The 57,349-nt window shown below is 70.8% G+C and carries 45 protein-coding genes (1 of these 45 cut by a window edge); 24 read left to right on the top strand and 21 right to left on the bottom strand.

Annotated elements, in window-relative coordinates; all coding sequences use genetic code 11:
• From ABFX51_RS38020 to ABFX51_RS37970, 11 genes are all read left to right on the top strand, one after another.
• On the top strand, positions 1-1,744 hold the 3' portion of the coding sequence (locus ABFX51_RS38020; protein WP_346056717.1) for a maleylacetate reductase and hydroxyquinol 1,2-dioxygenase domain-containing protein. The gene continues 185 nt to the left of window position 1, outside the view; 1,744 of the gene's 1,929 nt are visible here — the last part of the coding sequence; its start codon lies beyond the left edge, outside the window; its stop codon occupies positions 1,742-1,744.
• Positions 1,741-3,459: an FAD-dependent oxidoreductase gene (locus ABFX51_RS38015; RefSeq protein ID WP_346056716.1), complete on the top strand. Its 1,719-nt coding sequence runs from the start codon at positions 1,741-1,743 to the stop codon at positions 3,457-3,459. The genes ABFX51_RS38020 and ABFX51_RS38015 overlap by 4 nt, the downstream gene beginning before the upstream one ends.
• Positions 3,460-3,600: 141 nt before the next feature.
• On the top strand, positions 3,601-4,893 hold the full coding sequence (locus ABFX51_RS38010; RefSeq protein ID WP_346056715.1) for an MSMEG_0569 family flavin-dependent oxidoreductase: 1,293 nt from the start codon (positions 3,601-3,603) through the stop codon (positions 4,891-4,893).
• Between the two features lie 691 nt (positions 4,894-5,584).
• Positions 5,585-6,400 carry an amidohydrolase family protein gene (locus tag ABFX51_RS38005; protein ID WP_346056714.1) on the top strand — a complete coding sequence of 272 codons (816 nt, stop codon included), beginning with the start codon at positions 5,585-5,587 and terminating at the stop codon, positions 6,398-6,400.
• A gap of 34 nt (positions 6,401-6,434) precedes the next feature.
• A complete protein-coding gene (locus ABFX51_RS38000) occupies positions 6,435-6,947 on the top strand; it encodes an MSMEG_0572/Sll0783 family nitrogen starvation response protein (protein WP_091508525.1) in 513 nt (170 codons plus the stop codon).
• Positions 6,948-7,052: 105 nt separating this feature from the next.
• The gene (locus tag ABFX51_RS37995) at positions 7,053-8,093 is read left to right on the top strand and encodes an MSMEG_0568 family radical SAM protein (RefSeq protein ID WP_346056713.1); all 1,041 of its coding nucleotides are present in this window, start codon (positions 7,053-7,055) and stop codon (positions 8,091-8,093) included.
• Between the two features lies 1 nt (position 8,094).
• Complete coding sequence (locus tag ABFX51_RS37990; protein WP_346056712.1) at positions 8,095-9,480, top strand: MSMEG_0567/sll0787 family protein; 1,386 nt, start codon at positions 8,095-8,097, stop codon at positions 9,478-9,480.
• On the top strand, positions 9,477-10,334 hold the full coding sequence (locus ABFX51_RS37985; RefSeq protein WP_346056711.1) for a carbon-nitrogen hydrolase family protein: 858 nt from the start codon (positions 9,477-9,479) through the stop codon (positions 10,332-10,334). The genes ABFX51_RS37990 and ABFX51_RS37985 overlap by 4 nt, the downstream gene beginning before the upstream one ends.
• Before the next feature lie 5 nt (positions 10,335-10,339).
• Positions 10,340-11,179 (top strand): carbon-nitrogen hydrolase family protein, encoded by an 840-nt coding sequence (locus tag ABFX51_RS37980; RefSeq protein ID WP_346056710.1) that lies wholly within the window; start codon positions 10,340-10,342, stop codon positions 11,177-11,179.
• 30 nt (positions 11,180-11,209) lie between these two features.
• The gene (locus ABFX51_RS37975) at positions 11,210-12,292 is read left to right on the top strand and encodes an MSMEG_0565 family glycosyltransferase (protein ID WP_346056709.1); all 1,083 of its coding nucleotides are present in this window, start codon (positions 11,210-11,212) and stop codon (positions 12,290-12,292) included.
• A gap of 678 nt (positions 12,293-12,970) precedes the next feature.
• Positions 12,971-14,317, top strand: coding sequence for a protein kinase domain-containing protein (locus tag ABFX51_RS37970; RefSeq protein WP_346056708.1), 1,347 nt, complete (start codon positions 12,971-12,973; stop codon positions 14,315-14,317).
• Between the two features lie 653 nt (positions 14,318-14,970).
• On the opposite strand, the gene glgB is transcribed toward ABFX51_RS37970, so the two are convergent.
• From glgB to glgX (ABFX51_RS37945), 5 genes are all read right to left on the bottom strand, one after another.
• Positions 14,971-17,142 carry a 1,4-alpha-glucan branching protein GlgB gene (gene glgB, locus ABFX51_RS37965; protein WP_346056707.1) on the bottom strand — a complete coding sequence of 724 codons (2,172 nt, stop codon included), beginning with the start codon at positions 17,140-17,142 and terminating at the stop codon, positions 14,971-14,973.
• Positions 17,143-17,145: 3 nt separating this feature from the next.
• Positions 17,146-18,531, bottom strand: a complete 1,386-nt coding sequence (locus ABFX51_RS37960; RefSeq protein WP_346056706.1) for a maltokinase N-terminal cap-like domain-containing protein — start codon at positions 18,529-18,531, stop codon at positions 17,146-17,148.
• 2 nt (positions 18,532-18,533) lie between these two features.
• Positions 18,534-20,345, bottom strand: a complete 1,812-nt coding sequence (gene treS / locus ABFX51_RS37955) for a maltose alpha-D-glucosyltransferase (protein ID WP_346056705.1) — start codon at positions 20,343-20,345, stop codon at positions 18,534-18,536.
• Between the two features lie 100 nt (positions 20,346-20,445).
• Complete coding sequence (locus ABFX51_RS37950; protein ID WP_346056704.1) at positions 20,446-22,425, bottom strand: alpha-1,4-glucan--maltose-1-phosphate maltosyltransferase; 1,980 nt, start codon at positions 22,423-22,425, stop codon at positions 20,446-20,448.
• Positions 22,426-22,620: 195 nt separating this feature from the next.
• Positions 22,621-24,744, bottom strand: a complete 2,124-nt coding sequence (gene glgX, locus ABFX51_RS37945; protein ID WP_091508502.1) for a glycogen debranching protein GlgX — start codon at positions 24,742-24,744, stop codon at positions 22,621-22,623.
• Between the two features lie 128 nt (positions 24,745-24,872).
• Between glgX (ABFX51_RS37945) and ABFX51_RS37940 the strand changes: the two genes are divergently transcribed.
• The 3 genes from ABFX51_RS37940 (at position 24,873) to ABFX51_RS37930 (ending at position 27,196) form a co-directional block, all read left to right on the top strand.
• On the top strand, positions 24,873-25,433 hold the full coding sequence (locus ABFX51_RS37940; protein ID WP_346056703.1) for a TetR/AcrR family transcriptional regulator: 561 nt from the start codon (positions 24,873-24,875) through the stop codon (positions 25,431-25,433).
• 87 nt (positions 25,434-25,520) lie between these two features.
• Positions 25,521-26,729, top strand: a complete 1,209-nt coding sequence (locus ABFX51_RS37935) for an acyl-CoA dehydrogenase family protein (protein ID WP_346056702.1) — start codon at positions 25,521-25,523, stop codon at positions 26,727-26,729.
• Positions 26,726-27,196 carry a flavin reductase family protein gene (locus tag ABFX51_RS37930; RefSeq protein ID WP_346056701.1) on the top strand — a complete coding sequence of 157 codons (471 nt, stop codon included), beginning with the start codon at positions 26,726-26,728 and terminating at the stop codon, positions 27,194-27,196. Before ABFX51_RS37935 ends, ABFX51_RS37930 begins: the two co-directional genes overlap by 4 nt.
• A 12-nt stretch (positions 27,197-27,208) precedes the next feature.
• On the opposite strand, the gene treZ is transcribed toward ABFX51_RS37930, so the two are convergent.
• From treZ to malQ, 4 genes are read right to left on the bottom strand one after another with little or no spacing between them, the layout of a single operon-like run.
• Positions 27,209-28,924 (bottom strand): malto-oligosyltrehalose trehalohydrolase, encoded by a 1,716-nt coding sequence (gene treZ / locus ABFX51_RS37925; RefSeq protein ID WP_346056700.1) that lies wholly within the window; start codon positions 28,922-28,924, stop codon positions 27,209-27,211.
• Complete coding sequence (gene treY / locus ABFX51_RS37920) at positions 28,924-31,179, bottom strand: malto-oligosyltrehalose synthase (protein WP_346056699.1); 2,256 nt, start codon at positions 31,177-31,179, stop codon at positions 28,924-28,926. Before treY ends, treZ begins: the two co-directional genes overlap by 1 nt.
• Positions 31,176-33,305, bottom strand: coding sequence for a glycogen debranching protein GlgX (gene glgX, locus ABFX51_RS37915; RefSeq protein WP_346056698.1), 2,130 nt, complete (start codon positions 33,303-33,305; stop codon positions 31,176-31,178). The genes treY and glgX (ABFX51_RS37915) overlap by 4 nt, the downstream gene beginning before the upstream one ends.
• Before the next feature lie 10 nt (positions 33,306-33,315).
• Positions 33,316-35,253 carry a 4-alpha-glucanotransferase gene (gene malQ / locus ABFX51_RS37910; RefSeq protein WP_346056697.1) on the bottom strand — a complete coding sequence of 646 codons (1,938 nt, stop codon included), beginning with the start codon at positions 35,251-35,253 and terminating at the stop codon, positions 33,316-33,318.
• A gap of 62 nt (positions 35,254-35,315) precedes the next feature.
• Between malQ and ABFX51_RS37905 the strand changes: the two genes are divergently transcribed.
• Positions 35,316-36,575: an alpha-amylase family protein gene (locus tag ABFX51_RS37905; protein ID WP_346056696.1), complete on the top strand. Its 1,260-nt coding sequence runs from the start codon at positions 35,316-35,318 to the stop codon at positions 36,573-36,575.
• 8 nt (positions 36,576-36,583) lie between these two features.
• Here ABFX51_RS37905 and ABFX51_RS37900 read toward each other — a convergent pair whose 3' ends face one another.
• A complete protein-coding gene (locus ABFX51_RS37900; RefSeq protein ID WP_346056695.1) occupies positions 36,584-37,408 on the bottom strand; it encodes an NAD(+)/NADH kinase in 825 nt (274 codons plus the stop codon).
• A 136-nt stretch (positions 37,409-37,544) separates the two neighbouring features.
• On the opposite strand from ABFX51_RS37900, the gene ABFX51_RS37895 reads away from it, so the two are divergent.
• Entirely contained in the window at positions 37,545-38,765 is a 1,221-nt protein-coding gene (locus ABFX51_RS37895) for an MFS transporter (protein ID WP_346056694.1), read from the top strand.
• A gap of 7 nt (positions 38,766-38,772) precedes the next feature.
• Here ABFX51_RS37895 and ABFX51_RS37890 read toward each other — a convergent pair whose 3' ends face one another.
• Positions 38,773-39,765, bottom strand: coding sequence for a phosphonate dehydrogenase (locus ABFX51_RS37890; protein WP_346056693.1), 993 nt, complete (start codon positions 39,763-39,765; stop codon positions 38,773-38,775).
• Between the two features lie 38 nt (positions 39,766-39,803).
• Here ABFX51_RS37890 and ABFX51_RS37885 point away from each other — a divergent pair, with 38 nt between their 5' ends.
• The 3 genes from ABFX51_RS37885 (at position 39,804) to ABFX51_RS37875 (ending at position 42,140) form a co-directional block, all read left to right on the top strand.
• Positions 39,804-40,553, top strand: a complete 750-nt coding sequence (locus ABFX51_RS37885; RefSeq protein ID WP_346056692.1) for an MBL fold metallo-hydrolase — start codon at positions 39,804-39,806, stop codon at positions 40,551-40,553.
• A gap of 79 nt (positions 40,554-40,632) precedes the next feature.
• Positions 40,633-41,193 (top strand): DUF305 domain-containing protein, encoded by a 561-nt coding sequence (locus ABFX51_RS37880; protein WP_346056691.1) that lies wholly within the window; start codon positions 40,633-40,635, stop codon positions 41,191-41,193.
• A gap of 71 nt (positions 41,194-41,264) precedes the next feature.
• Positions 41,265-42,140: a helix-turn-helix transcriptional regulator gene (locus tag ABFX51_RS37875; protein WP_346056690.1), complete on the top strand. Its 876-nt coding sequence runs from the start codon at positions 41,265-41,267 to the stop codon at positions 42,138-42,140.
• 101 nt (positions 42,141-42,241) lie between these two features.
• Here the strand turns inward: ABFX51_RS37875 and ABFX51_RS37870 are convergent, their stop codons facing one another.
• Genes ABFX51_RS37870 through ABFX51_RS37860 form a run of 3 tightly spaced genes read right to left on the bottom strand, consistent with a single transcriptional unit; the run spans position 42,242 to position 44,740 of the window.
• Positions 42,242-43,030: an LLM class F420-dependent oxidoreductase gene (locus ABFX51_RS37870; RefSeq protein WP_346056689.1), complete on the bottom strand. Its 789-nt coding sequence runs from the start codon at positions 43,028-43,030 to the stop codon at positions 42,242-42,244.
• 40 nt (positions 43,031-43,070) lie between these two features.
• On the bottom strand, positions 43,071-43,652 hold the full coding sequence (locus tag ABFX51_RS37865) for a nuclear transport factor 2 family protein (protein WP_346056688.1): 582 nt from the start codon (positions 43,650-43,652) through the stop codon (positions 43,071-43,073).
• Positions 43,652-44,740: an amidohydrolase family protein gene (locus ABFX51_RS37860; protein ID WP_346056687.1), complete on the bottom strand. Its 1,089-nt coding sequence runs from the start codon at positions 44,738-44,740 to the stop codon at positions 43,652-43,654. The genes ABFX51_RS37865 and ABFX51_RS37860 overlap by 1 nt, the downstream gene beginning before the upstream one ends.
• Before the next feature lie 74 nt (positions 44,741-44,814).
• Here ABFX51_RS37860 and ABFX51_RS37855 point away from each other — a divergent pair, with 74 nt between their 5' ends.
• Both ABFX51_RS37855 and ABFX51_RS37850 read left to right on the top strand, forming a co-directional pair.
• Complete coding sequence (locus tag ABFX51_RS37855; RefSeq protein ID WP_346056686.1) at positions 44,815-45,414, top strand: TetR/AcrR family transcriptional regulator; 600 nt, start codon at positions 44,815-44,817, stop codon at positions 45,412-45,414.
• A gap of 92 nt (positions 45,415-45,506) precedes the next feature.
• On the top strand, positions 45,507-46,010 hold the full coding sequence (locus ABFX51_RS37850) for a hypothetical protein (RefSeq protein ID WP_346056685.1): 504 nt from the start codon (positions 45,507-45,509) through the stop codon (positions 46,008-46,010).
• On the opposite strand, the gene ABFX51_RS37845 is transcribed toward ABFX51_RS37850, so the two are convergent.
• Positions 46,007-46,477 carry an Lrp/AsnC family transcriptional regulator gene (locus ABFX51_RS37845; RefSeq protein WP_346056684.1) on the bottom strand — a complete coding sequence of 157 codons (471 nt, stop codon included), beginning with the start codon at positions 46,475-46,477 and terminating at the stop codon, positions 46,007-46,009. The genes ABFX51_RS37850 and ABFX51_RS37845 overlap by 4 nt on opposite strands.
• Before the next feature lie 155 nt (positions 46,478-46,632).
• Here ABFX51_RS37845 and ABFX51_RS37840 point away from each other — a divergent pair, with 155 nt between their 5' ends.
• Positions 46,633-50,061 carry an indolepyruvate ferredoxin oxidoreductase family protein gene (locus ABFX51_RS37840; protein ID WP_346056683.1) on the top strand — a complete coding sequence of 1,143 codons (3,429 nt, stop codon included), beginning with the start codon at positions 46,633-46,635 and terminating at the stop codon, positions 50,059-50,061.
• Positions 50,062-50,067: 6 nt separating this feature from the next.
• On the opposite strand, the gene ABFX51_RS37835 is transcribed toward ABFX51_RS37840, so the two are convergent.
• On the bottom strand, positions 50,068-50,469 hold the full coding sequence (locus ABFX51_RS37835; protein WP_346056682.1) for a RidA family protein: 402 nt from the start codon (positions 50,467-50,469) through the stop codon (positions 50,068-50,070).
• A gap of 91 nt (positions 50,470-50,560) precedes the next feature.
• Between ABFX51_RS37835 and ABFX51_RS37830 the strand changes: the two genes are divergently transcribed.
• On the top strand, positions 50,561-50,944 hold the full coding sequence (locus ABFX51_RS37830; RefSeq protein WP_346056681.1) for a winged helix-turn-helix transcriptional regulator: 384 nt from the start codon (positions 50,561-50,563) through the stop codon (positions 50,942-50,944).
• On the opposite strand, the gene ABFX51_RS37825 is transcribed toward ABFX51_RS37830, so the two are convergent.
• Together ABFX51_RS37825 and ABFX51_RS37820 are read right to left on the bottom strand one after the other, a co-directional pair.
• Positions 50,908-52,299: an MFS transporter gene (locus ABFX51_RS37825; RefSeq protein ID WP_346056680.1), complete on the bottom strand. Its 1,392-nt coding sequence runs from the start codon at positions 52,297-52,299 to the stop codon at positions 50,908-50,910. The two genes, ABFX51_RS37830 and ABFX51_RS37825, sit on opposite strands and share 37 nt — an antisense overlap.
• Positions 52,299-53,207, bottom strand: coding sequence for an MBL fold metallo-hydrolase (locus tag ABFX51_RS37820; protein ID WP_346056679.1), 909 nt, complete (start codon positions 53,205-53,207; stop codon positions 52,299-52,301). The genes ABFX51_RS37825 and ABFX51_RS37820 overlap by 1 nt, the downstream gene beginning before the upstream one ends.
• A gap of 101 nt (positions 53,208-53,308) precedes the next feature.
• On the opposite strand from ABFX51_RS37820, the gene ABFX51_RS37815 reads away from it, so the two are divergent.
• A complete protein-coding gene (locus ABFX51_RS37815) occupies positions 53,309-54,220 on the top strand; it encodes an AraC family transcriptional regulator (RefSeq protein WP_346056678.1) in 912 nt (303 codons plus the stop codon).
• Between the two features lie 2 nt (positions 54,221-54,222).
• Here the strand turns inward: ABFX51_RS37815 and ABFX51_RS37810 are convergent, their stop codons facing one another.
• The 3 genes from ABFX51_RS37810 to ABFX51_RS37800 all read right to left on the bottom strand — a co-directional run bounded on the left by ABFX51_RS37810 (position 54,223) and on the right by ABFX51_RS37800 (position 57,279).
• Positions 54,223-55,329: a serine hydrolase domain-containing protein gene (locus tag ABFX51_RS37810; protein WP_346056677.1), complete on the bottom strand. Its 1,107-nt coding sequence runs from the start codon at positions 55,327-55,329 to the stop codon at positions 54,223-54,225.
• Positions 55,330-55,459: 130 nt separating this feature from the next.
• Positions 55,460-56,119 (bottom strand): response regulator, encoded by a 660-nt coding sequence (locus ABFX51_RS37805; RefSeq protein WP_346056676.1) that lies wholly within the window; start codon positions 56,117-56,119, stop codon positions 55,460-55,462.
• The gene (locus tag ABFX51_RS37800; protein ID WP_346056675.1) at positions 56,116-57,279 is read right to left on the bottom strand and encodes a sensor histidine kinase; all 1,164 of its coding nucleotides are present in this window, start codon (positions 57,277-57,279) and stop codon (positions 56,116-56,118) included. Before ABFX51_RS37800 ends, ABFX51_RS37805 begins: the two co-directional genes overlap by 4 nt.
• Between the last annotated feature and the right edge of the window lie 70 nt (positions 57,280-57,349).

Below are 57,349 nucleotides of genomic sequence, written 5' to 3'. Positions count from 1 at the left end.
GATGCACACGCCCGTCGAGGTGACCGAGCGGGCGCTGCAGGTGCTGAAGGAACACGGCGCGGACTGCCTCGTCGCGGTCGGCGGCGGCTCGGTCACCGGGCTGTCGAAGGCGCTCGCCGTGCGCACGGACCTGCCGCAGGTGATCCTGCCGACGACCTACGCGGGCTCGGAGGTCACGCCGGTGCTCGGCGAGACCGAGCACGGTCGCAAGACGACGCGTTCCTCCGACGCGATCCTGCCCGAGACGGTGCTTTACGACGTCGAGCTGACCCGGTCGCTGCCCGTGCCGGTTTCGGTCACCAGCGCCGTCAACGCCATGGCCCACGCGGTCGAAGCGCTGTACTCGCCCGAGTCGAACCCCGTCGTGGACGGCATGGCGCTGGAGGCGATCCGCAAGATCGCGCGGTTCCTGCCCCGGCTGGCCGACGACCCCTCCGCGCTCGACGTCCGCGCCGAGCTGCTGGAAGCCGCGTGGCTGGGTGGGATGTGCCTGGCCGGGGTCGGCATGGGGCTGCACCACAAGCTGTGCCACACCCTCGGCGGCTCCTTCGACCTGCCCCATGCCGAGACGCACACTGTCATGCTGCCGCACGCGATGGCCTACAACGCGCCCGCTGCTGGGCAGGCGATGGCCAGGATCGCGGACGCCCTCGGCGCTGCCGACGCGCCCAGCGGGGTGTTCGACCTCGTGGTCCGGGTGGACGGTCCGACTTCGCTGCGCTCGCTGGGAATGGCGGAATCCGATCTCGCTCGTGCTGCCGAGCTGGCCACCGCCTCGCCGTATCCGAACCCGCGGGAGCTGACCCGTGACGGCATCGAGGAGCTGCTTCACGGGGCGTGGCGCGGCGAGCGTCCTGGCGGCGGGCGCACCGTGCCGGATCTCGGCTGGCTGACCGACCAGGTGGTCGCGAGCTTCGACCGGGCGCCGGACGCGCGGGTGCGGCAGCTGCTCACCGACCTCGTCCGGCACCTCCACTCCTACGTCACGCGCAACGACGTCACCCAGCCCGAATGGCAGTACGCCATCGAGTTCCTGACTCGCGCCGGGCACATCACCACGGACACGCGGCAGGAGTTCGTGCTGCTGTCGGACGTGCTGGGCGTCTCCAGCGCGGTCGACGTGCTGACGAACTCGCGTACGCCGGACACCACCGCCTCCGCGGTCCTCGGCCCGTTCTACGTCGAGGGGCCGCCCGCCGCCGAGCACGGCAGCGACATCGCGCAGGGCCTGCCCGGCACACCGCTGTGGGTCGACGTGTCCGTGACCGACACGCACGGCGAACCGGTCCCGGACGCGACGGTCGACGTGTGGCAGTCCAATGAGGACGGTTTCTACGACGTCCAGCTGCCCGACCTCGACGGCCCGGTCCTGCGCGCGAGGTTCACCACCGACGCCGGCGGCAGGCTGCGGTTCTGGTCGATCCTGCCCAGCGAGTACCCGATCCCCGACGACGGCCCGGTGGGGCAGATGCTGGCGGCGACGGGACGGCACCCGTGGCGGGCGCCGCACCTGCACTTCATGATCTTCAAGCCCGGGTACACGCAGCTCATCACGCAGCTGTTCGTGCGTGGCGGCCCGTACCTCGACACCGAGGGCGGTCGAGGTGACACGGTCTTCGGCGTCAAGGAGGATCTCGTCGTCGACTTCGCCCCGCAGCACGGCCCGACGCCCGACGGCCGCCCGCTCGACGGCGAGTGGCGCAGGCTCGACTTCACGTTCAAGATCGCCCGGGAGATCCCATGACCTACGACACCGACGTCCTGGTCGTCGGCAGCGGCCCCGCCGGCGGGTCCGCCGCGCTGCTGCTCGCCACCTACGGCGTGCGGACGCTGCTCGTGAGCAAGTACGGCTGGGTGGCCAACACGCCCCGCGCGCACATCACGAACCAGCGGACGCTGGAGGTGCTGCGTGACCTCGGCGTGGAACAGGAGGCGCTCGCGGCCGGTACCCCGCAGGAGCTGATGGGCGACACGGTGCTGTGCACGGCGCTCGCGGGGGAGGAGATCGGCCGGATCCGCACGTGGGGTACCGGCCCGGCGTCACTGAGCGAGTACGCGACGGCCAGTCCGTGCGGCATGATCGACCTGCCGCAGACGTACCTGGAACCGATCCTGGTCAGCAACGCCGCGGCGCGGGGCGCGAAGGTCCGGTTCGACACGGAGTTCCTGTCCCTGGAACAGGACTCGGAAGGCGTCACGGCACGGCTGTTCGACCGCGTCCGCGGCGACGAGTACACGGTGCGCGCCCGCTACCTGATCGGTGCCGACGGTGGCCGGAGCCTGGTCGCGGAGCAGGCAGGCCTGCCGTTCGCGGGACAGAGCGGCAAGGCGGGCAGCATGAACATCGTGTTCAAGGCCGACCTGTCGCAGTACGTGGCGCACCGGCCGAGCGTCCTGTACTGGGTGATGCGGCCCGGTGCGCACCTGGGCGGCATCGGCATGGGGCTGGTGCGGATGGTGCGGCCCTGGCACGAATGGCTGCTGACGTGGGGCTACGACATCTCGCAGCCGCCACCGGAGGTCGACGATGCGGAGGCGACAAGGATCGTGCACGACCTGATCGGCGACCCGTCGATCCCGGTGGAGATCACGTCGACCTCGCTGTGGACGGTCAACCACAGCTACGCCACGGAGTATTCGGCCGGCCGGGTCTTCTGCGCGGGCGACGCCGTGCACCGGCACCCGCCGTCGAACGGCCTCGGTTCGAACACGTCCGTCCAGGACGCCTACAACCTGGCGTGGAAGCTCGCGATGGTGCTGCGCGGGGAAGCGGGGCCCGGCCTGCTCGACACGTACAGCGCGGAGCGGGCGCCGGTGGGCAAGCAGGTCGTCGACCGCGCGAACCTCAGCCGCGACCAGTTCGGCCCGATCTTCGAGGCGCTCGGCATCGCGGGCGGCACTGACGACGAGGGGATCGTCGCGGGTCTGGCGGCGTGCCGGGCACCGGAGGGCGTCAAGCGGCGGCAGGCGCTCGACGAGGCGATCCAGCTGAAGAACTACGAGTTCAACGCGCACGGCGTCGAGCTGAACCAGCGTTACGCGTCGGCCGCGGTCCTCGACGACGGTGGTCCGGCCGAGGAGTGGGCGCGCGATCCGGAGCTGTACCACCAGCCCAGCACGCGTCCCGGCGCGAAGCTGCCCCATGCGTGGCTGGTGAACGAGCGTGCCGAGCGAGTGTCCACTCTGGACCTTGTGGGTGGCGGCCGGTTCACGCTCGTCACGGGTCTCGCGGGCGGGGCGTGGGAACCGGCGGCCCGTGACGCGGGGGTGGGGTTCGTCCGCATAGGTGCGGCGGAGGCCCGCGACGCGTACGGCGAGTGGGGTCGCGTGTCCGGCATGGCGGAGGAGGAGTGCCTCCTCGTCCGGCCGGACGGGTACATCGCGTGGCGCGGCCCGAAATTGGCGGACGGGCACACGGAGGAGTTGCGGAGAGCGCTTTCCCTTGTGCTGCAGCGGTAACAAAGCGGTTCGCGCGTAACACGCAGTTGTTCCGGATGAAACCGTTCGGCAATAGCTCCTGGCTGTACTGGTCGTCATCAGCGACGGTACTCGCAAGGAGGACGTTCGGTGTCTCATCCACTACATGGCCGTCATCACTCCGTGGTCGTGATCGGCGGTGGGCAGGCGGGGCTGGCGATGAGCCACTGCCTGCGTGGCCGGGGGATCGATCACGTGGTCCTCGAGCGGGACGAGATCGGCCACGAGTGGCGGGACCGGCGCTGGGACACGTTCTGCCTCGTGACGCCGAACTGGCAGTGTCAGCTGCCGGGCTTTCCTTACCGCGGACCGGATCCCGACGGTTTCATGGGGCGCGCCGAGATCGTCTCGTACATCCAGGAGTACGCGAAGGCGTTCGAGCTGCCGGTGATCGAGGGTGTGGAGGCGACGCGCCTGCGGTTGACGCCGCACGGTTTCCTGGTCCGCACGTCGCAGGGGGACGTGACAGCGGAGCAGGTCGTGCTCGCGACGGGGCCGTACCAGGTGCCGCTGATCCCGAGGATGGCCGAGCGGCTGCCGGAGTCGTTGGTGCAGCTGCATTCCTCGCAGTACCGGAATCCGGACGGGTTGCCCCCCGGCGAGGTTCTGGTGGTCGGCACGGGCCAGTCGGGCTGCCAGATCGCGGAGGATTTGCACCTGGCCGGGCGCCGCGTGCACCTGGCGGTGGGCGGCGCGCCGCGGGTGGCGCGCCGGTACCGCGGCCGGGACGTGGTGGCGTGGCTGGACGAGATGGGCTATTACCGAAGGGGAATAGACGAATTCGCCGACGCGGATGCGGTCCGTTTCCGGGCCAACCACTACGTCACAGGCCGCGACGGTGGTCATGACATCGATTTGCGCGCCTTCGCCCGCGAGGGGATGCGCTTGTACGGGCGGCTTCGCGGTTTCTCGTCGGGCGCTTTCACTTTCGACCAGGACCTGCGTAAGAACCTGGACGCCGCGGATGCGGTTTCGGAAGGGATCAAGGACTCGATCGACGCGTACATCTCGTCGCACGGCATAGATGCCCCGTCGGAGGCCCGCTACGTCCCGGTGTGGCAGCCGTCTGTCGAGCCTGCGGAGCTGGCCCTGTCGGGGATCACGTCGGTGGTCTGGTGCACAGGCTTTGGCCGGGACCACCGCTGGATAGACGTCCCCATCTTCGACGGCAGAGGCTACCCCACGCACGACAGAGGCGTGACGAGTTGTGAAGGCTTGTATTTCTTAGGTCTACCGTGGCAGTACACATGGGGCTCGGGCCGCTTCTGCGGAGTCGCCGCGGACGCGGAGTTCCTGGCGGGACGGATCGAACTGCTCCACCGAGGCGGCCGGAGCTCGGAGGTCCGCTGGCTAGCGGGATCCCCACCCGGAACCTACGAAAGCGACGACTGGGTCGCCCCACGGACAGTCGCATGAGCGGCTCCTGCGGCCCGGTTGGGTCGGTTCGGGCCGCGCGGGACGCCCCCGGGGCTTGGCTGGGCCGGTGCGGCTCGGGTGGTCGGCTGCGGTGGGCCGCACGGCACGCCCCGGCGTTCGGCTGGGTTGGCGCGGCTCGGTTTGGTTGGGTGCCGTGGTGGACCACGCGGCGCGCCCCCCGGGCGTTCGACTGGGTCGGCGCCGCGGTGGGCCGCGCGGCGGCCCCGATGCTCGGCGAGGCTGGCGCTGCTCGGTTCGGTTGGGTGCCGCTCGGCCCGGCCAGGTCACGTGGGCTGGCCCGGCTGTCCCGGCGCATCCTCTTGCACGGCTACCCGCCTGGCTCCGCAGGTGAACGCCCGGCAGGGAAGACACGCACGCCGCCACCAACCTGACAGGCACCGACACCCTCGCCCAATCCCTACTCGCCCCAGCCCCGGCCCCAGCCCGATCTCCGGCCCCGGCCCAGCCCCGGCCTCGGCCCCGGCCCCGGCCCCAGCGAACTCCGCCGTCTCCGCCGGATCGCCGTCTCGTCCTGACTCCTCCGGCAGCGCTACCTCGACCGTGTCACTTCGCCGACCCGCCGCCACGTGAATCCGGGCCGTCCCCGCCGCGCCCCGCCACCCACCAACCCGAAATACGCCACACCCCGACCGAACTTCACATCCCGGCTCCCGACCCTAGGAAATCGATCATGGTATTCGACGCGCATCGCCACCTCGGCGTGCTGCCGGCGTACCCGTTCTACGGCGGCCCCGCCGTCAACCCCGACACGAAAGCCCGGGCGACGATCGCCGAACTGATCGCCGACCTCGACGCCGAAGGCACCGAACGCGCGCTCGTCATCCCCAACTACGGCGTGCCGAGTCCCGGAGTTTCGTTCGCCTTCAACGAGTTGTGCGTCGAAGCGGCCCAGACCGACGACCGGATCCGTGCCGCGCTGTGGGTTTCACCGCTGCCGAGCGACGCGGAGCGCACGGAGGCCGCGCTCGCACTGGCGGCGGAGCAGGGTGTGAAGGCTCTCAAACTCAGCTTCCTGCTCGGCGGCCGCGCGAGCGACCCGAGCTGCCGACCGATGCTCGACCGGATCTTCGCCGTCGCCAGCGAACGTGACCTGGTGGTGCACGTGCACACCTCGCCGGGTGCTGCGTCCGACATCGACGAGGTCGGCAACCTCGTCGACTGGTATGGGGATCACGTCGCCGTTCACCTGGTGCATTTCGGCGGCGGTATGAGCGGTCACATCAAGCTCGCCGGTTCCCGGTTCTTCGACTGGATCGAAGCGGGAAAGCGGGTCTACACGGACTTGTCGTGGGCCATCGGGTTCGCGCCCCGATGGCTGGCGGAAGAGGTTTCCCGGCGCGGCATCGGTCACGACCGGATCCTCTTCGCGAGCGACGAGCCCTGGGGCGACCGGGAAGGGGAGTACGCCCGCATGCGGGCGGCCACCGGTGACGGTGAGCTCTCCGGACTGGTGTTCCGGGAGAACTTCGAAAAACTCTACGGCTGATCACGAAGAAATCGAAGGAACAAAAGGAGCTGGTATGCCCGAGCTGACCGACCTGGAGCAGAAGAGCCTCGAAGAGGTTCCGCACCCCTCACTCCCCGAAGGATCCAGCCTGTACGGCGGGACGAAGGTTTTTCCCGACTACAAGGCGGAAAACGGCGAGAGCTACTTCACCCTCGTGCACGGTATCGCCCACGAGTCGTCGGTGAGCTTCGTGGCGATCCTGCAGGCGACCCGAGCGCTGCGCAAGGGATTCGAGACCGCGATCTACTTCTACGGCCCGGGATCGCTGAACTGCCTGGCAACGCGCGGCTTCCCGACGACCGGCAACGCGGCCTTCCCCGGTGAGATGAACATCAACGATCAGCTCAAGACGTTCATCGCCGAAGGCGGCAAGGTGTACTGCTGCCGGTTCGGGCTGTCGCTGCACGGCGCCCGCGAGGAGGACCTGATCGAGGGCGTCATCCCCACGCATCCGCTGGACGTGCAGGACGCCTTGATCCATTACGCCCGCAAGGGCGCCGTCATCAACTCGACCTACATGTTCTAGGAGGCCGCAGTGCGCGTTGGCACCGAAGGCGAACCGGCCATGCCGCCATCCCCAGTCGTCGACGAAGACGCTCCACACCCAGGCCCGGACCTGGACCCCGTCCGGGTGAGGGTGGACCTCGCGGTGCGGGGCGTCCGCTGGGACGCGCCCGTGCAGCGCAGCAAGGGCGCGGGCCCGAGCGACGACGGTCACCTGCTCGTCGACGGTGCCAACGCTGCGCTGCCCCTCAACCCCGCGAGCCCGTACACCCTCCGCAGCGGACGGGTCTACGAAGGCCGCATCGATCTCGGGTTGTCCGTGGAACCGGTGGCCCGCCCGAAGTTCTACGACCTGACCACGGCCGAGGGCGTGCCCTACCGCAAGATCGCGCTGCTGCACGGACGCGACGTCCTCGCGACCACGGTCGTGCAGACCTGCATCCGTTATGTCGAGGACCAGCGTTGCCGGTTCTGCACGATCGAGGAGTCGTTGCACGCGGGCTCGACCATCGCCGCGAAAACTCCCGCGCAGCTGGCCGAGGTCGCGGAGGCGGCCGTCCGGCTCGACGGCGTCCGGCAGATGGTCATGACCACCGGCACCACCGCGGGACCCGACCGCGGTGCCCGGCATCTCGTTCGCTGTGTGCGGGCGGTGCTCGCCGCGGTGCCCGGTCTGCCGATCCAGGTGCAGATCGAACCGCCGGGAGACCTCGCAGTACTCACCGAGCTGCGAGAAGCCGGTGCGACCTCTATCGGCATCCACGTGGAGTCCTTGGACGACGACGTACGCCGGCGCTGGATGCCAGGCAAGTCCACGGTCCCTATGAGCGAGTACGAAGCGGCCTGGGACGAGGCCGTGCGCGTGTTCGGTCGGAATCGAGTGTCGACGTACCTCCTTGTCGGTTTGGGTGAGAACCCGGACGAACTCGTCGCCGGGGCGGCAGGGTTGATCGAGCGTGGCGTCTATCCGTTCGTCGTGCCCATGCGTCCGATGGCGGGCACCCTCGCCCGCCGGGACGGTGCCAAGGCGCCGTCACCTGCCCTGGTCCGTGACGTCACCGAGCGCGTCGCGGCCCTGCTCCGGGCAGCCGGCATGAAGGGCGCGGACCAGGAAGCCGGCTGTGCCGCCTGCGGCGCGTGCGGTGCCTTGAGCGCGGCAGGAGGCTGACATGCGCGACGTTCTGGCCATCCTCGGCGATCCCGTCAGCCTCGAACGCCAGCCCGCCTTCCACATCGAGCAGGCGGCCGACGCGGTGACCATTGCGGCGTACCACGCCCTGCGCCGTCAGGTGTTCGTCGAGGAACAGGGCCTGTTCGAGGACCACGACCTCGACGAGCACGACGAGGACCCACGCACGGTCGTCCTCGTCGCCCGTGACCGGGAGGGCGCCGTCATCGGCGGCGTCCGGCTCGGCCCCGCGCAGCTTGACGGCCCGGATCTCGGCTGGTGGTACGGCGGCCGCCTGGTCGTCGCACCGGCCAGCCGCGGCAGCGTCGGCCCTGCCCTCGTCCGTGCCGCCTGTGCCCGTGCCGAGGACGCCGGGGTGTTGCGCTTCGAAGCGACCGTGCAGCTTCGCAACGAACCGCTGTTCACCCGGCTCGGCTGGCGTGCCGTTCGACGCGTCACGGTCGCCGGCGCACCGCACGTCCTCATGCGGTGGCCCGTCGGCCGCATCCAGGCCCTGGCCGACGCCACCAAGCGTGACCTCGGCCCGCTGCTCACCGGACTCACCGGCGTCCCCGGCTTCGTCGGTGATGACGGGGTCCCCGTGCCCGGCAGCGACCTCGTCGCCGCGTGCGATGCGATCGTCCCGTCGATGGTCGAACGCGATCCGGAGTGGGCCGGATGGTGCTCGGTGCTGGTCAACGTCAACGACCTCGCGGCCATGGGCGCGGAACCCGTCGGCTTGCTCGACGCGCTCGGTGCCCGTGACAGGTCCTTCGCAAGCCGGGTGCTCACCGGGCTGCGCCGGGCCAGCGACGCCTACGGAGTTCCCGTGCTCGGAGGCCACACCCAGTTCGGGGTCCCCGCGGCCCTGTCCGTCACCGCCCTGGGCCGCACGGCTCATCCGGTGCCCGGGGGAGGCGGCCGGCCCGGGCACGAGGTCCGTCTCACCGCCGACCTGGACGGCCGGTGGCGCCCGGGATACGCCGGACGACAGTGGGACTCGACCAGCTTCCGCCGCACGGCGGAGCTGCGCGCGATGCTCGGCGCGGTTAGCCGGGCCCGTCCAGCGTCGGCGAAGGACGTGTCGATGGCGGGCGTTGCCGGGACGCTCGGCATGCTCGCCGAAGCCAGCGGCTGCGGTGCCGAGCTCGACCTGGCACGGATACCGAGGCCGAACGGGACGAGTATGGGCGATTGGCTCACCTGCTTTCCGGGGTTCGCGATGCTGACGGCGGACGAACCGGGCGTCGGCGCGCTCGACGCCGGCCCCGCCGTGTCCGTCCCGTGTGGACGGTTACTCCCTGGCCGGGGCGTGGCGCTGTGCTGGCCGGACGGGGAACGTACGGAAGTGCTCACCGGGGGCGTGACTGGATTGGGAAGGGCATGACGACCTTGCGCATGGCCGCTGTGGCGGCTCCTTTCGATCGGGACTTGGACGAGGACTTCGCACGGATCCGCCATCTCGTCGGGAAGGCTCGCGCCGAGGGCGTCGGCCTGCTCGCCCTGCCCGAGGCTTGCCTGGGTGGCTACCTGGCGAACCTCGACGGCGGTGCCGAGGGACCACCACCCCTGCGTGTCGACGGCCCCGAGATCGAACGCCTCCGCAAGCTGGCCGGTGACATGGTGGTGGTGGCCGGATACTGCGAGGACTCGGGTGACCGCCTCTACAACAGCGCCGTGTGCGTGCACGGAGACGGTGTGCTCGGCAACCACCGCAAGGTGCACCAGCCACTGTCGGAGGACGCCAGCTATGGCGCGGGCCAGTCGTTCGCCGCCTTCGACACACCGGTCGGCCGCCTCGGCACCATGATCTGTTACGACAAGGCGTTTCCCGAGTCCGCGCGCGCCCTCGCGCTCGACGGCGCCGAGATCGGGGTGTGCATCTCGGCTTGGCCGGGCAGCCGTACGAATCCTGCCGCGGATCTCGCGCAGGACCGGTGGAAACGCCGGTTCGACCTGTTCGACCGGGCCAGGGCGCTCGAAAACCAGATCGTGTGGCTTTCGGCGAACCAGTCCGGCACCTTCGGCTCGCTCAGGTTCGTGGCCAGTGCGAAGGTGGTCGACCCTGGTGGCGAAATTCTGTCCGACACGGGCGTCGCCGAGGGCATGGCCGTGACCGAACTGGACGTCAAGGAGGCACTGGAGACCGCCCGGCGTTCGATGGGCCACCTACGGGACCGCAGGCCAGAGGCCTATCCCGGGCTGGGCGTCGAGGAAGAATTCGCCGGGACGAGATACTAGGGCTCATGGGCCTCATCCGGATCGGTGCGGTGGCCGCGCATTTCGGCCGCGACCTGGACTTCGACCTGCAGCGCATCGCGACGCTGATCGAGCACGCCCGCGGTTCCGGCGTCTCGTTGCTGGTCCTGCCGGACGCGGCGCTGGGTGGGTACCTCGCCGATCTGCGGCATCCCGACCCGGAGGCTCTGCCGCCGGCGCTCGAAATCGAGGGACCGGAGATCGCGAAAGTTGCCGCGCTGGCCGCTGAAATGGTGGTGTGCCTCGGGTTCTGCGAGGCGGAGGGCGAGTTGAGGTACAACTCCGCGGTCTGCGTCACCGGCGACGGAGTACTGGGCCGGCACCGGAAGGTGCACCAGCCGGCGGGCGAATCGGCCGCGTACGCGCCGGGCGAGAGCTTCGCCGCGTTCGACACCCCGATCGGCCGTCTGGGGATGCTCATCGACTACGACAAGACGTTCCCGGAGTCGGCCCGCACGTTGGCCATCGACGGTGCCGAAGTACTCGCCTGCCTGTCGGCCTGGCCGACCAGCATCACCAACCGCGCGCCGCGCATGGCGCAGGACCGGCAGTCCCGGCTGTTCGACCTGTACGACCAGGCGAGGGCTGCCGAGAACCAGGTGGTGCTGGCCTCTTCGAACCAGACCGGCGCCATGGGCGGGATGCGGTTCCTCGGCCAGGCGAAGGTGGTCGGGCCCGGCGGTGACATCCTCGCGCGGACCTGGGCGAAGGCGGGGATCGCGGTGGCCGAACTCGACGTCCAGGCCGAGATCGCCACGGCCCGCCGCGTTCTCAAGCACCTGGACGAGCGCAAGCCAGAGGTTTACGTGGGAGCCCGGCGGAGTTGACCGCCGGCGTTTCCGGAACGAGGGAACGGCATGAGGATTGCCCTGCTGAGCTACTCGACGAAACCGCGCGGGGGAGTGGTGCACACGCTCGCGCTCGCCGAGGCACTCGCGGCGGAGGGGCAGGACGTCACGGTCTGGACGCTGGGCCGCGGTGGGGACAGCGGCTTCTTCCGACCTGTCGACCCAGCGGTGACAGTGCGCGTCGTGCCGTTTCCGGACGTGGACGGTGAGGGAGTGGGCCCTCGCATCCTTCGCTCGATCGACGCGCTTCGCGACGCCTTCGACCCCGCGGGCTATGACATCGTGCACGCCCAGGACTGCATCAGCGCGAACGCGGTGGACCGGTGTGTTCGCACGGTGCACCACATCGACCACTTCACGACACCGGAGCTGGCCGCCTGCCATGAACGGGCGATCGTTCGTCCCTACGCTCACGTGTGCGTGTCGGCGGCCGTGGCCGATGAACTGGCCACCGGCTGGGGTATCAAGGCCACGGTGATCCCCAACGGTGTGGAAGCAGGACGATTCGCTGCCGCCGCCTCTCCCGAGTCGGCCCCCGCTCGGCAGCGGTGGCGGGAGCGCCTGGGCCGGTATGTGCTCTCGGTGGGCGGTATCGAGCCCCGAAAGGGCTCGCTCGAGCTGCTGGAAGCCTTTGCCCGCCTTGCCGAGCCGGACGTGCGGTTGGTGATCGCGGGCGGCGAGACGCTGTTCGACTACCGCGACTACCGCACGCGGTGGGAGCAGCGCGCGGCGGAGCTGGGCGTGTCGCCGGTCGTACTGGGACCTGTGGCTCATGACGAGCTTCCTTTCCTGGTGGCAGCTGCGGGAGTGTTCGCCTTCCCGTCGATCAAGGAGGGTTTCGGCCTGGCGGCGATGGAAGCCGTCGCGGCCGGAGTCCCCCTGGTGACGAGCGATCTTCCGGTGATGCGTGAGGTTTTTGGTGGTGTGGCGGGCTTCGGGTCCGATGCGGCGGGTTTGGCGCGTGAGCTGGCGCGGGCACTCGCAGAACCGGACCCAGCGCGGAAGGCGGCGGGTGAAGCCCTGGCCGCCCGCTACACGTGGAGTGCGGCGGCGCGGTCGCATATCAAGCTGTACCACTCGCTGATGTTCTGAGCGCAACCTCTTTCAACCTATCTGGTGAACGTTTCCGGAAACCCCCGTTTTTGTCGGTGGTCGCATCCATAGTGGTGTCAATCGCGAAACGAGGGGGATAATCATGATCGAGTCCATAGTGGACGGTTTGCTGGCGTCGTGCCGGAAGTTGCTTGCCGGCAACGTTTTCCGGCTGCTTCTTCGACGTGCTCCAGCCTTGATCGAACGCCTAGGCGAAACGGCGCTGGAGGTCGTGGAGTCGGGACGCTGCAGCGATTCCTGCAAGCTGAGGGCGGTCCTTGAACGGGAAGCGCGTGGAAATGCTGGCGGGCGGCAGGCACGGTCCCGGCTCGGGCCGTCGGGCTGGACCCTGTGGAGGGCGCGCGTGGAGATGCCGGTACTCGTCGCCGGGCTTCCTGCGTTGCCGGCCGGCGACGGCGGCCGACTGCGAGCCGGCGACAGCGAACAGGCATACGCCTTCGGCCGTGTCCGTTGTGCGTGTGCGGTTCGGCCACGATCCCCGCCGCGCCGGTGCCTCCGAGGACAGCGGGATGGGCACTAGTGGCACAACGAGCGGCCAGTAGTGGGGCCGAGGAGGAGAAGGAAGACGAGGTGAGCGTGGAAGCCCGATGACGGTTCACGTTCTCTGAACGGTGGATACCTAGAATGACCGTTCGGAACCGTGGGACCGGAGGAGACGTGACCGCCGAAGGCGAGTTGATCGCAGGACGGTACCGGCTGGTGTCCCGGATCGGCCGTGGCTCGATGGGTGTGGTGTGGCAGGCGCGGGACGAGCGCCTCGACCGGACCGTCGCTGTGAAGCAGCTGGTGCTTGACGAGACTGTCGATGCGGAGACTGCGGAGCAGGCGGTACGCCGGGCGATTCGGGAAGGCCGGGTCGCGGCGAGGTTGCGGCACCCGCATGCCATCACCGTGCACGACGTGGTCGAACACGACGGAAAACCGTGCCTGGTGCTGGAGTACTTGCCGTCGCGAAGCTTGGCTGCGCTCAGCGCCGAGCGAGGGCCTTTGGAGCCCGCATACGTCGCGAGCATCGGGCGGCAAGTGGCGTCGGCTCTCGCCGCGGCCCACGTCGAGGGGATCGTGCACCGGGACGTCACGCCGGGGAACGTGCTCATCACTCCGGACGGCACGGCGAAGCTGGCCGACTTCGGGATTTCACGCGCTGTCGGCGAAGGCACGGTCACGGGTGGTGGGGTCATAGCCGGGACTCCCGCGTTTCTCGCGCCGGAGGTCGCGGGCGGTGGTGAGGCGGTGTTCGCGTCGGACGTCTTCTCGCTCGGCGCGACCCTGTACTTCGCGGTCGAAGGGGCACCACCGTTCGGGCGCGACGAGAACCCGTACGCGTTGTTGCAGCGAGCGGCACGGGGTGAGGTGGTGCCACCACGGCAGGCGGGGCCGCTGACGGATGTGCTGAGCCGGATGCTGCGGTCTGAGCCGCTCGAGCGGCCGAGGATGGAGGAGGTGGAAGAGGCGCTGAACGCGGTCGCGGAGGGCAGGCCTGCTCCGCCGCCGCGAGATCCGACCTTGCTGTTGCCCGCGCGGCGAAAACCGTCGCGGCGACTGGTCTTCGCAGGAGTAGGTGCCGTGGCGCTGCTCGGGATAGGCGGGGTTGTCGGCAGCTTGCTCAGAGGGGGAGATGATACGACTGCGGCATCGGGACAACCTGTTTCCGCTGTGCCACCACCGGCGCCAGCCAGTACTTCGCCCACGCCCGATTCCGGTTGCGTCGCGGATTACCGGGTCACGAACTCCTGGCCGAACGGGTACCAGGTCGAGGTGACCGTTCGCGCTGACGGTGGTCGCGGGTTGACCGGCTGGGCCGTGCGCTGGCAATTGCCTTCGGGCGAGAGCATCAACAACCTGTGGAACGGGACGCTGGTCCGTGAGGGGGGCGCGGTGACGGTGACGAACGCGAGCTACAACGCGGTCGTTTCGCCGAACGGCACCACCTCCTTCGGGTTCGTCGCGGCGATGTCCGGAAGTGCGCCGGGGCGACCCACGGTTTCGTGCGACGCGTCCTGAGGTAGTTGCGGCATCGGCGGTGGCGGTGGAGTGGCCGTGGCGGTGGAGTGGCCGTGGCCCGGGATTGCCCTGCGGCGGAATGTGATCTCGTGGCGGTATCGGTCGCGCGGCTACGTGCCGGGATGAGCGGGTTGCGGCATGGCGGCTTTCCGGCAAGTTCCCGCGGGGGGCGGGCACGACAGTTGGGTGGGGTGGCCAAGTGAGCGGCCGCAGCCCGGCTGCTGCCGACCACCGCGGGGCGGCCGCAGGAGGACTGGCTGCGACCATCGCAGGGCCGCCAGGGCTCCCTGGCGGTGATCGGTGTGCGGTCCGCAGTGGACCTCGAGCCGCGACCACCGCCGGGCGGCCGTAGGAGGCCTGTCCGCGACCCCCGCGAGGCGGCAGCTACTCCGGAGCGACCCGGAAACCCCTGCCCGCGACCGACCCCCGCGGCGGCAACTCCGGGCGTGGCCAGGAAACCGCTCCCCGGGGTCACTCCGGGGTGAGCTAGAGAAACCGCTCCCCGGGGTCACTCCGGCGTGGCCAGGAAACCGCTCCCCGGGGTCACTCCGGGGTGAGCCAGAGAAACCCCCTCCCCGGATCACTCCGGCGTGAGCCAGAGAAATCCCCTCCCCGGGGTCACTCCGGCGTGACCCGAGAACCCCTCCCCGGGGTCACTCCGGGGTGAGCCAGAGAACCCCCGCCGGGGGGAGCTGCAGCACCGCGGACGCGGGCATGCCGTGCCACGGCTCCTCCGCCGCTTCGACTGTGCCGTAGTTGCCCACGCCGGAACCGCCATACGTCTCGGCGTCTGTGTTCACCAGCTCGCGCCAGCGACCCGCTTTGGGCAGGCCCACGCGGTAGTCGTGGTGGGGCATGCCCGCGAAGTTGGCCACGCAGGCCAGCTGTGAACCATCCTCACCGATGCGGAGGAAGCTCACGACATTGTTGTTCGCGTCGTTGGCGTCGATCCACTGGAAGCCTTCTGGCTTCGTGTCCGCGCTGTACAGGGCCGGAGTCTGACGGTAAACCCCGTTCAGGTCCGCCAGGAGCCGCCGGACGCCGGCGTGCAGGGGCTGGTCCAGCAGGTACCAGTCCAGCGAACGCTCCTCCGACCACTCCTGCTCCTGCCCGAACTCCCCGCCCATGAACAACAACTGCTTCCCCGGATGCGCCCACATGAACGCCAGCAACGAACGCACACCCGCCGCCTTGTTCCAGTCATCACCCGGCATGCGGCCCCACAGCGAACCCTTGCCGTGCACCACCTCGTCATGCGACAACGGCAGCACGAAATTCTCGCTCCACGCGTACACCAGCGAGAACGTCATCTCGTTGTGGTGATACATGCGATGCACCGGATCGTGCTGCAAATAGTGCAGCGTGTCGTGCATCCAGCCCATGTTCCACTTGAACCCGAACCCGAGCCCACCCAGGTGGGTCGGCCTCGACACGCCCGGCCAGGCCGTCGACTCCTCCGCCACCATCACCACACCCGGGTGTCGCTTGTAGACAGTCGCGTTCAGCTCCTGCAGGAACCGCACCGCGTCGAGGTTTTCCCGGCCCCCGTACTCGTTCGGCACCCACTGGCCCTCCGGCCGCGAGTAGTCCAGGTACAACATCGACGCCACCGCGTCCACGCGCAGCCCGTCGAGGTGGAACTCCTCCAGCCAGTACAGCGCGTTGGCCACCAGGAAGTTCCGGACCTCGTTGCGCCCGAAGTCGAACACGTACGTGCCCCAGTCCGGCTGCTCACCCCGCCGGGGATCCGCGTGCTCGTACAACGGCGTCCCGTCGAACCTCGCCAGCGCCCAGCTGTCCTTCGGGAAGTGCGCCGGCACCCAGTCCACCAGCACACCGATCCCGCGCTGGTGCAACCTGTCCACGAAATACCGGAAATCGTCCGGCGAACCGAACCGGGCCGTCGGCGCGTAGTACGACGTGACCTGATAACCCCACGAACCACCGAACGGGTGCTCCGCGATCGGCAGCAACTCGACGTGCGTGAAACCCGTCTCCTCGACGTAGTCCGCCAGCTCGTCCGCCAGCTCGCGGTACCCCAGCCCCTGCCGCCACGAACCCAGGTGCACCTCGTAGATGCTCATCGGCGCGTTCGCCCAGTTCGTCGCCGCCCGCTGGGCCAGCCACTCGTCGTCACCCCACTCGTACGACGACTCGGCCACGACCGACGCCGTCTTCGGCGGGCGCTCCGTCGCGAACGCCAGCGGATCCGCCTTCTCGTGCCAGTGCCCGTCCGCGCCCAGGATCCGGTACTTGTAACAGATCCCCGCCCCGAGCCCCGGGACGAAGATCTCCCACACACCGGACGACCCCAGCGAACGCATCATGTGCGCCCGCCCGTCCCAGCCGTTGAAATCACCGATCACGCGCACCCCGCGCGCGGTCGGCGCCCACACCGCGAACGACACGCCCTCGACGGTCCCGTGCGGCGTGTCGTGCCGGCGCACGTGTGCGCCCAGCACGTCCCACAACCGCTCGTGCCTGCCCTCGCCGATCAGGTGGCGATCCAGCTCGCCGACGGTGGGCAGCCACCGGTACGGATCGTCGATCTCCACGACGTGCCCGTCGAAATCGACCTCCAGGCGGTAGTCGCCGGGGTTCTCCGGCACCGTGCCGGAGAACAGGCCGTCCACCACCCGCGTCAGCTCGAACTTGTGGTCGGCCGCCACCACGGTCACGGCACGCGCGTGCGGCTGCAACGCGCGCACCACCACCTCGTCCCCGACCGTGTGCACGCCGAGGACCGAATGCGGATCGTGGTGCGATCCGTCCAGCAGCCGGTCGATGTCCGCGGGGGCCGGGGCGCCGGCGGGCAGTTCGGTCACGGGTTACTCGCCTCCTGAGCTGATCCGGGCGATCGACGCGAGCGGCACGCCGAGCCATTCCGGCCGGTTCGCGTGTTCGTAGGCGACCTCGTAGACCGCCTTGTCCAGTTCCAGCGCGCGCAGCAGATCGCCGTGCGAGCGGGGGTCGCCGAGGGAATCCGCGGCGGCTTTCGCGTAGCCCTCGCAGAACGCCGCGCGGTTGCGCCGCGCCCACTCCAGGGCCCGTTCGGTGAGCTTCGGGTCCTCGCCCTGCTCACCCAGCAGCATCTGGTGCGCCGCGTAGTCGAAAGACCGCAGCATGCCCGCCACGTCCCGCAACGGCGAGCGCAGCGCCGACCGCTCCGCGAGCGTCGCCGCGGGCTCGCCCTCGAAGTCGAGCAGCAGCCAGCCGGTCACGGTGCGGAGCACCTGGCCCAGGTGCAGGTCGCCGTGGATGAACTGCATGGGGACCGGGGCGTCGAGCTCACGCAGCCTGTCGAACGCGGCACGCAACGCCGGGGCGTGCTCGGCCAGCTGCGGCACGGCGGCCACCACCGTGTCGAGTCTGCTGTGCATCGCCTTGACCACGCGGTCGATGTGCTCGGCGTCGGCCACCTGCTCGCCCAGCGCGCGGCGCAGGTCGTTGTGGACGTTCGCGACGGCCTGCCCCAGCCGCTGCGACTCGCCCGCGAAATCGCCGCCCACCTGGTCCGGCGGCAGCTCCGGGTCGGCCATCAGGTCCCGGACGCTCGTGGTCGCCATCGCCCAGCCGTCCACCGCGTCGGAGATGAACCGCTGCAGCATGCCCAGCGTGGCGGGCTCTCCGTGCAGGTCACCGGTGATGCTGCCCAGCAGGGGCGCGATGTGCTCGCACCCCTGCTCCTGCAACGCGCGGTGCAGCCGCAGGTCCGGGTTCTCGCCCGGCGCGACCTTGCGGAACAGCTTGAGGATGTAGGTGCCGCCGTAGACCAGCGACGTGTTGCTCTGCTCGGAGGTGATGGGGCGGCCCCGCAACCCACCCCGCACCTCGGCGCCCGGCTCGTGGCGGAACCGCATCGACCCCACGTCCGCCCCCTCGGCGATGAGGTCGAGCAGCCGCCCCGTGACGTCCGCGTCGCCCGTCGCCTCGTAGCAGGGCCGGCCGCGCTCGGTGCCGATCCAGCTGGACCCCAGGTACTCCGGCAGCTTCTCCCTGCTCGCCACCAGCAGCTGGTACGGGGTGACCCGGTCGTCCTGCCGCACCTCGACGATCATGTGCAGCAGCAGGGGATCGCCTTCCTGCAGCACGGTCGTGCCCAGCGGGTGCACCGACGAAATCGGCCGGTCCTTGCCGCCGAACCACCGCTGCCCGGGCAGCCACGTCGGGAGTTCGCTCACCAGGGGGTCGATCAGTTCAGCCGGATCGCTCACCGTCAGTCACCTCGCCTCGCCTTCGCGTCCTCGTCCAGCAGCTGGAACCAGTAGAAGCCGTGCCCTGGCAGCGTCAGCAGGTAAGGCAGTTCCCCGATGTCGGGGAACAACACACCACCGGTGAGTTCCATCGGCGTGCAGCCCTCGTGCTCGGCCAGGTTCAGCTCCACCGGCTGCGGGAACCGGGACAGATTGTTGACGCACAGCACCACGTCCTGCCGTCCGTCCGGCCGCACCCACGTCCGCTTGTAGGCCAGCACGCTCGGGTTGGACCCGCCGAGTTCGACGAACTCACCCTCGGCGAACGCGTGGTGCTGCTTGCGCACCTCGATCATCCGGCGGGTCCAGTTGAGCAGCGAGGAAGCGCTGTCACGCTGCGCCTCCACGTTGATGGCCTGGTAGCCGTAGATGGGGTCCATGATGACGGGCAGGTAGATCCGGCCCGGGTCGCAGGAGGAGAAGCCTGCGTTCCGGTCCGGGGTCCACTGCATGGGCGTGCGGACCGCGTCGCGGTCACCCAGCCAGATGTTGTCGCCCATGCCGATCTCGTCACCGTAGTACAGGACGGGCGAGCCCGGGAGGGAAAGCAACAGGGCCGTGAACAACTCGAGCTGGTTCCGGTCGTTCTCCAGCAGCGGGGCGAGCCGCCGGCGGATGCCGATGTTGGCCTTCATCCGCGGGTCCTTGGCGTACTCGGAGTACATGTAGTCGCGTTCCTCGTCGCTGACCATCTCGAGCGTCAGCTCGTCGTGGTTGCGCAGGAAGATGCCCCACTGGCAGTTGTCGGGGATCTTCGGCGTCTGGGCCAGGATCTCCGAGATCGGGAAGCGCGACTCGCGGCGCACCGCCATGAAGATGCGCGGCATCAGCGGGAAGTGGAACGCCATGTGGCACTCGTCGCCGCCGGTGGCCGGGTCACCGAAGTACTCGACGACGTCCGAGGGCCACTGGTTGGCCTCGGCGAGCAGCACGCGGCCCGGGTACTCGTCGTCGACGACCTTGCGGCAGCGCTTGAGGAACTCGTGCGTGCGGGGGAGGTTCTCGCAGTTGGTGCCCTCCTGCTCGAACAGGTAGGGCACGGCGTCCAGGCGGAACCCGTCGATGCCGAGGTTGAGCCAGAACCGCAGGACGTCGAGCATCGCCTCCTGCACGGCGGGGTTCTCGTAGTTGAGGTCGGGCTGGTGGCTGAAGAAGCGGTGCCAGTAGAACTGGCCGCGCACCGGGTCGTACGTCCAGTTCGAGGTCTCGGTGTCGACGAAGATGATGCGCGCGTCGGCGTAGCGGGAGTCGTCGTCGCTCCACACGTAGAAGTCGCCGTACGGGCCGTCGGGGTCGGTGCGGGACTGCTGGAACCACGGGTGCAGGTCCGAGGTGTGGTTGAGCACGAGGTCGGTGATCACGCGGATGCCGCGCTTGTGCGCCTCGTTGAGCAGGAAGACGAAGTCCTCGACGGTGCCGAACTCGGGCAGCACCGCGCGGAAGTCGGAGATGTCGTAACCGCCGTCGCGCAGCGGCGAGGCGTAGAAGGGCGGCAGCCACAGGCAGTCCACCCCGAGCCATTCGAGGTAGTCGAGCCTGCTCGCCAGCCCGCGCAGGTCGCCGGTGCCGTCCCCGTTGGAGTCGGTGAACGCGCGCACCAGCACCTCGTAGAAGACGGCGCCCTTGTACCACATGGGGTTCGCGGGCGCCTGCCTGGCCGACTGGAAGTCGTCGGCCTGCGGCTCGACCAGCATGCCCTCTTCGGTCAGTGCCTCACCGGTGTGCGGCACCCCCTCCAGTCCGAGGGCCGCGTCGGGCCGGGGTTCTTCGTCCATCACTCCACCTCGTCCCACCTGGAAACCGGGTACGTCCCATCCACCCCCGTGCGCCTCGCCGGCACGGGGGTGCCCACCTCGACTTGCTCGCGTTGTGGTGTCAGCCGGCCAGTCGTCGTTGCAGGCTCACCACGTGCGCCACCGCTCGCCAAGGTTCGAGCCGCACGTAGTTCGCCTGTCCCCAGTCCCAGGTCTCACCGGTGACCTCGTCGTGCGCGATCACGCGGTCGTACCAGTCGAAACCCAGCGCGGGCAGGTCGAGCCACAGGGTGCCCTCCTCCGCGCCGAACGGGTTGAGCGTCGCCACGACCACGACGGTGTCACCCGTGGCCGGGTCCTGCTTCGAGTACGCGATCAGCCCGCCGTTGTCGATGTGGTGGAACCGCAGCGTGCGCATCTGCTGCAACGCCGGGTGCGCGCGCCGGATCGCGTTCAGCTTGGTCAGCCACGGTTCGAGCGAACGGCCTTCGGCGAGCGCCTTGCCGTAGTCCCGCGGGCGCAGCTCGTACTTCTCGGAGTTCAGGTACTCCTCGCTGCCCTCCCGCACGGGCTGGCACTCGTACAGCTCGAACCCGGAGTACACGCCCCACGACGGCGACATCGTCGCCGCCAGCGCCGCCCGCAACGCGAACATGCCCGGACCGCCGCGCTGCAGCGACTCGTGCAGGATGTCCGGCGTGTTGACGAACAGGTTCGGCCTGCCGACGTCCCAGTGGTCGACGAGGTCCTGGCCGAACTCGACCAGCTCGTCCTTGCTGGTCCGCCACGTGAAATACGTGTAGCTCTGGGTGAAGCCCAGCTTCGCGAGCCCCCACAGGCGCGCGGGCCGGGTGAACGCCTCCGACAGGAACAGCACGTCCGGGTGCGCGTCCTTGACGGTGGCGATCAGCCAGGCCCAGAAGTCCGGCGGCTTGGTGTGCGGGTTGTCGACCCGGAAGATCCGCACCCCGTGCTCGACCCAGTGCAGCACGACGCGCAGCACCTCGTTGTAGATGGCCTGCGGGTCGTTGTCGAAGTTGAGCGGGTAGATGTCCTGGTACTTCTTCGGCGGGTTCTCCGCGTACGCGATCGTGCCGTCGGGGCGCATCGTGAAGAACTCGGGGTGCTTGAGCACCCACGGGTGGTCCGGGGCGCACTGCAGGGCAAGGTCGAGCGCGACCTCCATGCCCAGCTCCTCGGCCCGCGCGACGAACGTGTCGAAGTCCTCGATCGTGCCCAGCTCCGGGTGGACCGCGTCGTGCCCGCCCTCGTCCGAGCCGATGGCCCACGGCGAGCCGACGTCGTGCTCCTCGGCGACCACGGAGTTGTTGCGGCCCTTGCGGTTCACGCGGCCGATGGGGTGGATCGGCGGGAGGTAGACGACGTCGAAGCCCATCCGCGCGATGCGGTCGAGCTCCTTCGTGGCGGTGGCGAACGTGCCGTGCACCGGCCTGCCCTCGGCGTCCCAGCCGCCGGTGGAGCGGGGGAAGAACTCGTACCAGGACCCGTACGCGGCGCGCTCGCGGTCCACCCAGACCTTGACCGGCTTGCCCTTGGTGACCAGCTCGCGCACCGGGTACTCGTGCATGACGCGCTCGACGTCGTTGGACAACGCCGGCCCGACCCGTTCGGCGAGCAGCCGCACCGAGTCACGCAACGCGGCGGAGGCGCTGGCGAGCAGGGCGCGCTCACGGCGGCGGTCGGGGCGGCGGGACACGCGGTCGAGCAGCTGCGCGCCGGTCTCCAGGTCGTTGGACAGCTCCTCGGCGCCCTGCCCGGCCGCGATCTTCACCTTCACGTTGTGCCGCCACGTGGTCCACGGGTCGCTCCAGGCGTCCACGCGGAACGTCCACAAGCCCTCGCAGTCCGGCACGATCACCGCCGTGTAGCGGTCGAGCCCGGTGCCCTGCTCGGTCATCCGGGTGCGGCGCGCGACCCGGTCGTTCGGCCCGCGCCACGTGACGGTGGCGGCGAGCGCGTCGTGCCCCTCCCGCCACACGGTCGCGGAAACCGGAACGTGTTCTCCGACAACGGCTTTGGCCGGGTACTGGCCACAGCTCACCATCGGGGTCACGTCGTCGATGCCGAGCCGGCCCGTCATCGGCGCCCCTCTCCCTCAAAAGTGCGTGTGCGCTCAAAGCCGCAGCCATGCGCGGAAAGCTCGGTGGGACCGGGAACAGGTCCTCGGTAGGCGATACCCGGCTGCGGACGAGCGCAAACCTATCGGGTGTCACTTTCTGCCGTCGCGCGACTCCTGTCCAGAGTTCCCGGCGACTGGTAACCCAGGTGTCACCGATCAGCGGGGTGCGCGCAACAGGAGCAGCGATCGCGAGGGCAGGGTGAGGGTGTCCCCCGGCTTGAGCGGTTCCACCCGCGCGGGAGCGCCGTCGGCGCGGCTGGTGTCGAGCGTCGGCTTGAACGAGGGCCCGTACTCCTCGGCGGGCAGGGTGATCTCCACCGGCTCGTCACCGGAGTGCAGCCACAGCAGCCACGAGTGGTCGGGGATCAGCTCGCCCGCGCGGGTGCGGGACTGGCTGTTGGACCCGTCGATCCACATCCCGAGCGTGCGGCGGTCGTCGTCGAACCAGTCCTTCTCGGTCATCTCCGTGCCGTCGGGCCGCAGCCAGATCAGGTCGGGCTTGCCGGTGGGCGTCTTGCGGCCTTCGAAGAACTGCGGCTGGCGCAGCGCCGGGCTGTCCGCGCGCAGGTGGATGACGCGGCGGGCGAACGCGAGCATCGCCTCGGCCTCCTCGCCGCCCGCCCAGTCCACCCACGACGTCTCGTCGTCGAGGCAGTAGGCGTTGTTGTTGCCGTGCTGGGTGCGCCACAGGTCGTCACCCGCGACGATCATCGGGGTGCCGGTGGACAGCAGGAGCGTGGCGAGCAGGTTGCGGGCCTGCCGGGCGCGCAGCGCGTTGACCTCCGGGTCGTCCGTCGGGCCCTCGACCCCGCAGTTCCACGAGCGGTTGTCGTTGCTGCCGTCGCGGTTGTCCTCGCCGTTGGCCTCGTTGTGCTTGCCGTTGTAGGACACCAGGTCCCGCAGGGTGAAACCGTCGTGCGCGGTGATGAAGTTGATCGACTGCCACGGCCGCCGCAGGTTGTGGTCGTAGAGGTCGGACGAGCCGGACAGGCGGAACGCGAGGTCGTCGACGCGGAGCATGCCGCGCCAGAAGTCGCGCATCGTGTCGCGGTAGCGGCCGTTCCACTCGGCCCACTGCGCGCCGAAGTCGCCGACGCGGTAGCCCTCGCCGGTGACGTCCCACGGCTCGGCGATCAGCTTGCACCGGGACAGCACCGGGTCGGTGGTGATCGCGGTGAGCATCGCCGAGTCGCGGTCGAAGGCGCCGCCGTGGGGGCGGCCCAGCGTGCTGGCGAGGTCGAAGCGGAACCCGTCGACGCCCATCTCGGTGGCCCAGTAGCGCAGCGAGTCGGTGACCAGCCTGATCACGGTGGGGGAGCCCGCTTCGAGCGTGTTGCCGCAGCCGGTGAGGTCGAACCCGCCGCCGCGCGGGCCGTGCAGGTAGTACGCCGGTGCGTCGAGGCCGCGGAAGCTCAGCGTCGGCCCTTCGAAGCCGCCTTCGCACGTGTGGTTGAAGACGACGTCGAGGATCACCTCGATGTTGACCGCGTGCAGCGCGGCGACCATCGTGCGGAACTCCTCGACCTCGCGGCCGGGCTCGCTCGCGTACCCCGCGTGCGGGGCGAAGTAGCCCAGCGGGGAGTAGCCCCAGTAGTTGCGGCGGCCGGTGCGGACCAGGTACGGCTCCTCCGTGAACCAGTGCACCGGCAGCAGCTCCACCGCCGTGACGCCCAGGCGCACGAGGTGCTCGATGACCACCGGGTGCGCGATGCCGAGGTACGTGCCGCGCAGGTGCTCGGGGACGAACGGGTGCTGCTGCGTGAAGCCCTTGACGTGCAGCTCGTAGATCACCGACTCCTCGAACGGCACGTCGGGCTTGGTGCCCGTGTCCGGTCCGCCGTGCGAGCCGACGACCGACAGCGGGACGCTGCCCAGCGAGTCCACTTTGGAGGGGCGGCCGTGCATCGGGTCGCCGACGTAGCCCAGCGCGGCGTCCAGGTCGGTCAGCGCTCCGGTGATGTGGGTGGCGTACGGATCGACGAGCAGCTTGTTCGGGTTGCAGCGCAGACCGCGCTGCGGGGCGTACGGGCCGTGGACGCGGTAGCCGTACTTCTGGCCGGAGGTGACGCCGGGGACGAGGCCGTGCCAGACGCCGAAGGTGCGCTCGGTCAGCTCCACGCGGCGTTCGGAACCGTCGTCGGAGATCAGGCACACCTCCACCGCTTCCGCGACGTTGGAGGTCACGGCGAAACGGACGCCCCCTCCTTCGGGGTGGGCGCCCAGCGGGAACGGGCGGCCGGCGAGGACTCCGGTGTCGGCTTCGGTCGGTGGGATGGCCATCTCCCGATCTTCTCAGCCGACACCGACATTCCGCACATCCGCAGCTCAGGCGTTATTTTCGGAGGCGGTGGAGCCGGCCGTGGTTGACTGGGGACCGGAACGCGCCGTCCGGAACCGGAGGTCAGCCCGTGCGCACCGACGCGAGCCGCAACCGCAGCCGCATCCTGGAGGCCGCGCGGGAGCTCTTCGCCACCACGGGGCTCGACGTCACGATGCGCGCGATCGCCCGGCGGTCCGGGGTCGGGGTGGCCACCCTCTACCGGCACTTCCCCACCAGGGAAGCGCTCATCGCCGCGGCCTTCGAGCAGGAGCTGGCGCACTGCGACCGGCTGACCGAGGAGGCGCTCGCCGATCCCGACGCGTGGCGGGCGCTGCGAGTGGTGGTGGACCAGGCCGTTTCCGGTCACCACGGCAAGCGGGGCTTTCCGCCGGACTTCCCGGACACGGGGGCGCGGGAGCGGATCCTGGGCAACGTCACCGAGCTGGTGCGCCGGGCCCAGGAGGCCGGAGCCCTGCGTGCCGACTTCATGACGGCCGATCTCGCCCTGCTGGTCCAGGCCAGCGACAGCGCCGCTTCCCCGGCCGCGGCGCGCCGCCTGGTCGCCTACCTCCTGCAGTCGTTCTCCGCCCGCACCGCCCCGCTGCCCGCGCCGGTGCCGGTCTCACTGCTGGGCGTCGAGTTCGGCTGACCGGAAGGCGAGAAGCTCCCGCGCGCGCGTTTCTCGCTTCTTCCGGATCGGCCGGATCCGCGTGATCACGCGATTAGCGTTTTCCCCATGACCACTCTCGAACGAGAAGACCTGGCCAAGGGCCGCGCGGAGGTGCTGGCGCGCGTGCGTGCCGTGCGTCCCGAAATGAGCGAGAACGGCGTCCGCATCGACGCCGAGGGGATGGACGTCGCGGAGAACATGGAGCTGCTCCGCGAGACGGGCGTGAACCGGCTCAGCGTGCCGGCCGAGTACGGCGGTTTGTGGAGCGGTGGCCTGTGGAGCGGCTGGCGTGACACGATCGAGGCGCTGGTGGAGATCTCCGCCGCCGACGGCTCGACCGGCATGTGCTGGACCAACAACGCGATCCACCCCCGCCGCCTGTTCACCGCCGAGCTGCCGGACGAAACCAAGGAACAGCTGGCCGGCGAGCTGGTCAACGACGGCAGGCGCCTGGTCTCCTCGAACTCCGAGGCGGGCGCCAAGGGACCGGTGACCGGCAGGCGCGTGCCGGGCGGGATCGTGGTCAGCGGCACCAAGACGTTCAACACCAACAGCGGTGGCGGCGGCCGGGACCTCCTCGTGGTCGGGTTCGCACTGCTCGGGCCCGACGCGGACCTCACGACCGCGACGAGGCACGAAGCGCTGGTCCGGCTGGACGCGCCGGGGGTGCGGCAGGCGCACGACTGGGACAACATGGGCCAGCGCGGCACCCACAGCCAGACCATCACCTACGAGGACGTGTTCGTCCCCGACGGGTGGCACTTCGCGTCGACGCTGACCGACCCGAACGCGTTCGGCGCGGGGATGCTGGTCCACGCGGCGCTGATGCAGGGCATCGGCGAGGGTGCGTTCGACGCGGCCGTCGGCTACCTCCGCACGCTGAACCGCGGGAGCATGCCGAAGTTCCCCACCGCGCTGGAGGACCCGTTGATGCACCGCCAGCTCGGCGAGATGTCCAGCGAGCTGGCCGCCGCCCGCGCGTACCTGCTGAGCGTGGCGGCGCGGCTGGAGGAACCGGAGGTCGATCCGCGGGAGCTCACGATCCACGGGTTCCGGTCGAAGGTCGCGAGCAACCGGGTGAGCCTGGAGGTGACCGGGCGGATCCACGACCTCACCGGTGCCCGCAGCACCGCCAACCGCTACCGCTTCGACCGGTTCTGGCGCAATGCCAGGACCTTCGCCACACACGACTCGATCGACGCGAAGAACGCGCTGATCGGGGCGTACGAGCTGTCGGGCGAGCTGCCGAACGTCCTCGACTACTTCCGGCTGTGAACATCGATGCCGGCGTGCTGCGTGCCGCCTTCGCGTGTTTTCCCAGCGGCGTCACCGCCATCGCCGGACTGGTGGACGGCAGGCCGGTGGGGATGGCGGTGAGTTCCTTCGCCTCGATCTCCCTCGAACCGCCGCTGATCGCCGCCTCGATCCAGCGGACGTCCACCACGTGGCCGCTCCTGAGCGGGGCCGCCGCACTGGGGGTGAGCGTGCTGGCCGAGGACCACGGGGAGCTGGGCAGGCGGTTGTCCGGGCCGGGGGACCGGTTCGCGGGAGTGGACTGGACCGCCGCGGAATCGGGGGCGGTCCTGATCGGCGGCGCGACCGCCCGGTTCGACTGCACCCTGCACCAGGAGGTGCCCGCGGGCGACCACGTGCTCGCCCTGCTGGCGGTCACGGCGGTCGAGTTCCGGCCCTCCGTCCCGCCGCTGGTGTTCCACGGCAGCCGCTTCCGGCGGCTCGCCTGAGGCACCCCCGGCTCAGTCGAGCAGTTCCACCAGTGCGAAGGTCTCCGGCGGCAGGGTCGCCGTGCCGCCGGTGGCCTTCGCCTCGCCCCAGGACAGCAGGACACGGGCGGCCTCGCCGTCCAACGGGACGGTCACGGGCTCGGGGCCCAGGTTGCACGCCAGCCGCAGCGTGCCGCGGTACAGCAGCAGCCACGAGCCCTCCGCCCGCACCTCCAGGTGGTCGACGAACGGATCCGCGAGCGACGGCCACTCGCGCCGCAGCCGGATCAGCGAGCGGTACAGCTCCAGCACCTCCGCGTGCCCGGGCTCGCCCGCCTCGGACCAGCGCAGCCGCGAACGCTCGACCGTCGCCGGGTCGATCGGGTCCGGGACCTCCGCCTCGCCCCAGCCGTGCCGCGAGAACTCCCGGCGGCGCCCCGTCCGGACCGCCTCCGCCAGTTCCGGGTCGGGGAAGGACGCGAAGAACTGCCACGGCGTGCTCGCGGCCCACTCCTCGCCCATGAAGATCATCGGCGTGTACGGGGAGCAGAACACGATCGCGGCGCCGCACGCGAGCCTGCCGGGGGAGACGGTCGCCGACAGGCGGTCGCCCGTCGCGCGGTTGCCGATCTGGTCGTGGTTCTGCAGGTACGCGAGGAACCGGTGGCCCGGCACCGTCCGCGTGTCCACCGGCCGCCCGTGCGTCCGGCCGCGGAACGACGACCACGTCCCGGCGTGGAAGAAGACCTCCTTCAGCGTCCGCGCCAGTGCGCCGGGCGCGGCGAAATCGGCGTAGTACCCGCTCGTCTCGCCGGAGAGCGCCACGTGCAGCGCGTGGTGCAGGTCGTCCGACCACTGCGCGTGCAGCCCGTACCCGTGCGCCTCGCGCGGCAGCACCAGCTTCGGGTCGTTGAGGTCGGACTCGGCGATCAACGTCAGCGGGCGGCACACCGCGGCGGACAGCGTTTCCACCTCACGGGCCAGCTCCTCCAGCAGGTGGGTCGCCCGCCGGTCGGCCAGCGCGTGCACCGCGTCGAGCCGCAGCGCGTCCACGTGGAAGTCCCGCAGCCAGCCCAGCGCGTTGTCGATCACGTACCGGCGGACCTCGTCGGAGCCCTCGCCGTCGAGGTTCAGACCAGGACCCCAGTCGTTCTGCCCGGCGAAGTACGGGCCGAACCGGTCGAGGTACGCGCCCGACGGGCCGAGGTGGTTGTAGACGACGTCGAGCACCACGGCCAGGCCGCGCGCGTGGCACGCGTCGACGAACCGCTTGAACCCGTCGGGCCCGCCGTACGGTTCGTGCACCGCACCCCACAGCACCCCGTCGTAGCCCCAGCCCGCGGTGCCGTCGAACGAGTTGACCGGCATGACCTCGACGAACGTGATGCCGAGGTCGGCGAGGTGGTCCAGCCGCTCGATGGCCGAGTCGAACGTGCCGCCCTCGGTGAACGTGCCGATGTGCAGCTCGTAGAGCACCCCGCCCGGCAGCGCCCGCCCGGTCCACGACTGGTCGGTCCACTCGAACGCGGAATGGTCGTACACGCGCGAAGGCCCGTGCACGCCTTCCGGCTGCCACCGCGAGCGCGGGTCCGGCAGCGCGTCCTCGTCGTCGCCGAGCAGGAACGCGTAGTCCGTGCCCGTCACGTCGGAGTACCACCAGTCGCCGTCGCGCAGGGTCATCTCGTGGTCGGCACCGTCGACCCGCACCCGGACGCGTTCCTGTCCCGGTGCCCACACGCGGAAAGCCATCAGTCTCCTCGAACCAGCAACGCCACGGGGTACCGCGACAGCAAACCGGACAGTTCGCCGACCGCGGCGGTACCCGTCAGGACGTCGGTCCACTCGCCGGGCGGCAGGGGAAGTACGGTTTCGCGCCAGCCGCCCGTCGCCGCGAGCCCGACCGGCAGCCGCGTCGCGACGACGATCAGGCCGTTGCGCTCGAACGCGACCGCGTGTTCGGCCGCGGGGCCTTCGGCGTGCAGCCGCTTGTACCCGCGGAACAGCTCCGGGTGGTCCCGCCGCAGCGTGAGCGCCCGGTGCACGACCAGCAGCTTCGCCGCGCCGGTCTCGTCGACCTCGGGGAGCTCGCCCGCCTCGATCCGGTCGAGGACCTCCCGGCGCAGCGCGTAGTCCACGGGACGCCGGTTGTCCGGGTCCACCAGCGAGAAGTCCCACAGCTCGGTGCCCTGGTACACGTCGGGCACACCCGGCGCGGTCAGCTGGATCAGCTTCTGGCCCAGCGAGTTGGACCAGCCCGGCCCCTTGATCCGCTCGACGAACTCCGCGACGCCCAGCGTGGTGTCGCCGAGCACCTGCTCGGGCCACGCCGCGACCGCCGCCTCGAACGCCTCGTCGTGGTCGGTCCACGTCGTGCGGATCTTGGCTTCCTTCGCGGCCTTGTCGAGGTAGTCCCGCAGGCGGTCGGCGGAGATCGGCCAGGCGCCGACGAGCGTCTGCCACGCCAGCAGGTTCAGCGACGGCTCGTCGATGCCGTGCTTGCCCGTCCACTCCTCGACCGCGTCGGCGAAGTCGTCCGGCAGCTCCGACAGCACCGCCAGCCGCGCGCGGACGTCCTCGGAACGCTTGGTGTCGTGGGTGGTCAACGTCGTCATCGCGGCCGGCCAGCCCGCTTCACGGGCGGTGGCGGAGGCGTGGAACTCCTCGACGCTCGTGCCGAAGTCCTCCGGCGAGCCGCCGACCTCGTTCAGCGCGGCGAAGCGGGTGTAGCGGTAGAACGTCGTGTCCTCGGTGCCCTTCGCGACGACCATGCCCGACGTCTGCTGGAACCGGGTCGCCAGCTCACCGTCCGGGTCGGCACGCACCTGCCGGTCGATGACGTCCACAGTGGACGCCAGGTCGGGCCGCTTCGCCTTGACCCGCGCCACGGCCTGCGCCCAGTGGTCACCGCCCTCGGGCAGGTACGACCGGTACACCGGGAACGCGATCATCAGCTCCGCCACGGCGGACGGGGCGTCGGGTGCATCGACCAACGCGCCGATCCGCCGCATTTCGGCGACCAGGATCGTGTCCGTGACCAGCCGCCGGGCCTCCTCCTCGACCGCCCGGTAGTCGGGCGAGCCCGCGAGCAGTGAGAACCGCGGCGCCCCGGCGGGATCGACGAAGATCCCGGCGATCTCCCGCAGCGCGTCGTACCCCGTCGTGCCGTCCACCGGCCAGCTCTGCGGCAGGTCCTCGCCGGGGTGCAGGATCTTCTCCACCACGAGCCACGCGCCCGGCGCGGCCTCACGCAGCCTCCGCATGTAGCCGCCCGGGTCGGCCAGGCCGTCCGGGTGGTCCACGCGCAACCCGGTCACGTCCCCGTCGGCGACCCAGCGCAGCACCTCGCCGTGCGTGTCGGCGAACACCTCCGGCACCTCGACCCGCACCGCGGCGAGCGTGGTGATGTCGAAGAACCGCCGGTAGTTCAGCTCCGCGTTGCCGCGGCGCCAGCCCACCAGCTCGTAGTGCTGCCGGTTGTGCACCTCGTGCGGCGTGCCGCCCTCGGTGCCCGGCGCGATGGGGAAGCGGTGGTCGTAGTAGACGAGCTCGGGGCCGTCGGGGGAGTCCTCGACCTTCAGCTCCGCTACCGCATCGTCGTCGCCGAGCACGGGCAGCAGCATGCGGCCGCGGCTCCAGTCGATGTCGAAGTGGCCCGCGTACGCCGACTCGCGGCCGTTGCGCAGCACGTCCCACCACCACGGGTTCGCCTTGGCCACCTCGACGGACATGTGGTTGGGCACGATGTCGACCACGAAACCGAGACCGGCTTCCCGCAGCTTCGCGGCAAGCGCTTTCCGGGCTTGTTCGCCGCCCAGCTCCGGACGGGCCCGCGTCGGGTCGACCACGTCGTAGCCGTGCGTGGAGCCCGGGGTGGCGTCCAGCACGGGGGAGGCGTAGAGCGCGCCGATGCCCAGGCGGCGCAGGTAATCGACCTGCGCCGCGGCGTCGGTGAACGTGAACTCCGGCCGCAGCTGCAGCCGGTACGTCGAACTCGGCGGCGTCATTCTTCGCTCTGCTCGACGCGCTGGAGCACCATCAGCGACCGCGCGGGCAGCGTGAGCTTCCCGCCCGCCGCGACGTCCGGCTCACCCGGTTCCTCGACGATCTCGCCCTTCGCAGTGTCGATCATGACCGCCCACTCCCCGCCGTACTCCTCGTCCGGCAACGTCCACTCGATGTCCTCGTAGTGCGCGTTGAACGCCATGAGGAACGAGTCGTCCTCCACCCGCATGCCGCGCTGGTCCAGGTCCGGGATGCCCTTGCCGTTGAGGAACACGACGACCGACTTGCCGAAGGCGTCGTCCCAGTTCTGCTCCTTCATCTCCTGGCCGGACGGGGTGAACCAGGCGATGTCCGCGACCTCGTCGCCCTTGCGGATCGGCCTGCCCTGGAAGAACCGCCGGCGGCGGAACACGGGGTGGTTGCGGCGGAACTCCGTCAGCTTCCCGACGAAGTGCACCAGGTCGGCGTTGTGCTCCAGCAGCCGCCAGTCCACCCACGAGAGGTCGTTGTCCTGGCAGTAGGCGTTGTTGTTGCCCTGCTGCGTGCGGCCCAGCTCGTCCCCGTGCAGGAGCATCGGCACGCCCTGGGACAGCAGCAGCGTGGCGAGGAAGTTGCGGCGCTGCCGCTCGCGCAGCGCGTTCACCTCCTTGTCGTCGGTTTCGCCCTCGACACCGCAGTTCCACGAGCGGTTGTCGTCCGCGCCGTCCTTGCCGCCCTCGCCGTTGGCCTCGTTGTGCTTTTCGTTGTACGACACCAGGTCGTGCAGCGTGAAGCCGTCGTGCGCGGTGACGAAGTTGATCGACGCGAACGGGCGGCGGCCGTCGTCCTGGTACAGGTCGGAGGAGCCGGTCAGGCGCGAGGCGAACTCGCCCAGCGTCGAGGGCTCGCCGCGCCAGAAGTCCCGCACCGTGTCGCGGTACTTGCCGTTCCACTCCGTCCACAGTGGAGGGAAGTTGCCGACCTGGTAGCCGCCGGGCCCGACGTCCCACGGCTCGGCGATCAGCTTCACCCGGCTCACCGTCGGGTCCTGCTGGACGAGGTCGAAGAACGTCGACAGCCGGTCCACGTCGTAGAACTCGCGCGCCAGCGTGGCCGCGAGGTCGAACCGGAAACCGTCCACGTGCATCTCGGTGACCCAGTACCGCAGCGAGTCCATGATCAGCTGCAGGGTGTGCGGGTTGCGGACGTTGAGCGAGTTCCCGGTGCCCGTGTAGTCCATGTAGTACTTCGGCTCGTCGTCGACCAGCCGGTAGTAGGCCTGGTTGTCGATGCCGCGCATGGACAGCGTCGGGCCGAGGTGGTTGCCCTCGGCGGTGTGGTTGTAGACCACGTCGAGGATGACCTCGATGTTCGCCTCGTGCAGGGCGCGGACCATGCCCTTGAACTCCTGCACCTGCCCGGCCTGCTCGGGCAGCGCGGCGTAGGCCTCGTTCGGCGCGAAGAAGCCGATCGTGTTGTAGCCCCAGTAGTTCGCCAGTCCCTTCTCGACGAGGCCGTGGTCGGTGATGAACTGGTGCACCGGCATCAGTTCGATCGCCGTGACGCCGAGCTTCTGCAGGTGCTCGATGACCGCGGGGTGCGCCAGCCCGGCGTAGGTGCCCCGCAGCCGCGGCGGGACCTCGGGGTGGTTCATCGTCAGGCCGCGCACGTGGGCCTCGTAGATGACCGTTTCGTTGTAGGGCGTGCGCGGCGGGCGGTCGTCGGCCCAGTCGAAGAACGGGCTGACCACGGTCGAGAGCGGCACGTGGCCCGCCGAGTCGGCGTCGTTGCGCTCCTCCGGGGAGCCGAAGGGGTAGCCGAACAGCGACTCGTCCCAGTCGACCGCACCCGAGATCGCCTTGGCGTACGGGTCGATCAGCAGCTTGTTCGGGTTGCAGCGCAGACCTTTTTCCGGCTCGTACGGGCCGTGCACGCGGTAGCCGTAGCGCTGGCCGGGGCCGACGCCGAGCAGGTAACCGTGGTGGACGAAACCGTCGACCTCGGGGAGGGTGATCCGCTCCTCCTTGCCCTCCTCGTCGACGAGGCAGAGCTCCACGCGGGTCGCGGCCTCCGAGAACAGGGCGAAGTTGGTCCCGACCCCGTCGTAGGTGGCACCGAGCGGGTAGGGCGTTCCGGGCCAGGGCGGCAACTTGGTCTCCTCAGCGGTTCAGCGGGCGCGCGGCCCGCAGGGTGGCGACCAGACGGCGTACGCCGGGGTCGGCGAAGAACTCGTCGACGGTGACGGGCAAGGGTATCCGCCAGTTCGGGTATTCATCGACCGTGCCGGGCAGGTTGGGCTGGCGGCGTTCGCCGACGACGTCGGCGGGTGCGGTCAGCAGCAGGCGGGAGGACGCCGAGGCGAGCAGGGTGTGCAGCGCCGCCACCCTGTCTTCGGTCGGAATCCCTTGCTGGACGAGGAAGTTCGTCAGATCCGTGCGCTCCTCCTCAGCTGCCGAGTACTCCCGCTCGGCCGGACCGTCGAGCAGGCCCAGCTCCGCCCGCACCCGCACGTGCTCGGCCGTGAGCCACCCGGCCACGGTCGGCAGGTCGTGCGTGGTGATGCTGGCCATGGACTCAGGGTCCCACTTCCCCGGCGGGACAAACGGGTGTCCGGGCGTGTCGTAGTCGCGTTGGAACCACAGCACGGCGGAGGAGAGCATGCCGCGTTCGTGCATCGTCTCGGTCACCTCGTCCTCGACCGTGCCGAGGTCCTCACCAACGACGACCGCACCGGCCCGGTGCGCTTCGAGCGCGAGGATGCCCATCATCGCTTCGGCGTCGTAATGCACGTACGTGCCGCGAGACGGCGGCTCGCCCGGCGGGATCCACCACAGCCGCCACAAGCCCGCGACGTGGTCGATGCGCACGCCGTCCGCATACTGCAGCACACCCCGCAACACGTCGCGGAACGGCGCGTAGCCGAGTTCGGCGAGCCGGTCCGGCCGCCACGGCGGCAGGTTCCAGTCCTGTCCCTGCTGGCTGAAGGCGTCGGGCGGGGCGCCGACCGTGACCTTCGCGGCGAAGGCGTCCCCGAGCGCCCAGGTGTCGGCGCCACCGGGGTGCACGCCGACGGGCATGTCGTGCACCACGCCGACCGGCATGCCGCCGTCATGGGCCGCCTGCCGTGCGGCGTCGAGCTGCTCGCGGCACAGGTGCTGCAGCCAGGCGTGGAAGGCGATGCGCTCGGCCAGTTCCTCACGTGCCTGCGCGACTTCGGCGCTGTCGCGGTCCCGCAGCGGCTCGGGCCAGTCGCGCCAGTCCGGGCCGTGCCGCTCGGCCAGCGCGCAGAACGTGGCGAAATCGCGCAGCGCCGGGTCCGGTTCGGCGGTTTCCTGTGGCCACAGCAGTTCCAGCGCGGCGAGTTTCGCGTCCCACACGGCGTCGTAGTCGATCAGCTCGGTGTCGTTGTCCGGTTTCAGCGCCAGCACGCGTTCCCGGGTCGCCTCGTCCGCTTCCGCAAACGCTTTCGTGTCCGTGACCCGCAGGTACAGCGGGTTCGCGAAGCGGCGGCTGGACGGGGAGTACGGCGACCGCTCGACCGGGTGCGTCGGGCTGATCGCCTGCACCGGGTTCACCAGGAGCACGCCGGCGCCCAGCTCCTCCGCCGAACGGCGGGCCACCACGGCGAGGTCCCCGTAGTCGCCCATGCCCCACGACTCGGCCGAGCGAAGCCCGTACAGCTGGAGCATCCAGCCCCACGCGGGCGGCACGTCGGGCAGCCGGTCCGGGACCACGGCGAGCACGACGTCCTGGTCCTCGGTGACCACCCGGTGCCAGCCCAGCGGCAGGTCCCCCGGGATCGTCCCGTCGATTTCGCGGCGGGTGCCGTCCTCCAAACGCAGTAACGCCGGGCCACCCGCGTCGTGCTCGGTACCGGCCCGGAGTACGAGCGTCGGCGGCAGCGCGGTACGTTCTCGTGCCTCGCGGACGGCTGCCAGTTCGCGCTCGATGCTCCCGGGCGTCGAAGCGTCGACACCGAACTGGGCGAGTACGGCGATCACGACATCGGCGTCGACGACGACCTCGCGTTGTTCCGAGTTCTCGTAACGGGTAGCCACCCCGTAGGCGTCGGCGAGGGAGACGAGGTCCTGATCCACCCGTAAAGCATCGCGGTCGGCGGCGAACGGCGCTACCGATAGGTCTGAGACGAGGAGCACGCATGATCCAGTGGGCGGAACACGCGATCTTGTGGCACGTCTACCCGCTGGGGTTCACCGGTGCGCCGCGGGCCGCCGCCGACGGTGCCGTCCAGCACCGGCTGCGGCGGCTCGCCGACTGGCTGGACTACGCGGTGGAACTGGGCTGTTCGGGGCTGCTGCTCGGCCCGGTCTTCGCCTCCGAAACCCACGGCTACGACACGATCGACCACTTCCGCGTCGATCCGCGGCTGGGCGACGAGCAGGACTTCGACCGCCTGGTCGCCGCCGCGCGGGAGCGGGGGCTGCGCCTCGTGCTGGACGGGGTGTTCAACCACGTCAGCCGCCGCTTCGCGCAGGGCGGCGACTGGTTCCGCCGTCGCGGCGACGGGACGTACGACGTCTTCGAGGGGCACCGGCACCTCGTCGCGCTCGACCACGAGCGGCCGGAAGTGGCGGCGTACGTGACGCGAGTGCTCAGCCACTGGCTCGACCGGGGCGTGTCGGGTTGGCGTCTCGACGCCGCGTACGCCGTGCCGCCCGAGTTCTGGGCGAAGGTCGTGCCGCCGGTGCGCGAACGCCATCCCGACGCGTGGTTCCTCGGGGAGGTGCTGCACGGCGACTACGCCGCGTACGTCGAGCGCAGCGGGCTGGACTCGGTCACGCAGTACGAGCTGTGGAAGGCGACCTGGAGTTCCCTCAACGACGGCAACTTCTTCGAGCTGGCCTGGGCGCTGAAGCGGCACGTCGCGATGCTGGACACCTTCGTGCCGCAGACGTTCATCGGCAACCACGACGTGACCCGCCTGGCGACGCGGCTCACCGACGAGCGGCACTTCGCGCACGCGCTCGTGCTGCTGATGACGCTCCCCGGGGTGCCGAGCATCTACTACGGGGACGAGCAGGCGTTCCGCGGGCTGAAGGAGGAACGCGAGGGCGGCGACGACGCGATCCGCCCCGCGTTCCCGCGCGACCCGAGCGAGCTGGCGCCGTTCGGCTGGCCGACTTACCGGCTGCACCAGCGGCTCGTCGGCATGCGGCGCCGCCACCCCTGGCTCGTGCGGGCGCACACGTCGGTCGAGCACCTGACGAACCGCGCGCTGGCGCTGCGCTCGACCGCGCCCGAGGGCGAGGTGCTGACGCTGCTCAACATCGGCGACGAGCCGTACCGGTTCCCCCTGGACGTCACGGGCTTCTCGGTGATCGCCACGCCGTCAGCGGGGGAGGGGCCGGGTTCGCTCGTGCCGGGGCACGGCTGGCTGGTGCTGGGCAGGAGCAGGTAGCCGGCCGGTCAGGACTTCCACTTCCCGGGAGGCGCCTGGTCCAGCCGTTTGCGCAGGTGCTCGGGCACGAGGTCGAGCAGCTGGTCCGGCCGCAGCGGCAGGTCGAGCAGGCTCAGCTTGACGCGGCTGCGGCTCGCGTGCTCACCGGCGGAGAGCCGCACGACCCTCGCCGCGTCCTGGAGCAGGTGCGCGGTGAGCACGCCGTCCACGGCCAGCGACCCCGCCTCCGTGCCGTCGACCTCCAGCCCGGCGGTCGCGCTGTCCGGGGCGACGTGCAGCCGGACCTCGTCGCTCGGGCCCAGCACGATCGGGCGGCTCACGCCCGCCATCGGCGCGACCGGGGTGACCACGAGCGCGGGCGCGGACGGCGAGAGCACCGGGCCGCCCGCCGCGTAGTTGTAGGCCGTCGAGCCGGTGGGCGTCGCGACCACCACGGCGTCACAGCGGTAGTAGCCGAACCGCTGACCGTTGACGGTCAGGTCCACCGACAGCGCGCCCCGGCCGCGCCGGGCCAGCACGAGGTCGTTGAAGGCGGCGTGCTCGGCCGGTTCGGTGGTGACCAGGCAGCTGTGCGGTTCGATCGTGAACTCCTCACGCACCAGCTGTTCCAGCGCGGCCGCCAGCCCGTCCGGCGGGATCTCGACGAGGAAGCCGAGGTTGCCGTGGTTGACGCCGAGCACCGGCACCGGTCTGCCGACGACCAGCCGCAGCGCGCCGAGCATCGTGCCGTCACCGCCGAGGCTGATGATCCCGTCCGCCTGTTCGGCGAGCTCCTCGTCGGGCACCGCTTCGGCCTCCGGCACCAGCGCCGCCTGGGAGGCCTGGACCAGCACGCGCGAGCCGTGTCGCGGGCGTAGCGGAGGATCGTGTGCACCGACGACTGGACCGGTTTGCTCGGGTGCACCACGAGCCCGATCGTTCCCATCCCCACGACGGCGACTATAGGCGCCGAAAACCCTGGCGGCCGCGATGATCGGCTGGCAGAGTGACCCGGTGCTGCTCGACCTGGCGCCGCTGCGCACCTCCCGCCCGTTCCGCCGGTGGTGGACCGGCCGCACGTTCTCCGGTTTCGGCAGCCAGATGACGCTCGTCGCGGTGCTGTACCAGGTGTGGGAGGCGACGCACAGCACCGTGTGGACGGGGGCGGCGGCGCTCGCGCAGGCGGTGCCGATCCTGGCGTTCGGGCTGTTCGCCGGCACCCTCGTGGACCGCGTGGACCGGCGGAAGTTCTACTTGTGCACGCTGACGGGACAACTCGTCTGCTCGGTGGTGCTGGCGGTGCAGGGGTTCGCCGGGCAGCTGCCGGTGCCGGTGCTGCTCGCGGTGGTCGCGGTCCAGTCCACTTTCGTCGCGGGCGGCGGCCCCGCCGCGCGGACGTTCGTGCCGAGCCTGCTGCCCCGCACGCAGGTCGGCGCCGGGCTCGCGCTGAACCGCATCTCCTACCAGGGTGCGATGTTGCTGGGGCCGGCTGTGGCCGGTGTCGTCCTCGGCTGGGCGGGCGTCGGCGGCTGCTACGCCGTGGACGCGGGCACGTTCCTCCTGGCGTTCTACGGCGTTTTCGGGCTGCCCCCGATGCGTGCCGACGGGGAGCCGTCGCGGCCGGGGTTGCGCGGGGTGGTCGACGGGCTGGCGTTCCTGGTGCGGGCACCAGCGGTGCGGGGCGCGCTGCTGACGGACCTGGCCGCGATGGTGCTGTCCATGCCGATGAGCCTGTTCCCGCTGATCAACGAGGAACGCTTCGGCGGCAACCCGCACACCCTGGGCCTGTTCATGAGCGCGATCGCACTGGGCGGCGTGCTGGCGTCGGTGTTCTCGGGCACGTTCACGCGCCTGCGGCCGGGACCGGTGATGCTCGCGGGGTCGGCGGGCTGGGGTGTCGCGCTCGTGTTGTTCGGGCTCGTCCCGGACGCCTGGCTCGGGCTGGGCTGCCTCGTGCTGGCGGGCGCGGCGGACACCGTGTCCGTCGTGTCGCGCGGCACGGTGGTCCAGTTGAACACCCCGAACTCGATGCTGGGCAGGGCCGGGGCGGCGGAGCAGATGGTGGGCCAGGCGGGTCCCGACGTGGGGAACCTGCGGGCGGGTCTCGTCGCGGACGCGACCTCCGGCGCGGTGGCCCTCGTGACGGGCGGGGTGCTGTGCGTGCTGGCGGTCGCGCTGGTCGCGTGGCGGACACCGGCGCTGCGCGAGTGACCCCGCGTCACCGCGCGGGGTCGTTGACCGGGTGGTCGGGCCGTTCGCCGGCGAGGACCTGCTCGATCTGGCGCGCGGCCGCGAACGCGATCTCCCGCCGCACGGCCGTGACGGCGGAGCCGAGGTGCGGGGTGAAGACCGTGCGCGGGTGCGCCAGCAGTGCGGGCGGGATCCGGTCGGGCCGGTCCGGCAACGCCCAGTCCTCCAGTTCGAACACGTCGGCCGCGTAACCGGCCAGCGTGCCCGCGGACAGCGCGCCGGCGACGGCGTGCTCGTCCACCACCGAGCCCCGGCCCACGTTCACGAGGTACGCCCCCGGTTTGCACCGGGCGAGCGCGGCGGCGTCCAGGAGGTGGTGCGTTTCCGCGGTGAGCGGGAGCAGCGCGAGCACGATGTCGCTGGTGGCCAGCAGATCACCCAGTTCCAGCCGTCGCGCGCCGAGCCGCCGCTCCTCCTGCGGGGGCAGCGGGCGGGGGTCCGCGTACCGCAGTGCGCACCCGAAACCACCCAGCCGCCGGGCGACGGCGCGGCCCACCTCACCCATGCCGAGCAGGCCGACTGTGGCCCCCGTCAGCCCGCTGCCGTAGAACGTCGGCCGCCACCCGGCGAAGCCGTGTGCCCGGACGTGGCGGTCGGCTTCGGTGACGCGGCGGGTGACGTCGAGGGTCAGCGCCACGGCGAGGTCCGCGGTCGGCTCGGTGAGCAGGTCGGGCACGATCGTCAGCCAGACCCCGTGGTGGGCGCACGCGTCCGCGTCGAAGTTGTCGAACCCCTTGAGCGCCGCGCTGATCACCCGCAGCCGGGGGCACGCCGCGAGGAACTCCTCGTCGACCCGGTCGGCCATGCACGCGAGGACCGCGCTCGCGTCGCGCGCCTGCGCCAGCACCTCCGCGCGGGACAGGACGGTGCGCTCCTCCGGCGCCACCGGCTCGGCGAACCGCCGCAGGTAGGCCAGTACGTCCTCGTCGACCCAGTGGGTCACCACGACCTTGTCCGGCACGCCGTGACGGTAGCGCTTTCCTGTGGCACGGTACGGAAATGGCGGACGGACGAGTGCGTGTGACGTTCGCGGGTTCCGGGGACGCGTTCGGCAGCGGTGGCCGGTTCCAGGCGTGCTTCCACATCGCCGGGGAGCAGGGGCCGCCGGTGCTGCTCGACTGCGGCGCGAGTGCCCTGATCGCGCTGAAACGCCTGCACCTCGACCCGAACGAGGTCGGCGCGGTGTTCGTCTCCCACCTCCACGGGGACCACTTCGGCGGGCTGCCGTTCCTGGTCCTCGACGGCCAGTTCCGCCGCCGCACGCGGCCGCTGGTCGTCGCCGGGCCGCCCGGGCTGCGGCAGCGGCTGACCGACGCGATGGAGGTGCTCTACCCCGGCTCCTCCCGCGTCCGGCGGAAGTTCGAGGTCGAGGTCGTCGAGCTGACGCCAGGGCGGCCCGAACGCGTCGCGGGCGTCGGCGTGACCGGCTGGGAGGTGGACCACGCCAGTGGCGCGCCACCGCTGGCGCTCCGCCTCGACGTGGACGGCACGGTCATCGCGTACACCGGCGACACCGCGTGGACCGGCTCGATCCCGCTCGCGGCCGCCGGAGCGCACCTGCTCATCGCCGAGGCGTACTACCTCGACAAGGCCATTCCGTACCACCTGGACCACCGGACACTGGCGGCCCACCGCGACGAGCTGGACTGCGAGCGGATCATCCTCACCCACCTGTCCGCCGACATGCTCGCGCACGCCGGGGAAGCCGCGTTCGAAATCGCGCACGACGGGCTGGTCGTGCACCTCTGACTCCCCGGGCGCTGAACCGCCCGCGCGCGGGGGACGTGTGCCCCGTGCCGGCGAACACCGTCAACCGTGGAGGAGTTTCATGCGACGAGGTCTGTGGGCGGCGCTGCTCGGGCTGGCCGTCCTGGCGCTGACCGGCTGTGCGATGGGGGAGAGCGCCCCGGCGGCGGAGGCACCGCTCGCCAACCAGGCGGACATCCACTTCTCGCAGCAGATGATCCCGCACCACCAGCAGTCGATCCAGGTCGCCGAGCTGGCCGCGCAACGCGCCACCTCGGAGTTCGTGAAGAGCACGGCGGAGGAGATCAGGATGCAGGAGACGGCCGAGGTCGGGACGATGTCCGGCTGGCTGCGGTCCTGGAAGGCCGAGGTGCCGAGCACGTCGGGGCACTCCGGGCATTCGGGGCACTCGATGGAGGGGATGCTGACGGAGGACCAGATCGCCGCGTTGTCCGCCGCGTCGGGGCCGGAGTTCGACCGGCTGTGGCTGACCACGATGGCGCAGCACCTCGGCAACGGCGTGCGCATGGCCACGGCGGTGCTGGCGTCGGGCCAGCACACCGAGACGCGGGCCCTCGCGCAGAACATCGTGACCGAGCAGAACGCCCAGATCGCGGCCATCAACGGGCAGCTCGCGGGTTGACGGCAAGGGGGGGACAAGGTGGGCCACCTTGGCCGCTGCCGGGGTGGTGGAGGCCGGGCAGAATCGGGGGCATGAGCGGCAGGAACAGCAGTGAGCTGGCGGAGTTCCTCCGGACGTGCCGGTCGCGGGTGAGCCCGGAGGAGCTGGGGCTGGACGCCTCGGCGCGGCGGCGAGTGCCCGGGTTGCGGCGTGAAGAACTGGCGCAGCTGGCCGGGGTGAGTGTGGATTACTACACGCGGTTGGAGCAGGGCCGGAGCCGGAGTGCGTCGGCGGAGGTGCTGGATGCGCTGGCGTCGGCGTTGCGGCTGGATGAGGCCGAGCGGCAGCACCTGATGGATCTGGCGCGTCCGGAGCCGGCCGCGCGCAAGCGGCGGGCGCGGCCGCAGCGGGTGGATCCGGCGACGTTGCGGTTGGTGGAGATGCTGGATGAGGTGTACTCGCCGGCGTTCGTGCTGGGCAGGCGGTTGGATGTGCTGGCGCACAACCGGTTGGCGGGGGCGTTGATCACGGAGTTCCGTGCGTTGCCGGCGCCGCGGCGCAACCAGGCGCGGTTCGTGTTCTTCGATCCGCACGCGCGGGAGTTGTACCAGGACTGGGAGGCGGTGGCCGCGGACACGGTGGCGATGTTGCGGCTGGACGCGGGCCGGTATCCCGATGACCCGCAGTTGTCGGAGCTGGTGGGGGAGTTGTCGATTCACTCGCCGGAGTTCCGGAGGTGGTGGTCGGATCACAAGGTGCACCGGCGTACGACGGGGTCGAAGGGCTACCACCACCCGGTGGTGGGTGAGCTGACGGTGCAGTACCAGGCGCTGCACCCGGCGGGCGATCCCGATCAGATCCTGTTCGTCTACACCACCGAGCCCGGCAGCGCCTCGGAAACGTCGATGCGCCTGCTGGCCAACTGGAACAGCTCCGAACGCCGGGCGAACTCGTTGCAGCGGCGCTGAAGTCCGTCAGGCACGCAGTTGTGCGCGGATCAGTGGGGTGGGCGGTGGTCCCGCAACCATCGAGGCGCTCGCACGCCTGCTCGCCCAGCGGGACTGAGGGATCAGCGGCCCAGCCGGTCCCGCCACGCGACCCAGGCGCGGACGGTGGACAGGTCGAACTCCGGGCCGTGCACCTCCAGCGTGAACGTCGTGACCCCCTGCTCCAGCAACGGCGGCCCCGCGGCCTCGGGATCGCCCCCGACGCCCGCCGACAGTTCGATCTCGCCCGGATCGCGGCCGATTTCGGCGCAGTGCTCGGCCAGCACTCGCTTCTTGCGGGCGAACTCCTCGCCCGAGGAGAACCAGTGCCAGATGTCGGCGTGCCGGGCTACGAGCCGCAACGTCCGCCGCTCACCGCCACCGCCGATCAGCACCGGGATCTTGCGCACCGGCGGCGGGTTGAGCTTCGCGAACCGCCGCTCGATCCGGGGCAGCGCCTCGGCGAGCGCGTTCACCCTGCTGCCGGGGGTGCCGAACTCGTAGCCGTACTCGGCGAAGTCGCGTTCCATGGCGCCCGCGCCGATGCCCAGTACCAGCCTGCCGCCGCTGATGTGGTCGACGGTGCGGGCCATGTCCGCCACCAGGTCGGGGTTGCGGAAGCTGATCGCGGTCACCAGCGGCCCCAGCAGCACGCGCGACGTGTGCTCGGCCCACGCGGCGAGCGTGGTCCAGCACTCGAAGTGCTTGCCGTGCTCGTCACCGGAGATCGGCAGGAAGTGGTCCCAGTTGAAGACCAGGTCCACGCCGCTGTCCTCGGCCTCCGCCACGGCGCGGCGCAGTGCGGCGAAATCGACGTGCTGCGGGGCGAGCTGCACCCCGATCTTCACGGGACGCGAGTCGATGGTGGTCATCGCGGCAGCGTAGCGGTCCGGAAGGCCCCGGGCGGGGCGTTCAGCCGGAGAGCCACGCGAACGCGGCTTCGTGGAAGCGTTCGACTTCCTCCGGCCGGTCGTCCCCGTACAGGTCGTCGGCGACGGGGTAGCCGCGGCGGGAGAAGACGTAGCACAGGAACCGGTACGGCGGCCGGTAGGCGGCGACGTCCGCGGGACCGACGGGCAGCGTCTGTCCTGGGTGGACGGACGTGAGCCGGTCGCGTTCGTACACCGGGTCCAGTGCGGTGATCAGCCAGCGGCCGTCGCGGCGCTCGACGCGGTAGTGGAGGCGGGCAGCGGAGGCCAGGTCGGCTTCGACGCCGTCGACGGTCGTGCGCAGTTCGATCACCGCGGGCAGTTCGACGATCGCGCGGTTTCCCCGCTGGTGCACCACGGGCGGGCTCAGCCGGTGCACGGCGAGGTCGCCGCGGGCGCTCATCTCCCTCGACGCGGCAACGAATTCCGCGCCGCTGCCCCGGAACCAGCTCAGCCGGACGGTCGAGTCGTCGGCGAAGGCGGAGCGCATCTGGTCCCACCAGCCGCGGTCGCGCCCCTGGCGTTCGTTGAGCACGAGCTGGGTGATCTCGGTGACGTCGTCCATCAGCTGTCCTTCCCGGCCGGGGTGATCTCCGTGCCGGCACACCAGACCGACCGGATCGCGCGGGTCGCGGAGATGTCCTCGACCGGGTCGCCGTCGAGGAGCACGAGATCGGCCCGCAGGCCGGGTTCGACCGCGCCCCGGTCGGTCAGGCCGAACGCGCGCGCCGCGTCCGTGGTCGCCGAGCGCAGGATTTCCGCGGTCGTCAGGCCGGCTCGCGCCATCAGCTGGAACTCGTGGTGCAGGCTTTCCCCGTGGCGCACGGGGCTGGGGGCGCCGGGTTGGTCGTTCGCGTCGGTCCCGGCGAGGATTTCGACACCGGCGGCGTGGAGGTCCGCGAGGGTGCGCACGAGCCCGTCGACGGGGAACCGCCCGGCCAGCCTGCCCGTGGTGAGGATGCCTTCCATCATGGTGAGGGTCGGGATCGCCACCTGGCGCGCGGCCTTCATGGCGGCGATGTCCTCCGCCCGGATCGGGCCGGTCAACGGCACGTGCGTGACGAAGTCGGCGCCGGAAGCCACTGCCATGGAGTACGCCCCGGGCGCCACGGCGTGCACGACGGTCTTGAGGCCGTGTTCCCGGGCTGCTTCGACCAGCGCTCCCAGGGCTTCGGCGGTCAGCCCGCCCTCGCCGGGTGCTTCGGCGACGCCCTTGATGTAGTCGACCCCTTCGGCCACCCTGGCCTCGACGTGCCGGCGCGCGTCGTCGGCGGTCAGGACGACGGCCTCCTCAGGCATCCCGAGCATCTTCGCGTGGTTGCCGCCCGGACCGATCGCCGGCAGGCCGGCGGTGCGGAAGTCCGCCGCGCCCGTGACCTCGCGAAGCGCCGCGACGCGCTCGACCGGCCAGCACGCCATGTCCAGCCCGGTCGTGACACCCCAGGACGCGAGCGTCGCGAGGTTTTCCGGCACCTGCAGGTGGACGTGCGTGTCGATCAGGCCGGGCAGGAGCGCCGCCCCGTCCGCGTCGATCTCGCGCCCGCCGCCCGGGTCCTCGCCGATGACCGTGCCGTCGATGACGACCGTGCGTGGTTCGGTGAGCGCGTTCCCGTCGAACACCCGGACGTTGCGGAGCACTGTCTTAGCGGCCATCGGACCCGCCTTCCGTTAAGGAACAAAACTGTTCACTAACAACGTAGCACGGGTGGCGTGCTATACGGGTAGCCATGGATCCCGCACGGCCACCCCGCGTCCCGACCCGCCGGCGCGGCGAAGCGCTCACCGGCGCGATCGGCCTGGCGACGCTGGAGGAGCTGGCGAGGACGAGCTTCGAGGAACTGTCCTTCGACAAGATCGCGGTCGCGGCGGGCACCGGGAAGGCGGCGCTGTACCGGCGCTGGTCCACCCCGGCCGAGCTGGTCATGGCCGCGTTGACCGATCCCGCCACCGGCTTCGGCGACGTCCCGGCCCCGCCGGGGACGGGCACGCTGAGGGGTGACCTGATCGCCCTGCTGAGCCGGCTCGCGGGGGCTCTGGAGGAGCCGCGCGGCCGTGCGCTGCGGCCCTTGATCGCGCACCGCCACCGGCATCCCGAGCTGTTCGAGCACGTGTACCGCCTCGTGATCCGCCCGCACCTGGAGGTGCTCCTGACCGTGCTGCGGCAGGCCGCGGAACGGGGCGAAGCGGCGCCCGAGCGCGTCACGGAGCGGATCGCCGCGCTGGGCCCGCGCCTGGTCACCCTCGAAGCCTGGGAGCACGACCACGTGGATCCGCACGAGGTGGAGGCCCTCGTCGACGAGATCCTCCTGCCGCTGCTGCGTCCCTGACCGCCCCGCGGCCCTGTGGGCCTTTCTACCGACGCGGCAAGATCGACAGCCCCGCTAACCTCGTTCTCCCGGGCGGGAACCGGAGGAGGGTGATGGACGGACCGGACGAGGAGGCACTGCGGCTCGCGCGGCAGGGGGGTCTCGGCGAGAAAGTGTTCACGGAAGCCTTCATGGACGGCGGCTACGCGTGTGGCCTCGTGTTCGTGCCGTTCGTCCTGCTCGCCGCCGGGATCGGCCTGGTCGTCGGCGCCGGGGGCTGGACCGGCCGCGGCATCGGCATCGGCCTGCTCGTGCTCGCCCCGGTGGCCGTGTTCCTGCTGTGGCGGCTGTACGACCGCGCGTGGCGCTCGGCGCCCAAGCTGTACTGCTTCGAGGGCGGCGTGGTGTTCACCAGCGGCGGCCGGCCGCAGGTCCACCCGTGGCGCGAGCTCGACGTCCGGCAGTACACCCGGACCCGCACCATCGGCCAGGCGCAGACGCAGAAGCAGTTCGCCTACGTCGATCTCGTCGTCGCGGCCACGGGGGAGAAGCTGTGCACCCTCGGTGAACGGGTGAACCTCGTCAAGGTGCTGGAACTCGCGTCGCGGGAACGCTAGGTCCGCGAGGCCCCCGGCCACTGCTGGCCCCGGGTCCAGGAGTCCAGCACCATCAGGGTCTTCGTGCTCGTGATGTGGTGGCTGCGGCGCAGTTCGTCGAGCGTGTCCTGCAGGTGCCGCATGTCGCGCACCCGCAGCCACACCAGCGCGTCCGTGTCGCCCGCGATCGTGAACACCGCCTGCGCCTCGGGCATCCGGGTGGTGGTCCGCACGATCTCGTCGACGTGGGTGGTGCCGAAGAACCGCAGCTGTGTGAAGGCTTCGACGCCCCAGCCGAGCTTCGCGTGGTCCACCTGCACCGTGAACCCGACGATGACGCCCTCCTGCTGGAGGCGGTCGATGCGCCGCTTCACGGCGGCCGTCGACAGGGTGACGCGGGCAGCGATGTCGGACAGCGTGCGGCGCGCGTCCTCACGCAGGAGCGCCAGGATCTCGCGGTCGGTCGCGTCGAGCGGTTCTCCGGTCATGGGGCGCGATAGTACGCAAAAGATCAGATGGGAACTGCACTTCCGAGCCAGATCTTTGCGTACTTGATGCGACCTACCCCGGCAATGTTGCGTCGTCCCCGATCCGTGGGCTGAAGTGATCCACAGAGCACCGACGCGACGCAGGGAGAGCCGGCATGACCACCTTCACGCTGGACGAGCGGTACGTGCGCGAGACGGGAACGGTCTACCTCACGGGGGTGCAGGCGCTGGTGCGCGCGGTGCTCGACCGCGTCCGCCACGACCGCCGGACCGGTGCGGGAACCGCCGCGTTCGTGTCCGGTTACGAGGGTTCGCCGCTCGCGGGGTTCGACCTGGAGCTGGCGCGGCGCTCGGCGTTGCTGGACGAGCATTCGGTCGTGCACCGGCCGGGGCTGAACGAGGAACTGGCGGCCACGTCCGTCGCGGGCAGCCAGCTCGCCGCGACCCTGGGGGCCTCGCGCGGGGACGGCGTGACGGGCTGGTGGTACGGCAAGGCGCCAGGGCTGGACCGCGCGAAGGACGCGTTGCGGCACGCCAACCTCGCGGGCACGCACCCGCGCGGCGGAGCGGTCGCCCTGGTCGGTGACGACCCCAACGCCAAGTCCTCGACGCTGCACTCCGCGTCCGAGCACGCGCTGGCGGACCTGGCGATGCCGGTGTTCTTCCCCGCGGATTCCCAGGACATCCTGGACTACGGCCTGCACGCCGTGGAATTGTCCCGTGCCGCCGGGGTGTGGACGGCGATGAAGCTCGTCGCCAACGTCGCGGACGCGGCGGGCACGGCCGACGTCGAGCCGTTGTGGACCCCGCCGGTCCTTTCGGACCCGCAGGCCTACGGCCACCGGCCGAGCAGCCGCCTCCTCGGACCGCAGCTGGCGAACCTGGAGCACAGCCTGCGCCGCATCCGGCTTCCGCTGGCGCTCGAGTACATCCGGGCGAGCGGGGTGAACCGGATCGTGGTTTCCGGTCCGCGTGACCGCATCGGGCTGGTCGCGTCCGGGAAGTCCTATTTGGACCTCCGGCAGGCGCTGCGCGCACTCGGGCTCGACGAGGCCGCACTCGGCCGGTACGGCATCCGCGTGCTCAAGCTCGGCGTCATCCACCCCCTCGACCCGCACGTCGTCGCCGAGTTCGCCGACGGGCTCGACGAAATCGTGGTGGTGGAGGAGAAGCGCGGGCTCGTCGAACCCTCGCTCAAGGAGGTCCTCTACGGCCGCGCGGGCGCGCCCCGCGTGTACGGCAAGACCGGGCCGGACGGGCGGGTGCTGTTCACCGAACTCGGGGAGCTCGACCCGGACGTCATCGCGACCGGGCTGGCTCGTGTGCTCGGCGACCTCGAACCGGTGCAGGCGTGGCGGGGACGGCGCAGGCGGGAGCAGATCGCGGTGCCACTGCTGGCCCGCACGCCGTACTTCTGTTCCGGCTGCCCCCACAACTCCTCGACCAAGGTGCCCGACGGCACGCTCGTGGGCGGGGGGATCGGCTGCCACACCATGGCCCTGTTCATGGACCCGGATCAGGTCGGCGAAGTCATCGGCGTGACCCAGATGGGTGGCGAAGGCGCGCAGTGGATCGGGATTGCGCCGTTCGTCGAGACCCGCCACTTCGTGCAGAACATCGGCGACGGCACGTTCACGCACTCCGGCAGCCTCGCCGTGCGCGCGGCGGTGGCGGCCGGGGTGAACATCACCTTCAAGCTGCTGCACAACTCGGCGGTGGCGATGACCGGCGGCCAGGACGCGGTCGGCGCGCTCCCGGTGGACAGGCTCGCCGCGCTGCTGCTCACCGAAGGCGCCGCGAAGGTCGTGGTCACCAGCGACCAGCCGCGCCGGCTGCGCCGCCTCCGGTTCCCGCGTGGCGTCGAGGTCCGCTCGCGGGACGACCTGTTGCGCGCCCAGGAGGAGCTCGCCGCGGTCCCCGGTGTCACCGTCCTCATCCACGACCAGGAATGCGCGGCGGAGAAGCGCCGCAAGCGGCGGCGCGGCAAGCTGGAGACCCCGGCGACGAAGGTGTTCGTCAACGAACGCGTCTGCGAGGGCTGCGGTGACTGCGGGGTGAAGTCCAACTGCTTGTCGGTGCAGCCGGTGGAAACCGAGTTCGGCCGCAAGACCTGCATCCACCAGGCTTCGTGCAATGTGGACTATTCGTGCCTCAAGGGTGACTGCCCGTCGTTCCTGACGGTGGTGCCGGGGGAGCGGCGGCGCCGGGTGGTGCCGGCGATCGACGCTGGTGCCCTGCCGGAACCCGAGCCCTCGAGCGGCGACGTCGCCGTGCGCATCACCGGGATCGGCGGCACCGGTGTGGTGACCGTCGCGCAGATCCTGGCCACCGCGGCCGTGCTCGACGGCAGGCACGTGCGCACCCTCGACCAGACCGGCCTCGCGCAGAAGGGCGGCGCGGTCGTCTCCGACGTCAAGATCACCACCTCGCCGGTCGAGCAGGCGGCGAAGCTCGCCAGGGGCGAGTGCGACCTGTACCTCGCCTGTGACCCGCTCGTCGCGACCGATCCGGCGTACCTCGAGGTGGCCGACCCGGAGCGCACGGTCGCCGTCGTGTCCACTTCGGAGGTTCCGACGGGCCGGATGATCGTGGACACCGCCGTTTCCTTCCCCGGCGAGTCGAGCATCCGGTCCGTTTTGGACGGTGCCACGATGCGCGGGCACTACCTGGACGCCCGGGCGGCGGCCGAGGCGTTGTTCGGGGACGACCAGTACGCCAACATCCTCCAGCTCGGTGCCGCCTACCAGACCGGCGCGCTCAACGTGACCGCCGCGGCGATCGAGCGGGCCATCGAGGTCAACGGCACCGCGGTGGCGGCGAACCTGCAGGCGTTCCGCCGTGGGCGGCAGCTGGTGGCCGACCCGGACGCGGTGGCCGCCGAACTCGCCCCGCCGGCGGCGGCGCCGGTCGAGCCGAGCCCGGCCGCGCACCGCGTGCGCGCGCTGGTCAAGACGGACGGCGGTGAGCTGGGCCGGCTGCTCGACGTGCGGATCCCGGACCTGATCGCCTACCAGGACGAGGACTACGCGCGCTCCTACGCGGAGTTCGTCGAAGGGGTGCGTGCCCGCGCGGGCGACGGCCCGGTCACGCAGGCCGTCGCCCGCAACCTCTACAAACTCATGGCCTACAAGGACGAGTACGAGGTGGCCAGGCTGTCCCTCGACCCGGCGCTCCAGGCGGAGGTCGAGGCCCAGTTCGGCGAGGGCGCCCGGTACTCCTACCAGCTGCACCCACCCGTGCTGCGGGCGCTGGGGCTCGACCGCAAGATCGCGCTCGGGGCGTGGAGCCGTCCGGCGCTGCGGTTGCTGCGGGCCGCGAGGCGCCTGCGCGGTAGCCGGCTCGACGTGTTCGGGTACACCGAAGTGCGGCGCACCGAACGCCGTCTCGTGGCCGAGTACCGGGAAGCCGTGACGCGAGCGCTGGATTCGTCCACTGTGGACGACGAAACATTGCTGGCGCTCGCCGAACTGCCCGATGTAGTGCGCGGCTACGAGGAGATCAAGCTGGCCAACGTCGCCGAGTACCGCGGCCGTCAGGCACAGCTGCTGGAGTCGGTCGACCGCATGCCGCAACCCAGCGCCTGAGGGGGTTCAAGCGGGCAGCCGCGTATCGACGACGAAGCTGATTTCGACGACCTGGCCGGGCAAGGTCAGTTCGGTGACCCCCAGGACCGTGCTGACCGGGCGGTGGTCGCCGAAGTAGCCGCGGTTGCCCTCCGCTGCCGCCGCGGCGTTCTGGCGCAGGTCCACCACGTACACGGTCTGCGAGACGACCTGGTTGCGGGTGGCGCCGTAGTGGCCGAGGACCTTGTCCATGTTGGCGTAGGTCTGCTTGAGCTGGGCGGAGAAGTCACCGGCGTGGAGGAACTCGCCCGCGTCGTCGAACGCGAGCTGGCCGGAGACGTGGATCAGCTCGCCGGACCTGATCGCCTGCGTGTAGCCGAAGTCGCTCTCGGCCGGGATGTCGTGGTCGAAGGAATCGATGGTGGTCATCGTGCCTCTCACTCTCTTGTGGTTACCCAGGAACTGTAGAAGAGTGAGGCCTGACCAGGAAGAACGCACTTTTCCGGAACTGAGGAACCTGATGGTTACCAAGCACCTGCTCAAGGGCCTGCCCGAGGACGCCGACCTGCGGCGCGCGGACTCCCTGGCGCGGGAGATCTTCTCGGACGTCGCCAACAAGTGGGCGCTCCTGATCATCGAGGCGCTCGGCGAGCGCACGCTGCGTTTCAGTGAGCTGCGGAGCGAGGTCGAGGGCGTCAGCCACAAGATGCTCACTCAGAACCTGCGCATGCTGGAGCGCAACGGCCTGGTCGACCGGAAGGTGTACCCCACCGTGCCGCCGCGAGTGGAGTACACCCTCACCGAGCCGGGCCGGGCCCTGCGTGCCGCGGTCGACGCCATCTGCGGCTGGACCCATGAGCACCTGGCTCACATCGAGAGTGCCCGCTCGCGTTTCGACGCCTGACGGCTCTTCGGCAGCAAAACCGCCGCGACCAGGCCGACCGCCATCGCGCCCGCCGCGAACAGGAACGACAAGCGAAAGCCCTGCAGGGACGGGAGCATCGACTCGTTCGCGGTGCTGGTGAGGACCGCGCCGACGACGGCGCTGGAGAGCGCGGCGCCGATCGAGCGCATCAGGGTGTTGAGGCCGTTGGCGGCACCCGTTTCCGAGACGGGGACCGCGGCGACGATCAGCGCGGGCAGCGACGAGTACGCCAGTCCGATGCCCGCGCCCAGGACCACCACGAGGACGAGGCTCTGCCAGGGCGCGCTCAGCAGGCCCAGGCCCGCGCCGTACCCGGCCGCGATGATCACCATGCCGAGGATCAGCGTGCCCTTGGGGCCGTACCTCGCGGACAACCGGGCGTGCACCGGCGCCGTGCCCATCATGGTCAGGCCGAGCGGCGTCATGAGCAGGCCCGCGACGACCATCGGCTGGCCGAGGCCGTAGCCCGTGACCTTCGGCAGCTGGAGCAGCTGGGGAAGGACGAGCGAGACGACGAGGAACGACGCGCCGACCGCGATCGAGGCGAGGTTGGTGAGGAGCACGGCGGGGCGGACCGTCGTGCGCAGGTCCACCAGCGGCGCCGCGAGCCGCAGCTCCAGCACGGCCCACAGGGCGAGCACGACGGCCGCCGCGGCGAACAGCCCGAGCGTCCTGCCCGAGGTCCAGCCCCAGTCGCCCGCTCTGCTGACCGGCAGCAGGAAGAGGACCAGACCGGCGGACAGCCCGATCGCACCGAGGACGTCGAACGAGCCCCGCGCCCGCGCCGGGGACTCGGGGACGACGACGATGGTGAGCACGGTGCAGACGGCACCGAGGCCCGCGGCGCCGTAGAAGAGGACGTGCCAGTCGGCGTGCTGGGCGACCAGTGCCGCGGCGGGCAGGGCGAGGCTGCCGCCGACCCCCAGGGACGAGCTCATCAACGCCATCGCCGAACCGAGTTCCTCCTCGGGGAGCAAGTCGCGCATCAGGCCGATGCCGAGCGGTATCGCGCCCATCGCGAGGCCCTGGAGCGCCCGGCCGGTGATCATCGGGATCAGGTCGCTGGTGAGGGCGCTGACGAGCGAACCGGCGACCATCACCGCGAGGCTGACGATCAGCATGCGGCGCTTGCCGTAGAGGTCGCCGAGCCTGCCGGTGACCGGGGTGGCGACGGCGCCGGAGAGCAGCGTCGAGGTGATGACCCAGCTCGTGTTGCCCGGTGCGGTGTCCAGCAGCTGGGGCAGGTCCTTGAGCACAGGGACGAGCAGGGTCTGCATCACCGCGACCACGACGCCGGTGAAGGCGAGTACCGGGACGAGGATTTTCGTTGTCATCACAGGGTTTTCGCTGCCGCCCACGGGCCGAGGGCGAACCCGTCACCGTGTCGCCGGACTTCCACCGCACCGGCACCGCCGAAGTGCGCGGGGACGAGCAGCTCCCGTTCGTCGGCCGCGCGCTGGAGCACCCGTCGCCTGCTGGCGGCCGCCTGGTCCGGGGCCAGGCAGGCGTTGCTGTTGCAGCAGGGGTGCAGGACCTGGACCGGGCTGTGCACCAGGTCCCCGACGAACACCGCGCGGTCGCCGCCGGAGGCGAGCCGGAGCACGGAGGACCCGGGCGTGTGGCCGGGCGCGGACTCCAGGGTGAGGTGTTCGTCGATGCGGTGCGTGCCGTCCCACAGCACGGCCTGTCCGGCTCGGTGGATCGGGGCGATGCTGTCTTCGTAGATCAGGCGGTCGACCTCCTGCACAGCGTTTTCCGGGCCGTAGTGGAAGTCGTCCGCCGCGGGGATCAGGTACTGGGCGTTGGGGAACGTCGGTACCCACTCCCCGTCCGCGTCGACGGTGTTCCAGCCGACGTGGTCGACGTGGAGGTGGGTGTTGACGACGACGTCCACGTCCTCCGGGGAGATGCCGGCTCTGGCCAGCAGCTCGGGGAAATCGCCCCGGCACTGGTGGAACGGTGCCATGCCCGGGCGCTCCCGCCCGTTGCCCGCTCCCGTGTCGACCACGATGGTCCGTCCGCCGCTGCGCAGCACCCACGTCTGCAGCGCGAGCACCGCCCGGCCGCTGTCCGGTTCCCAGTGGTCCGGCACCAGCCAGTCCCGGTTGTCCTGCCACACCTCGGCGGGTACGTCCGGCACGAGGCCGGCGGCGGGCGCGAACGGTTGCTGCCACTCCACGAGCCGGATGACTTCGACGTCCCCCAGCACCATCGTCTGCACTCGGTTGTCTCGTTCGGTCATGCAACCGAACCTAGGAAGATCAACTGACTGTCTCAATGCGGTCACTGCTCATCGAGATAATCATCCGTCTCACGCCTCATACGTGGGGATATCCTGCGGAAGTGGATGTGGTGAGCGACGCGATCTCCGCCGTGCACCTCGGGCACCCCTCGTCCCACCGGGTGCGGACGAGCGGGAGCTGGTGCGTCCGGCTCGACCCGTTCGACGGCGCGGGGTTCTACGTGGTGCTGAAGGGTAGGTGCTGGCTGCTGCCCGACGGGTGTGACCCGGTGCTGCTGGGCGTGGGTGATGCGGTGCTGCTGCCGCACGGCACCGGCCACGTGATCGCGGATTCCCCGCTCGACGCGGCGGTCGCCAGGGAGAAGGCGGTGCCGTTCGAGCGGTGGGTCGCGGGACCCGGACCCGACCAGACTGAGCTGGTCCGCGGCGAGTACCGGCTGGACTGCAGCCGCCTGCACCCGCTCATGACCGAGCTGCCGGAAGTCGTCCACCTGCCGAACCGGGTGGGCGCCCACCCGGAACTCCGCGCGGCGATCGACCTGCTGGCCGGTGAGCTGGACGAGCAGCGGCCCGGGTCGTGCGTGGCGCTCCCGAACCTGCTCGACCTGCTCCTCGTCTACCTCGTCCGGTCCTGGATGAGTGAGGCCACCAGTGGAACCTGGCCCCGCGTCCTGGGCGACCCGGTGACGGCCGCCGCGTTGCGGGCGCTGCACGCGAACCCGGCCGCCCCGTGGAGCAACGAGCGTCTGGCCGCGGAGGCGGGCGTCTCCCGCCCCACCCTGGCCCGCCGGTTCACCACGCTGGTCGGCCGCCCGCCGATGGCGTACCTGACGTGGTGGCGCCTGATCCTCGCCGCCACCCACCTCCGCAACACGTCGGACACCCTGGCCGCCATCGCGGGCCGCGTCGGCTACAGCAGCCCGTACTCCCTCTCGCACGCCTTCGAAAGGGAGTTCGGGGTGACGCCAGGCCGGTACCGGGTGGAGGCCGCGAAACGGATCGGCAGGCGGTGACGTCAGGAGCGACCGCAGAACGCGGCGTCGGTGATGGCGAGCAGCTTGGGGAGCGGTGAAGCCGCCTCGTCGAAGCGGGTGGTGTTGAAGGAAACCACGAGCCGGCGGCTTCCGTCCGCGGACGCCATGACCAACCCGGCGAAGCCGAACGTGCCGCCGCCGTGGCCGTAGAGGGTCGTGCCACCGCAGGTGTCGGGAAGCTGCAGGGTCATGACGCCGAGGCCGTAGCCGGCGACACCGCCGAGCGTGCCGGGGAACGGTCGCAGCATGTCCGCCAGCGTGGTGGGGGAGAGCAGTCGCCCACCGAGCAGTGCGGCGAAGAACCGGTCCACGTCCGAGGGGGTGGAGATGATGGACCCGGCCGCGTCGATGGCGGTCATGCTGATGTCGGTGATGTCCACCAGCCCCTGGTCCACCGTCGCGTACCCGTGTGCGTGGTGTCCCGGCAGCCGGGGATCAGTTTCAGGGACAGTGGTCTGCACCAATCTGAGCGGCCGGATCAAGCGGTCCGTCACCTCCTGCGCCCATGACCGGCCGGTGACCTGCCGGATGAGCAGGCCGAGCAGCACGTAGTTGGTGTTCGCGTAGCTCAGCGCGGTACCCGGTTCGGCCAGCGGCGGATGGGCGGTGGCGATGGCCACCAGTTCCGCGGGCCGCCACTGCCGCCACCGGTCGCGCAACGCCGATTCCGCGTCGGCCATGACTTCCGGGCGGTAGTCGGGGACACCGCTCGTGTGCTGCAGGAGCTCCCGCACGGTGACGAGGCGGTAGGCGGGCGGCAGCGCGTCCGGCAGGTACCGCCGCAGCGGCTCGTCGAGACCGAGCCGGCCCTCGTCGGCGAGCTGGAGCACGACCGTCGCCACGAAGGCCTTGGTGATGCTGCCGATCCGGTAGGTGCCGTCCGCGGGCACCTGCTGCCGCCGGTCCGCCCGGGCGCTGCCCGCGGTCGCGGTCCACGTGCGGCCGTGGTCGGTCCAGCGCAGTGCCGCCCCGAGCACGGTCCGGTCGATCGCCGCCCGCAGCTCCAGGCGCAGGGGGTCCTGCGCCGCCACGCCGACACCGGTGTTCAGCGTGACCAGTGCGACCAGGCCCACTACCGCACCGCGCATCATCGTCCACATAGGATTCCTCCGCTCTCGTACCGGTTCGCTGGAGGAGTCTGCGCGAGGACGTCCGTCGCGCACATCAGCCGGGGAACGGCTTCCTGTCCGCACGTGAGGACGACGGAGGCTGCGCAGCCTACGTACCAGGAACGGGCATGCCGGACTGGTAGGCGAAGACGACGAGCTGGGTCCGGTCCCTGGCACCGGTTTTGGTCATCGCCCGGCTGATGTGGGTGCGCACGGTGGCGGCGCTGAGGACCAGCTTGGCGGCGATCTCGTCGTTGGACAGCCCGGCGGCCACCCAGCCGACCACCTCGCGTTCCCGCGGCGTCAGCGTGTCCAGCCCGGCGTGGCGGCGCCGGCCGGGGGCCGTGGCGGCGAACTTCGCGATGACCATGCGTGTCACGGCGGGGGAGAGCAGCGAATCCCCGGCCGCGGCGACGCGGATCCCACGCAGGATCTCGGTGGGGTCGGCGTCCTTGAGCAGGAATCCGGCGGCGCCCGCGGCGAGCGCGTCGAACACGTAGTCGGCGACCTCGAAGGTGGTCAGCATGACCACGCGGACGTCGGCGAGGTCGGCGTCCGCGGCCAGCAGCCGCAGTGCCGCGATCCCGTCCAGCCCCGGCATCCGCACGTCCATGAGCACGACGTCGGGGCGGTGCCGACGGATCAGGGCGAGTGCTTCGGCGCCGTCCGAGGCTTCGCCCACCAGTTCCAGATCCGGCTCGCCCCGCAGGAGGACCCGCAGCCCGAGCCGCACCAGCGCCTGGTCGTCGGCGATCACCAGCCGGATCATCGCTCGAACTCCTTGCTGTACGGGAGGAACGCGGACACCGCGAACCCGCCTGTCGTCAGCGGCCGGGCGGTGAGCGTGCCACCGACAGCTTGAGCGCGCTCGCGCATGCCGATGAGTCCTCGCCCGCTCCCGAGGTGGGATCCGGCGGTCTTCCCGTCGTCGGTGACCACCAACCGGACGCCCGTCTCCTCGTAGGCGACGTGCAGCGTCGCGCGTCGTGCGGCAGCGTGCTTGACCACGTTCGTCAGCGCTTCCTGCGCGATGCGGTACCCGGCCACGTCGACGGCCGCGGGGACCTGGGGACGAGTCCCGGCGACGTCGAGAACCACGGTGAGCCCGCCACCGTTCACGGTCCGTACGAGGTCGCCCAGCTCGTCGAGCCCTCGCAACGGTTGCCGGGTGGCGTCCGGACCGTCGAGCGCCACCCGCAGTCCGTCGAGCGCGTCCCGGCTGGTCGCGCGGATGGCCAGCAACGCGGTCCGGACGTCGGCGGGCTGCCGGTCGAGGACGTGCAGTGCCACGCCCGCCTGCATGCTGATCACGGCGAGGCCGTGGCCCACCAGGTCGTGCACGTCCTTGGCGATCCGCAGCCGTTCTTCGGACACGTGCCGCGCGCGCTCGGCCTCGTCGGCCCGTTCGCGGATCCGCCGGTACGCCCGCACCGCCAGGCCGACCAGCCAGGGGAACACCAGCCAGCCGCCGGTCACCGCCAGCGTCACGGGCACCGGCCACGGCGCCCAGTGCCCGGCCAGCTCGAGCGGAAGGCACACGGCGAGGGCGAGTCCGCAAACGGCGCCGGACACCCTTGGCGGGCGCCATGCGGCCAGCGAGTAGAGCGCGAGGGCGGGCAGCTGGACGATCGGGCCGTAGGGAAAACCGGTAGCCAGCAACACGATCGTCGCCGCGTACGAGACCGCGAAGCTGCTCACGGGCCTGGACCGGCGGAAAGCCAACGCGGCGGCACTGAGCGCGATCACGGCGTAGGCGGACTGCCCGGTCGGCCCGGCCCGCACAGCCGCTGCGACGGAATCCGACCCCGCCACCACACCCACCCCGACGCCAACCGCAACCAGCCCGTCGACGACGACCGGCCGCGCGCGCACGAAGCGGCGGAGGGCCGTCCACCCCCGCACCCCGTCGCCCACCCAAGTGGAAGGCACCCCGCGACCCTAAGGGATGTCTCGTAACTCGTGTTGTGGTTGGTGGGGCTGGTGTTGCAGTCAGTCGGCG

This window comes from Amycolatopsis dongchuanensis (assembly GCF_039542405.1).
GTDB lineage: Bacteria > Actinomycetota > Actinomycetes > Mycobacteriales > Pseudonocardiaceae > Amycolatopsis_E > Amycolatopsis_E sacchari.
This window is presented reverse-complemented; position numbering and strand designations above follow the sequence as displayed.

Excerpts from the sequence above, each read along its gene's own strand:
- ABFX51_RS37875 (WP_346056690.1), top strand. The coding sequence starts at position 41,265 with ATGAGCGGCAGGAACAGCAGTGAGCTGGCGGAGTTCCTCCGGACGTGC.
- treZ (WP_346056700.1), bottom strand. The coding sequence starts at position 28,924 with ATGGCTTTCCGCGTGTGGGCACCGGGACAGGAACGCGTCCGGGTGCGG.
- ABFX51_RS37845 (WP_346056684.1), bottom strand. The coding sequence starts at position 46,477 with ATGACCGGAGAACCGCTCGACGCGACCGACCGCGAGATCCTGGCGCTC.
- treY (WP_346056699.1), bottom strand. The coding sequence starts at position 31,179 with ATGACGCCGCCGAGTTCGACGTACCGGCTGCAGCTGCGGCCGGAGTTC.
- ABFX51_RS38015 (WP_346056716.1), top strand. The coding sequence starts at position 1,741 with ATGACCTACGACACCGACGTCCTGGTCGTCGGCAGCGGCCCCGCCGGC.
- ABFX51_RS37825 (WP_346056680.1), bottom strand. The coding sequence starts at position 52,299 with ATGACAACGAAAATCCTCGTCCCGGTACTCGCCTTCACCGGCGTCGTG.
- ABFX51_RS37985 (WP_346056711.1), top strand. The coding sequence starts at position 9,477 with ATGACGACCTTGCGCATGGCCGCTGTGGCGGCTCCTTTCGATCGGGAC.
- ABFX51_RS37850 (WP_346056685.1), top strand. The coding sequence starts at position 45,507 with ATGGACGGACCGGACGAGGAGGCACTGCGGCTCGCGCGGCAGGGGGGT.
- ABFX51_RS38005 (WP_346056714.1), top strand. The coding sequence starts at position 5,585 with ATGGTATTCGACGCGCATCGCCACCTCGGCGTGCTGCCGGCGTACCCG.
- ABFX51_RS37840 (WP_346056683.1), top strand. The coding sequence starts at position 46,633 with ATGACCACCTTCACGCTGGACGAGCGGTACGTGCGCGAGACGGGAACG.
- ABFX51_RS37975 (WP_346056709.1), top strand. The coding sequence starts at position 11,210 with ATGAGGATTGCCCTGCTGAGCTACTCGACGAAACCGCGCGGGGGAGTG.
- ABFX51_RS37980 (WP_346056710.1), top strand. The coding sequence starts at position 10,340 with ATGGGCCTCATCCGGATCGGTGCGGTGGCCGCGCATTTCGGCCGCGAC.
- treS (WP_346056705.1), bottom strand. The coding sequence starts at position 20,345 with ATGGACGAAGAACCCCGGCCCGACGCGGCCCTCGGACTGGAGGGGGTG.
- ABFX51_RS37855 (WP_346056686.1), top strand. The coding sequence starts at position 44,815 with ATGGATCCCGCACGGCCACCCCGCGTCCCGACCCGCCGGCGCGGCGAA.
- ABFX51_RS37830 (WP_346056681.1), top strand. The coding sequence starts at position 50,561 with ATGGTTACCAAGCACCTGCTCAAGGGCCTGCCCGAGGACGCCGACCTG.
- ABFX51_RS37895 (WP_346056694.1), top strand. The coding sequence starts at position 37,545 with ATGATCGGCTGGCAGAGTGACCCGGTGCTGCTCGACCTGGCGCCGCTG.
- glgX (WP_091508502.1), bottom strand. The coding sequence starts at position 24,744 with ATGGCCATCCCACCGACCGAAGCCGACACCGGAGTCCTCGCCGGCCGC.
- ABFX51_RS37810 (WP_346056677.1), bottom strand. The coding sequence starts at position 55,329 with ATGCGCGGTGCGGTAGTGGGCCTGGTCGCACTGGTCACGCTGAACACC.
- ABFX51_RS37935 (WP_346056702.1), top strand. The coding sequence starts at position 25,521 with ATGACCACTCTCGAACGAGAAGACCTGGCCAAGGGCCGCGCGGAGGTG.
- ABFX51_RS37865 (WP_346056688.1), bottom strand. The coding sequence starts at position 43,652 with ATGGACGACGTCACCGAGATCACCCAGCTCGTGCTCAACGAACGCCAG.
- ABFX51_RS38000 (WP_091508525.1), top strand. The coding sequence starts at position 6,435 with ATGCCCGAGCTGACCGACCTGGAGCAGAAGAGCCTCGAAGAGGTTCCG.
- ABFX51_RS37835 (WP_346056682.1), bottom strand. The coding sequence starts at position 50,469 with ATGACCACCATCGATTCCTTCGACCACGACATCCCGGCCGAGAGCGAC.
- ABFX51_RS37880 (WP_346056691.1), top strand. The coding sequence starts at position 40,633 with ATGCGACGAGGTCTGTGGGCGGCGCTGCTCGGGCTGGCCGTCCTGGCG.
- ABFX51_RS37860 (WP_346056687.1), bottom strand. The coding sequence starts at position 44,740 with ATGGCCGCTAAGACAGTGCTCCGCAACGTCCGGGTGTTCGACGGGAAC.
- ABFX51_RS37905 (WP_346056696.1), top strand. The coding sequence starts at position 35,316 with ATGATCCAGTGGGCGGAACACGCGATCTTGTGGCACGTCTACCCGCTG.
- ABFX51_RS37820 (WP_346056679.1), bottom strand. The coding sequence starts at position 53,207 with ATGACCGAACGAGACAACCGAGTGCAGACGATGGTGCTGGGGGACGTC.
- ABFX51_RS37885 (WP_346056692.1), top strand. The coding sequence starts at position 39,804 with ATGGCGGACGGACGAGTGCGTGTGACGTTCGCGGGTTCCGGGGACGCG.
- ABFX51_RS37870 (WP_346056689.1), bottom strand. The coding sequence starts at position 43,030 with ATGACCACCATCGACTCGCGTCCCGTGAAGATCGGGGTGCAGCTCGCC.
- ABFX51_RS37990 (WP_346056712.1), top strand. The coding sequence starts at position 8,095 with ATGCGCGACGTTCTGGCCATCCTCGGCGATCCCGTCAGCCTCGAACGC.
- ABFX51_RS37805 (WP_346056676.1), bottom strand. The coding sequence starts at position 56,119 with ATGATCCGGCTGGTGATCGCCGACGACCAGGCGCTGGTGCGGCTCGGG.
- ABFX51_RS37950 (WP_346056704.1), bottom strand. The coding sequence starts at position 22,425 with ATGACGGGCCGGCTCGGCATCGACGACGTGACCCCGATGGTGAGCTGT.